The following is a 57,671-nucleotide window of genomic DNA, read 5'->3' as shown; positions in this document are numbered from 1 at the left end:
GGTTCACAAATCTTAAGTAGTTCCTGCGCTTCTGCTGTTGTGATTTCTTTTTCCCATTCATAACGCGACGCGCCCGATTCATTACCAATTCCTTTGATGGTGAGAAAGCCTTTATCGCCTTTGACGCGAACTCGTACAGTACGCTCAGGAACACTACACAGATAGCCTTGAATAATTCGCTGCTCTTTGCGTACATCGGCTTTAAAACTGTCATTTTTTAGTAGGTATTTGCGTTCAATTTCTTGTGCCATTTTTTGTTCCTAATTTAATTTGCCAAAGGCTTTTTGCTCATACCAATCACACGTTTGATTGCTTGCAAATAGTTGATGTTTTCCACACCAGTTAAGCCAACAGCTTCAACGGTAGCTTGGATGTCAGAGACTTCGGTTGACTCGCTGTTAATAGATACCAGTTTGGCACCATTGACCAGTACATTGGCAACTTCACAAATGGTGTCGTTGACCATATAGCCGAATCTTTCTTTGTGTATGCGCACTGCTTGTAAGTCAGGATGTGCATCGATTAAGGCTAGAAAGTCCTCAAGACTGTATTCGTTAGCCTCTAATGGAAAGTCTTCAACCATAAATGCTGGAATCACTTCGCTTTCTAATTGTTCGCGACTAACCGGAAACTCTGCTTTAAGTTTAGGATCCCATTGCTCTAAACCCTCAACAGTTTGCACATAGGTTTTAACATCCATTTTTCCATCGCGTATTTTGGTGTTATTGATGTCATTTGTGCGCGACATAATGTAGATTTCGTCGCTTTCGCGGTGCCAAACCTTTTCTGGAACTGGCATAGAAAGTCTAGCCATTCTGCTGGCTGCTTGATCAAAGTTTTGTCCAAATGAGCGAAATTCAAAACGAGGTTTGGAGATCTCGCCAATTTTTAGTTCTGCCATTTTGAGTGGATCCTTATTCATGTTATTGGAACGATTCATGTCTACCTTTTTCATGCTACGCCTTAAAATGAACACAAAAACCGATCTAGATCACAAAATAAAAAAGATAGTTTCAATCTAATCTGACATAGTTGTTTTGGCTTAGACATCCGATGTAATTATTTCTATTTATATTCAGTAGCTTATTTGGTGTTTGTTTTTTTTGTTGTTTTTTTGTGTCATGGTAGCGTCGGGTTTATTTGCTGCTTTAGTGATCTGGATCGGTTTTTTGCTCAGCGTAAATCGATAAAGTGCAAACATCGAATCACAAGCTCAGGCTAGGAAATTGCAAATGAATAAAACGGTCGCAGAAAACCATTTCGATCCTTTGGATATGAATCAATACAAAATGGAGCGATTGCCAGTTAGGTGTAAGAGTAGCTTCGAACGTTTACTGGAACGAAGTGGTATTTTCCTCGCCTTGGCATGCTTTATTTTTTTAATGATGGGCGCGCCGTTTAATTTCTTACTTGAGTTCGATCCTGCCACTCTTTCTAAGACCGCAGCGACGCGCTATGAGCAGGTTGGGGCGATGCAATTTAGCCTCCATGGCCAAGCAATGTTTGCTATCTTCTGTACCGCAATTGTGCTGTGGATTAGTGAAGCCGTGCCAAACTACCTCACTTCATTGATGGTGATTATTGCCATGGTTCTTACCGGGGTACTGCCGGAAAAAGTAGCTTATGCCCAATTGGGTCACCCAATTATGTGGTTGAATATCTTGTCGTTTATTTTGGCGTCCATGCTAGTTTCTTCTGGCGCTGCAAGGCGGTTTGCACTGTGGTTTATCTGCCGCTTTGGTACCAGTGCCACGCCTATTTTCTATAGCTTTATGGTGATTAACTTAGTTTTATCGGCGTTTATCTCTGCTACGACGGCTAAAGCGGCGATTTTGATGCCGATTTTTATGGTTATTGCTGCGGTTTATGGCGCGCGAGGTGGCAATCATAAGAACCATTTTGGCCGCAATCTGGTATTGCAAAACTTATTGCAAATCAATCTGTGTGCCGGCGCGTTTGTAACTGGTTCTGGCGCAAATTTATTGGCAGCAAGTTTGATTGCTGGTGCCATTGGCGGCAGCTTCTTTTTTGCCGACTGGATGATAGTAGCCCTACCAATTGTGGTTTGCATGATTGTGATTGGCTGGCTACTGGCAACGCGGATATTCTTTCCTTTATCGGAAGAGGAGCGTTTACCACAAATTGAAGGTGGGATGGAACGTTTGCAGCAAGAGCTGCGCAGTATGGGGCGGATTAGTGCCCGCGAAATCCGCTCTTTAGGCATCTTTATTACTATATTATTTTTCTGGGCAACTGATAGATATCATGGTGTGAGCGCTACCGCTGTCGCATTTATTGGTGCCATCGTTGCGCTTTCACCTCGCATTGGTGTCATTAACTGGAACCAAGTTGATGTGCCTTGGCATTTACTCTTATTCTCAGCGGGGGCCTATACCTTAGGTGCGGGCTTTAAGCAGACCGATTTGCCGAATTTAGCGGTGAACGCTGGGCTTGAATTTTTTGGCTTGGGTGATCAAACGCCATTTTCAGTGTTTTATATCATTTTGACTGGTGCCATGTTGTTTAGCTCCTTAGTGTTTCAGTCGAAAACCATGCGTACTATGCTGTTTGTGCCGATTGCCATTGGTATTGCTCAGCGTTTTGATTTTCCTGTTATGAGCTTAGCTTTACCTGTGGCGCTGTTGATTGAACATGTGTATGTGTTGCCATTTAATAGTAAGCCTGCTTTGCTGCTCTATTCGACTGATCATTACAGTCTATCGGATACTTTTAAATTTGGTATTACCATGTTGTGTATTGGTTGGGTCACAAGTATTTTACTTGGTGAAACCTGGTTCCGTTGGTTGGGATATACCCCTAATGGCGTTTTCTGGTAAGATTAAAAAAGTTTTAACTTGATCGGGCGGCTATGAATAATAAAGAGAGTAAGCAAGACATCCGCAACAAGTTGGCGCTATTACAGCTGGCCAAAGAGTTAGGTAGCGTGAGTAAAGCTTGTGAAATTATGGGATATAGCCGCGATAGCTATTACCGCTTCAAGCGTCAATATGAGCAGGTGGGTGAGCAAGGGCTCAGAAATCTGTCCCGCAAAAAGCCCGCTTTAAAAAACCGAGTATCTGCTGAAGTTGAGGAGCAGGTGATTGAAATCGCGCTGGATTATCCCAATTATGGTCAGGCCAAAGCCGCTGAAATTTTGACGGCGCGCGGCTGCAAAATTTCAGCCAGTGGTGTCAGAGCTATTTGGGTTCGGCATAACCTAGAAACTAAGAAAAACCGCTTGAATGCGCTGCAAAGTGCGCTTCGGCAGCAGTCTAACCTTGCCAATCATGCCAGAAGTCAAACCGAGCAACTCTACCGCCTCAAGCAAACCGATGACGAATTAGAATGCCTTTATCCTGGCAATGTATGCGTGCAAGATACCTTTGCTGTCGGTGAGTTTGAAGGGATTGGTATGGTGTATCAACATACCTTTGTCGATGCCTATAGTCAGTTTGCCCATGCCAAGTTATCACTTTCAAATGATTCGCAAGCGGCGGCCGACTTCTTGCTGAAGCACGTTGCCCCCGACTATGTTGCCAAGGGCTTACCCATAGAGCATTTATTGACGGATAAGGGCGTTGAATTCTTCGGTAAGAAAAGCCAACCGTTTAAAGATGTGGTGGCGAAGATAGAAGCCAACCATGTGCATATGCGTGCCTATAACGGCCCGGTTGTGAATGGTTTAGGCGCAAGGTTTCACCGTCTGATTTGGGATAACTTTTATGAAAGCCTGATAAAGACGCAGCGATTAAATGCGTTGGCGGAAATCGATGCGGCATTACAAGCTTGGCTACAAACCTATAATGGCGGGCATGGTGTTGCTGGTCGTTATACCTTAGGGCGTGCACCTGAGGTTAGTCTTCAGCTTGGCTTGCATTTAGTTGAGCCTCAAGGGGTGGCGCTATTGAAACAGGTTATTGCTGCCTAGCTTGATGCAGTAAGAAGTTTGATAGCCGAAAAAAAAATGGAGCTAAATGGCTCCATTTTTTTGCTGTGTGCTTATGTGTTCAAATATCGCTTCTGTTTAGAAGCTATAGAAAAACTTGGCACGAATTTCGTCTTTGTCCTTAGCGTCGGCATCAGTGCCAAAATCGTAAATCGTGTATCGAATTGATGTCGAACATCCTTGAAAGGCTCCACTCAATTTGTACCCAATTTCAGCATAGGTTTGTTTGAGTTGATATTTGGATATGGGGTTGTCGCTATCCGTATGTGAGAGTTTGACTTTCAGGTTATTATACTTTTTGCTGATACCAATTTGCCAACTATCGGTTCCTGCATGATAGTTACCTGAAGTTTGGCTCGAATTGGTAAAAGATGCAGTGGCCGCTTCACCTATCCCCCGAATGACACTACCTTCATCGTCTACTGTGGTATAAGCAGCATGGAGATTATATCCATCAATAGAAACACCAGCTTTGTAACCCAATAGCTTACTGTCTTCACGGGCAGATTCATCGTAATTGGAGCCATAATATTGCGCAGCAATAAATGGCTTGAACTTTGTTTCAAAGCGGTAAGTTGCATCGATATATACATCTTTAACCTCGTCGATAAAGTCGACGTAATGGGCCTGCAGATTCAGGTTCTCTATCGAATTATTCTTGAGATAAAAAGACAGTGCTCCATCGGTACCGATATCATAAAATCCACCTACATCTCCCCGTTGAACATCGTCATTATAGAAAGTGGCGGCATTGGTATTCTTTGTCACTTTATCTGTTCGTGTTTGATATTTATTGACTTTAGCAAATGAAATTAATGTTTTGGGGAGGTCGGTGTTGGTGATTTCATAGGCTTCAAATGACTCTTTGATCAATCTTGAACCGGAACCTTTTATCAAAGGAAGTGATAAATACTGGCGTCCGCCTTTAAAGTTCGTGTTGCCGAATTGAAAAGATAAATAGGACTCAGACATGACTGAACCACGTGCATTCATGGTCTTTTTAAATTTGTCGGCGGGATCATCAATGCTTGTGACATGGGAGGTCTGGAAAGTGGTACCAAAAGAGAGTCCTTTGAAACGTTCGGTTTTGTAGGAAACGTAACCACCATTTGCCCAGATATTATTATCTGCATCATCATTAGAGTCATAGTCTTCGTCGAAAGAATATGACTTGATTTGACCTTTTAACTGACCCTGTTTGAATGCATCCGAAAAATTTTCCGCTGCATACGTTTGCGTGCTTGCAAGAGCCATAGCTAATATTAAAGTTCTTTTATTAAAGTTCATTTTTATACCTGCACTTACCATTCTAATTGATATTTGTGTGAGTTGAATTTAAGTTTTATTTTCGAGTTAAATACTTTTTGTATATAAATACCGACTTTTGTTGGTTCTATTTTTTAGTTTTTATATAAAATGTTTTATGAAATGCATCACAGCTTGTGTTTTTTCCTTTCAATAAAACTTAATCGTAATTAAATACATTGAAATGCTTGCTTAAATTGATTTGAGCTTGATCAAACTAATAGATTGGCACCTATTGCTAGAATCCACGTAAATTGGGAGAGCAAATAAGGTGAAGACCGTGAAATTTAAATTAACTCGTTTCGCTGTAATAGCGATAGCGTTAGGAATGAGCGCAGGAATTCAAGCGAAAGATAATTCTTTGGCAAACTTTCATTCGGAGATGGATGGTTGTGAAACGTGCCATACAAAACCTCGTCATGTTACCGACAGTGAGACCCATGAGAACATGCAGTGTAAGAGCTGTCATGGTGAGTATAGTGATTTGGCTAATTCTGAGCTGCACTTTGATCCTCATACTTCTCACTTAGGTGATATCAACTGTACTTCGTGCCATAAAGGCCACGAAGCGCCAAAGTTTCAATGCAATAACTGTCACTCATTTGAAGATGACAAGATGCCATTTGCTGAAGCGAAGAAAAAGCCTAAGTGGGATAAAGGCTGGGATAACGAAAAGATTAAAAAGGCGATTGCAGCGGGTCCAGTAGAGACCACAGATGTCGTAGTTATTGGTGCAGGTAGCGCAGGATTTAATGCGGCTATCTCTGCGAAGCGAGCCGGGGCAAAAGTCATTTTGTTCGAAAAAGCACCCTATAGCGGCGGCAATTCGATGTTGGCTGCTGGTGGTATCAATGCTGTTGGAACTCGTCAGCAAAAAGAGCGTGGCATCGAAGATAAAGTGGAGTGGTATGCAGAAGATGCCATGAAAGGCGGCCGCTATAAGAACGACCCAGCATTGGTGAAAATCTTGGCGGAGGAGTCGGCAAGTGCGGTCGAATGGCTAGAATCACTCGGCGCAAATATGGATGGCCTTAAGCGTTCTGGCGGGGCTCGCGTTAATCGTACCCATCGTCCATCAGGCGGTCATAGTGTTGGTCCTCACATTATTGATGTTTTGCGCAAAGCGGCCGCTAAAGAGCAGGTTGATACTCGATTGAATTCTAAAGTTGTCAAACTTGTGCTTGATAACCAAGATAATAACAAAGTGATTGGCGTGGTGATTCATGGCAAACATTCCGGGCACTACATGGTTGCGGCAGATTCTGTTGTGCTTGCAACAGGTGGGTACGGCATGAACAAAGAGATGATTGCTTATTATCGCCCAACATTCAAAGACATGACGTCATCGAATAATGTAACTGCAACAGGTGATGGCATCTTGCTGGCTAAAGAGGCTGGTGCAAGTATGACGGATATCGATTGGGTGCAGGCACACCCGACTATCGGTAAAGACAGTCGAATTCTCGTCTCTGAAACGGTCCGTGGTGTTGGAGCAATCATGGTTAACGTTCATGGTAGCCGCTTTATCAACGAACTGACGACCCGTGATCGCGCCTCGGACGCAATTCTCAAACAACCCGAGCAATGGGCTTGGTTGGTGTTTGATGAGCAGCTAATTTCGAAAAAGAAAATGGTTCGTGGATATGACCATTTAGGCATGCTGTCTAAAGCGAATTCGGTTGAAGAGCTGGCTAAAATAACGGGAATGAAGAATCTTCCGCAAACGGTCTCTGACTACAACAAGTATAAGGCGCAGGGTAAAGATGAAGCCTTTGGACGCGATTTAATGCCGCTTTCAATTGAGAAGGGCCCATTTTATGCGGTTCGTGTTCAGCCTGGTATTCATCATACGATGGGAGGCGTGGCCATTAACACGGAGTCTGAAGTGCTAAATATCCAAAGTCGTCCAATGATAGGGCTGTACGCTGCTGGAGAGGTTACAGGAGGGGTACATGGGTTTAACCGCTTAGGTGGTAATGCTATAGCCGATACGGTGATCTTTGGTCGTCGCGCTGGCGAGCATGCAGCTGCACACGCGTTAAAGGACTGAAGTCATATTGGTTTGTGTATTTAATCTTACCAGTATATGGGACTGTAGTCGTGGATATTTGGCAGGCTACGTTCCCCTGAGAATGTTATCAGTGCAAGTGCTTTAAGGGCTTGCACTTTTATGCTGAGGCTGTGAGCTGTCACAGCCAATACCTCTGTTCGGAGAACGATCAAACACCGTATACTGTAGGCATATCAATGTCGGTCAGATCTGCTATGCGAGGCGTTATGCATATCACTTTAAAACAATTATCTGTACTTAAAGTTGTCGCTGAATCGGGACAGATTTCTAAGGCCGCACGGCAACTTCACCTCTCTGTACCTGCGGTAAGCATGACATTGAAAGAGCTTGAATCATCACTCGATACTCGCCTTTTTGAGCGGACGTCGACCGGGTTAGTGATTACTGAATCTGGTAATTTAGTTTTGGTTTATGCCAATACAATTCTTTCGAAAGTCAATCAACTGAAAAAGCTCTTTCACGAGCGTGCAACAGGGCTTGGTGGAACGTTGCGCATAGGCGCCAATAAGACATCTGGCAACTATGTGCTATCTAAGCGTTTACCCTATTTCAAGACTCTTTATCCTTCAATTGATGTCAGTTTAAAAATTCTTTCAAGCACTGCGATTGAAGACATGGTGATGAAAAATGAGCTTGATCTCGCAGTCATTGGCAACATGCCAACAAGTCATGAGCTGGAGTATATTCAATGGCGAAGCGACCGACTGTGTATGGTCGCAAGCCCAAGCCATAAGTTCGCTCGCCGCAAACCCACAGTTTCTGATCTTTGCTCAGCAACTTGGATTATGGATGAGCAAGGCTCAAATACACGCACGCAAGCCCTGAGTTTATTGAGAAGTGCCGATATACATATCCATGATGAGATTATCATGAATACCATGGGCGCGTTGAAGCGTGGTATAGGCACGGGGCTGGGTTTGGGCATACTGCCTTTACTTTCCGTGGATGCAGAGTTAGAGCGTGGAGATTTACAAGAAATTGATTTTGATGTTGAAACTGACCCTCGCTATTTATACATCATCTATAAACCGCATCAATTTACCCCGCTTGTAGAAAAATTCCTTAAATGCTGTGATGTTGAAATCGATAGAAATCAAAGCAATGGCACCTGATTTCAAACCTATTTTTAGTGAAATACGATAAGGCAAGCGAACAAAATCAATGTTGCTGCTGCTTTGAAGCTACCACCAAAGCCGATCATCGTTCTTCGCGTCACGTATTGATGTGCATAGGCCAAGTTATTTGCTGGTGTTGCGGTGGGCAGTACAAAGGCAAATGACCCGCCAATCCCTGCCATGAGCGCAACTTGCTCTACCGAAACACCTTGTGGAATCAGAAGTAAAAACAACACTGGAGCAAATAAAGAGGCGCAAGCAACATTACTCATGAACTCTGTCATGGTGACCAATAGCAGTAGAAATATGGCCAGCTGAATCCAAATTGAGCTGTTGCTCAGTAGTGGTGTAACCCAGTCGACGATAAGCTGCCCTCCACCGCTTGCATGTAGAACTTTACCTAAAGTAAATGCACTTACAAAAATAACGATGACTCGCCAGCGTATTGCGTTCACCGCGCCTTGTATTGAGATAAACCTTTTCGCAAGCAAAATCGCTACGGAGACCAAAGGGATGAGTCCGTATAACTTTGTCTCTCCCCTTAACACCGCAGCAGCGATGACCCACAGCAATAGAGTTCCGATAACAATCACAAGTCCCCATTTTTGTGCGGCACTCAAGGGTTCGGGAGGCGGCAGAGTCAGTTTCTTTCGAAATTGGGGTTTAAAATAGATTTCCAATAAAAGCAGCATTGCCAGCCATAATAGTGTCACAATGGGGAGCGCGCCGATCAGCCATCCAATGAAGTCGAGCTGGGCCAGACTACTCGCAATAAGACTCGTGGAACTGCCCACTTGAGTACACATTCCCCCGAGAGTAGCGCTAAAAACCACGCCGACAGCGAGATAATGTGTTTTGCTGTTTTGGGAGGGTTGTTTGTCCCCTTTATGCTGAAAAGTTGTGTTGATACTCATTACGACGGGGAGCATCAGTGCTGCGGTCACGACGTTACTAGTCCACATTGAGATGAAACATGTTAAAGCAAAAAGTAGATAGCTCGCGACCCTCTCATGGCCTTTTGAAAATTTATTAACGGTGTGCAGAACGACTTTATCTAATCCTTGCTCTTGACTAAAACAAGCAAAAGCAAAGCCAAAGATAAAAATTGCTAATATAGGCGACAACAAGATAGTTGTAACGTCGGTAAAGCTGATAAGCCCAAGAGCAATAGCCAGAATTGGAATGATGATTGTTGCATGTAGTATCGGTAATAAATTTCCACCCCAAAGTAACATTGCAAATAGAAAGAGTAAAAATCCTTGCTCGGCCATAGAAAAAGGCGAAATAAATAGGAATCCTCCTATAATTGTGACGAGCATGATTAAATATGTTTGCATTTTTTTGAGATGAAGTATTGGTGTGTTGCAAATATACCACGCTGTGTCATTTCATGTTCTTTATGGATGTTTGTTTTGGGTTAATATATTTTTAAAGGTTGTTCAGTTTTATTTAAGGGGTGTTCTTTGTTGGGAACTTTTTGGCCGTATATATGATTTAATCTTTCTGTTCGGCTTAATATTTTTTGAATCTTCATTTATTCTCGCGTGTATTCCATTGATCTTTGACAAATACAGTCGTGCTTTCGTCGAATGTTCACAGCTCGACTTGATTTCAAAAGCCCCTCTTTCTGCTGAGCTGCTTGTGCTCAATGTTTAGATTTGCGTCACATCAATGTATTGTGTGATCGCGGCAGTTTGCGCTAGTACCTAAGGCTTACAAACATTATAATTTTGTTAATGGTTTGTCATGGGTATGAGCGCGCGATGCTGAAACGCCAGTTTTTTAAGCCCTACGCAGGGGTGTTACTTACAACACTTTCCGGGTATTCGGTCATTTTAGTGGGGCTCTTAGTTTTTGCGCTGCAACTGAGTCAAGAAATTGATGACTTCACCGCTCAGACCAACAAATTGTATCAACATCCCTTCCAAGTGAATGCGGCTGCACGAATTTCCCGTCAAGCGGTATCGACATTGCGTGCCGAATTGCTCTATGCCGTTATTGATCAATCCATCATTGAGCACAATAAAATCAATCAGGAACGCCATAAACAACAAGTGGCACTCAATGATAGTTTGACGACCATAGAGGCCAATTTTTTAGGGGACATGTCGCAAGTATATGAAGCGCGGTCGCTTGTGAATAACCTGCACCAAATCCATAGTCAAATATTTTCATTATTGGCAAATCAAGACATTACCGCCGCTGAGGACTTAATTAAAAGCAAAGCCACGCCGATGCACGAATCCTTGCTAAAGCGAATGGATTACATTGTCGATTATTCATCGAATAAAGCTGCGGATTTGGTGGCGCAGGCTAAAGAGCGCCGAAATGAGTCAAAATTGCAGCTGTGGTTACTGCTCATTGTGTTTGCGCTGTTTACTTTATTTTCAGGCACAGTGACGGCAACCATTGTACTGAGAAGCTTATACCGCCGAGATATCATCTTACGTGAAACCAATGAAAATTTACGAGTTGCTGCCACTGCATTTGAAGCGCAAGAAGGCATGATGATTACCAATGCTGAAAACAAAATTCTCCGAGTGAATAGTGCATTTACCAAAGTGACTGAATACCAAGCTGCAGACGTTATCGGCCAAGACCCGAATGTATTGTCTTCGGGTAAACATGATTTGTTGTTTTACGAGCAAATGTGGCGGGAGATAAATCATGACGGATACTGGGAAGGTGAGATTTGGAACCAGCGTAAAACTGGTGAAATTTACCCGCAAAAATTAACCATTACAGCGGTGAAAGACGGAGAAGGAGAGGTATGCAATTATGTGAGTACCCTCAATGATATCACTCGCAATAAAGAGGCTGAAAAGAAAATTGCCGATTTGGCCTATTTTGATCCATTGACCCGTTTGCCTAATCGGCGTTTGTTGTTGGATCGATTGCACCATGCCCTCGCGACGAGCTCTCGCAATGGTCACGAAGGTGCGTTGCTCTTTTTAGATTTAGACCACTTCAAAACCCTGAATGATACGTTAGGTCACGATATGGGTGACCTACTTCTGCAGCAAGTGGCTATTCGTTTACAAAAGTGTATTCGCGAGAGCGATACCGTCGCTCGTTTTGGTGGCGATGAATTTGTCATCATTATTGAAGGATTGAGTGTCCATGGGTTTCTTGCTGCGGCCCAGGTCGAAGATATTTCCAATAAAATCCTTAATTCCGTCAATGCACCGTATGATCTCGCTGGTCAAGCTTACAAAACCAGCACCAGTATAGGCATTACGCTGTTTAATAGACAAAAAACAGCAGCGGAAGAATTGCTAAAACAAGCGGATATTGCCTTGTATCAAGCTAAAGAAGATGGTCGAAATTCGATGAAGTTTTTTGACCCGCAAATGCAGGCCAATATATCGGCCAGAGCAGTATTGGAAGAGGAGCTGCATCTGGCTGTTGAGCGACAGCAGTTTGAACTTTACTACCAAGTGCAAATGAGCCAAGACAATATCCCACTTGGTGCAGAAGCCTTAATCCGTTGGAACCATCCTCAACGAGGCTTAGTATCACCGCTTGAGTTTATACCTCTGGCTGAGCAAAATGGTTCGATTGTGGAGATTGGACAATGGGTTTTAAAAACCGCTTGCCGACAATTGCAGGCTTGGCAACAGCATGCTGCGACAAAAGAGCTAACCTTATCTATTAATGTCAGTGCCAAGCAGTTTCATCAGGATAGTTTTGTTCGTAAAGTTCGAGCTGCGGTTAACCGCTTTGCGATCAACCCTAGATTGCTCAAACTTGAACTGACGGAAAGCCTTCTATTAGACAATATCGAAAACACAATCGCTAAAATGCGCGAGCTATCGATGTTAGGAATTCAATTCTCTCTGGATGATTTTGGTACGGGTTATTCTTCATTACAATATTTAAAACAGTTACCGCTCTATCAATTGAAAATTGATAAATCCTTTGTTGATGATCTCGTGACCGATGATAGTGACCAAGAAATTGTGCGAACCATTATTGCGATGGCCCATAGTTTGGGGCTAAGTGTTATAGCGGAAGGCGTAGAAACCGAGCAGCAACAACTGCGTTTGTATAATGAGGGCTGCACTTATTACCAAGGTTATTTATTTGGTCGACCCGAAACCCTAGAAGCGTACGAATTACGGGTGAAAAAAATCCATAAAGCGGAATGCTAATTTATAATAGTGAGCGTATCTTGGCTAGAGCAAAATGCGCTGTCCTTTAGTGAATCTCAGATATTTCGCGTCACGTTATTCAACGATTTAAGCATCAGCACTGCCGAAATCAGCGCCGGTTTTACTGCTGCTTGGGACAGTGAACATGATGATGTCGGCCGAGGAAAGCAAGAGAGCATGGCTATTGATGAAGGCAAGCAACTTGATTTTGAACTCAGGTTTCTCAGCCCTTTTGAGGTGACGGAGCCTGTATTTATGACCACTCCAGCGCAAGGGAAGGACAAGACACTGCTAAATTGGGGCTTCCATGGACCTATGGACTATTCAATTAACCTGTTGTTTTTATACGGATTTTGCGGCCACAATTGCAAATCGTTCTACCACAAGGCGTGGACACCCTCAAGCAAGTATTGGAGTCTCAATAACCTTTGCATGAACGCGTTCTAACGCGCTTCGTCAGCTTATAGAAATTGCGCTGAAAAACCTCTTTCAATGCTCTGTTGCAACGACGTCCTTCAAGCTCTAGCCATTATCGCGTTGGGTGTACCTCTCGATAACGATGGTCTAGTCTCGCTGTGAAAAAGTCAAAACCGTACGCCTTAGTTCGTTCCACGTGTAAGTTTGTAAGCTAGATCTGAGTATCAAAAATAGGGCTTGGTATGCTTGCTAATTTAAAAATAGTGTTGCCTTACGAGCACTCAAGCTGATTAACTTTTCTAGGAACGAATCATGTCTAAAAAAGCTCATATTGCATTGACCCCAGACCAAGTTTCCCAACGTGTGATTGTTTGTGGTGAACCTGCACGTGTGAATCGAATCGCGGCGTTGTTAGATAATCCTCATCCCTTGGCAGAGAACCGCGAGTTTCGTTCTATGGCTGGCATGTATCAAGGCCAGCAGATTACTGTGTGTAGCACTGGGGTTGGCGCTCCTTCAGCAATTATTGCTCTAGAAGAGCTGAACCAATGCGGTGCAAAGCTGGTGATTCGAGTGGGCTCTGCAGGGGCAATACAGCATGGCATTGAGCTTGGAGACTTGATTGTGGCTGAGTCTGCGGTCCGCGATGAAGGCGGCTCACTCTCCTATGTTGAGGCACAGTATCCGGCAACAGCAGATCGCCACCTTACCAATGGGCTCGAGTCATTCCTGGTTCAACACAATGTGCAGCACCATGTGGGCGTAGTTCGGTCACACGACAGCTTTTATCGGGATGATGAGAGCAGCATTTGTGAACACTGGCATAGTCGCGGTGTTTTAGCCTGCGATATGGAAACATCTGCTTTGTTTACCGTTGGACGGCTACGGGGTATGCAGGTTGCGTCGGTTTTGAATAACGTTGTGGTGTACCAGCAAGATATTCAAGCGGGCATCAATCAGTATGTTGATGCAGATACTGCCATGATGGACGGTGAACTTTTGGCTGCCAAAGCTGCGTTACACGCTTTAGTGTCTTTGCGTTGTTAGCTAGAGGGTTCAAATTTTACCAAAAAAATACCAGGCACTCCGGCCTGGTCAAGTTGGGTATCACAAGGAGTGATAAGGTTTGGCGTGAGCAATCCGTGCTCTAGAAGGTGAAGTTCACCTTAGCCGAATAGGTTGTGCCATCAAAACCATAAGGTAGTGCGCGCACTGGATACTGGAAAGCCTGATTGGTGATGAAGTCTAGCGCTTCATCTTCACCTAGCTCATCTGGGCGAACGTCAAAGATGTTGTTCACTGCGATAGAGAAGCTCAAAGCATCGGTTAGCTGGTAATCAAAGTTCAAGTCAATTAACACTGCAGATTCAACTGTACTGGTCGGTTCAAACGAACCCGTTGGGGATAAGAAGCCCGGTAAACCAATATGGTCGTTGCCAAAATAGATGACATCTGTTTCACCAAAGTAATTGGCACGTAATAGGGCATGCCAATCATTCTTCGAGTAATCGAAGGTCAAGGTTGCCCGTTCTTGGGGCTGGCCATCAGTCAGGAAGCTACGTTGTAAGTCGTCTAGTGCGACATTTTCAGGTATGCCTTCTGGGGCGTTGACACTATCAATTTCTGTTTCGTTAATATTTCCTGCCAAAGTGATATCGAAATCACCTTGGTATAGCTCAGTTTTGTAGGTGACAATTAAATCAACGCCTTGCGTTGTTGAATTGACTGAGTTTGAGAAATAGTTGGCTTGCACTGCACCGGTTTCATTGAGTGCGGCAACGGCGGCAGGATTAAATGAAACTTGGTCTTCAGAGAGCAAACTCCCGAGAGTAATGCGATCCTCAATTTCGATTTTGTAAGCATCCACTGTAACAGATACTTCATCGGTAACATCAAATACTGCACCTAAGCTGAAGTTTTTTGATTTCTCAAGCTCAAGTGAATCTACCCCTAGCGCCGACGGGAATGGTGAACCAGCTGTTGCAGTGAATGACTGCGAAAGTACGCCACCAGGACCTAAGTTACTTGTATAAGCGGTATAGGCACTTTGCTGTAGTGACGGTGCTCTAAAGCCGGTCGATACCGCGCCACGCAATGCAAAACTATCACTCACATCATAGCGGCTAGAAAGCTTACCTACGAGGTCATCGCCTGAATCTGAGAAGTCTTCATAGCGCGCCGCAACGCCAACAAGCCATTCGTCAGTGACTTGGGTTTCCACATCAAGGTACACGGCATAACTATGGCGATCTGCTGAACCGGCCGCGTCAGGTCGTAAACCTGGGTAAGCTTGGAATCCGCAACCCGCGTAAACAGCTGGGTCCATAACTGATGGGAATGCATTGCTACTATTTGATGGGCCACATGCATAGGACGCAAGTTCGCCTGCAACAATTTCATAATTTTCTTGGCGGTACTCGGCACCAAAAGCAACGTACAAAGAGTCCGAGTGACCAATATCTACTACACCAGCTATATCAGCATTGAAGGTTAACTGGTCGAAGCGGAAGCCACCGCTATAACCTGAGGTTGGACCTGCGTTGGCCGCAATGTCGGCATCTGTAGCACTAGGATTGTTATATAAATACTCAGCAGCGTATGACGCATTGATTGTGTTTCGAGAATCAAAGTCGTAACGGTTTTCGCCGTATACGCCCGACACATCAAATTGCCAGTCGTCATTCAGATCGCCTCTGAGGCCCATCGCAATAGAAACATCTTGTGCTTCGTTATCGATGAGTGGCAAGAATCCATCTGGATATAGCTGAGGAACGTTTTTGGCAGACTCATTAAAATTACGGAAAAACCCATTGCCTAGTGCAGTTCGATTTGAGTAGCCGCCAAATGCGTAGAGTTCATGTTCGGCAAGCGGTGCCATTGCATTGAAAAATACTGACGTAAATTCAGAATCTGCGTTGCCTTGCTTCCAGCGAACACTATCCGACAGCGTGCCAGGAGCAATTGAAGAAGAGCCACCAATATCTTTTTGAGCGCGATTGGTGCCGTTATAGTCTCGATATTCTAATGAGAGGTTGATAAAGCCGTCATCAGCAATATCAAAACCTGTGTTTAAGCCCAAAGAATAGCCGTCACCATCCCCTTCAGTTGTGCCACCGGTTTGTAGGTAACCTTCAGTAACATCCGTGGTATTTTTAAGGGATAGATTGATCACACCTGCAATTGCATCTGAACCATATTGGGCAGCGGCGCCATCACGAAGAACCTGTACATCTTGCAACGCAATCATCGGGATTGCATTCATATCGGTGCCGGCTGCGCCAGCGCCTACAGTACCGTTTAAGCCAAATATCGCTTGGGTATGGCGACGTTTGCCATTAATGAGAACTAAAGTTTGATCCGGCTGTAAGCCTCTCAAGGTTGCTGGGCGAAACAAATCTGAGCCATCAGACACTTGGGTGCGGCTAAAATTAAATGAAGGTACGGTTGCTTGTAAGCTTTGCCCTAACTCGGTAAAGCCACTTTTAGTGAGACTTTCTCCTGAGATAATGTCAACTGGTACTGCTGAATCTGTTGCCGTTCTGTTCGATACACGGGTTCCTAGTACTGCAATTTTTTCTACATCTGCGTCTGCCACTTCTGGGGCAGTATTTTCCGCTGCATAGATTGTGTTACTTGTCAGTGCTAGGCCGATCGCTAATGTTAACGAATGGAGGCGAAACTTTGTTGTCATATCATCAAATTCCCAAAACTTACGCTGTTCTTATTGTTGGTTGTTTATCGTTGTTGTTATATATCCCGAAAAATGCGCGTGGATAAATATTCGGTTTTGCAGCATATATTGTCGAAGGCTGTTTTGTCTAATGTTTCTTGAATGAAAAAAATTTGTTAACAGTCGCAGTGTGAGATTATCCACGCTAACCAGTCAGTAAAAAGGCTTAAAAACAAAAGGATGTGAGCTGAGGGCAGAAAATATTAATTTTGATGTGCTTCGCCATATTTAGGCTTTAGTCGAATAATAAATACCTTAATCATATTGTGGTTAACATTTACCATGACTTTTTTATGCGAAATTTTGATTGTGTAGGCTAAGCGGCGTGTAGTCTTTGGCTCCCCATTTGTGAACAGGAGGATGGGTATTGGTGTGGTTCTTATCGCTGCATATATGTTGCTGATTTGTTGTTTCGGGTTTGATTCCATTTCATAGTTATTCATTGTAATCTGGTTTGAGGCTCAAGTTGATGGCTGTTCGTTGCAACGACAGTGGCTTTACAAATAACAAAAAATAAGAAGAGGAAAGAATGGAATCGATTACAGCAGCGATTAAATTGATCAATGAGGTCGTGTGGGGGACACCCATGCTCGTTATGATTTTGGGAGTGGGGTTATTTTTGTCCGTTGGTTTGCGTTTGATGCCAGTATTGAAATTAGGAACCGGCTTTAAACTTCTTTGGTCCGGTAGAATTCCTGATAAGGATAGTGATGCTAAGGGAGAGATCAGCCCCTTTAATGCGTTAATGACGTCACTCTCTGCCACTATCGGCACCGGTAATATTGCTGGTGTGGCGACTGCAATTTTTATCGGTGGACCGGGTGCTTTGTTCTGGATGTGGTGTACTGCGCTTGTGGGGATGGCGACCAAATTTGCAGAAGCTGTGCTCGCAGTCAAGTACCGTGAAGTTGATGCGAAGGGCCAGCATATTGGCGGTCCGATGTACTACATCAAAAATGGTCTTGGAAGCAAATGGGCATGGCTCGGAACCGCGTTTGCTCTATTTGGATCTTTTGCCGGTTTTGGTATTGGCAATACAGTGCAAGCAAACTCTGTTGCTGATGCGTTGCAAAGCAATTTTTCCATTCCAGTGTGGGTGACGGGTGTTGTATTGATGCTGCTGGTGGGTGCCGTGCTGATGGGCGGGATTAAACGAATTGCCGATGTTGCAGGCAAACTCGTGCCGATGATGACGGTATTTTATATTGCAGCAGGTTTGGCTGTTTTATTGATGAATCTGACTGAGATCCCTGCTGCAATCAGTTTAATTATTGAAAGTGCCTTTAGCCCTGTTGCGGCAGAAGGGGGCTTTGCCGGTGCTACGGTTTGGGCGGCGATCCGTTTTGGTGTAGCTCGCGGGGTCTTTTCAAATGAGGCCGGGCTAGGAAGTGCGCCTATCGCCCATGCTTCTGCGCAAACAAATAACCCCGTTGCTCAAGGGTTAGTAGCTATGCTTGGTACATTTATCGATACATTGATTGTTTGTAGTATTACAGGCCTAGCAATCATTGTGACTGGGGTTTGGACTTCCGGTGAAAATGGCGCGTCGTTAACTTCATTCGCTTTTGCTGAAGCGATCCCTCTTGGCAATTATATTGTCGCAATTGCCTTATCGGTCTTTGCATTTACAACGATTTTGGGCTGGAGTGTTTACAGCGAAAAGTGTGTGCAATATTTACTTGGGGTCAAAGCCGTAATCCCTTTTCGATTGGTGTGGACGATAGCGGTGCCTTTAGGTGCTGTGAGTTCGCTGGACTTCATATGGTTATTAGCAGACACCCTCAATGCGATGATGGCAATTCCAAATTTGATTGCACTTGCCTTGTTGAGTCCGGTCGTTTTTGCGTTAACGCGTGAGTATTTCCTGAAGAAACGTGAAATTGATGCAGAGCTTGCCCGTCGTGGTAAATAGCAACTCTTTCTCAATTGGTTAAATTCAAAAAGCGCCTACGGGCGCTTTTTTGTTGCAGACAAATGAAATCGTACCCATCAACCCAGGTGTGTCGATGACCCTTTAGTATCGATAACCCCGTCGTATCGATGACACCGCTGTCATCGTCAAGCCCATTGGGACTTACTTTCGCTCTCAACTTGGGGGCAGGTATAGAGACAAAAGTCTGCGGCAGCTGTTCGTTTAGATTAAAGACTGAATTCTCCAAAAGGCTGCTCAGATCTCTAGCGAGGCAAAAACAAACCTCCCCGTAAACTCTGACCTTAATCCCCTGCGCGCGATAACACAGCTCAAAATAACCGCACAATATGTTGTGCACTTGCGCAGATGCTTTATTTGCAACTGGTGATCCAGTTCACAAGTTGGCCTCGTCCCCTTAGAAATTCTAGCGACCGAAATTACTTAACGTGATCTAGATCATGTTAAATGTTGAGTTTCACAACTAGAGTAATAACTCTAATTTAGAGTATTTGCTCTATCTTTTTCGAGTTAAAGCAAATAGTCACCTTTTGGCGCAGTGATGCGCATGTGGACTAAACGTACTTGGAGGCGTTATGGACATCCCTGTTTGGCAATATGTCGTAACTATGACTGGCTATATTGTAATTCTATTAGTGTTGGTGGAAGGCATGCGCCGTACACCAAGATTCACAGCTGTGGTATGGCTGCTTTCTTTGCTGACAGCACCGCTGTGGGCTGAGCAGCTTGATGGGTGGTTTCGTTGGGCAAAAACATTGAGTGTTTTATTGCCAACAGCATTCATTGTTGGCGGTGCACGTATTGCCTGGCTTTACCATGATAATCCGAGCCGAGTTTTGAAGCTGTTCCGTGGCGACTGGGTATTGAAATTCCTCTACGCCATGCTGTTCCTGAACATTTTTGAAGCGACAGCGAAGGACGCCGTAACCGGAAACTATTTTAACGCCATCTGCGGCTTCATTTTATGTATCACGATTCCGTTCCCTCGATACAAAAATGGCAAGCGTCTTTACTGGGTGATTGGTCGTGACAAGCCAAATGACCTCTTGTTTTACTCAACTGCGGCGTGGAACTTCCTATATACAACTTGGAACCTTGCCTTTGTGTTTGGTGAAAGCCCGGCCTTCTTTGCAAGCTCCTTCTGTATTCTGATGGCGGCAGAGATCTACCCCATCATTAAAGGGCGCCCTGAGTTATACATTATCGCCCGTGTATATACCTTAGCTTTCCACCTCTTCATTCGAGCCAATAGCGATATCTTCGTGCCGCTTATGGATTCGACCAAGTGGTATAACGACAACGTTCTGTATTACTGGGGTGCTATTAACCTCGTACTACATATCCCATTTGCCATCTGGTACTTCAAAGTTCAGAAACAAACTGGCGAGCCACCGTATGGTGACAACCCGCCGCCGGCCATTGCTGATATTGAATCAGACTCTGACTTAAACCAATCAAAACCAACAGCGGCTTAGGTTTCATAGAGCACCGTGGCTGCGGTGCTCTGCTTGAGCCCCAAAAGAGACAAGACTATGCAATTAGGATTTAGACGACTTTTCAGTGCAATGATTGCGCTGGTATTGATCGGCTTTACTACCTTGGCGACGGCAGCAACTGATATTGATGCCACTCAGACCCGAGTTGACGATATCAAAGGCAAAGTTTGGCAAGGCACACGTGATGGTAAGCCTGGCGAAGGCAGTTTGTTTTATCGCTTGGAGTTTGGCGACAGTAATCAAGTTGATGTGCTGAAGCAGTCAGGCGGATTTAACAAAACAGAGCAACTGACTTGGTCGCTTCACGGTGAACTGCTGACGATCACCAGTGCCGATGGCAATGAAATCAAAGATTTCGATGGCGCCACAATGGCATTTGTGGATAGCGAAGAGATGCGCTTTACCCTTGGGGATGACGGATTCAATTTCCATAAGTGGTACCAAAACCGCGCATATTTACATGTTCTCTTCGTCTTGTTTGGTCTGATGGCGCTGAATGAACTATGTCGTCGCTACAAGTGGAGTAACCATATTCTTTGGTTTGTTCTGCCGATTGCGTTGATTCCATTGTGGTCTAGCTACGAGATCAGCTACTGGTTTAAGTGGGTGAAATTGTATTCGGTTGTGGGTGCCGCAGCACTGTTCACTCTGATCCGTTTTACCAAAATTGGCGATATGAAATGGGCAAAATTCGGCGCTGCCGCCTTCTTAGCCATCAATATTTCTGAAGCGGTTATGCAAGATTTTAGTATGGGGAACGCCGCCAATATCCTCAACGCCATTGGTGGTGTGCTGTCGATTATTACTTTGGCTGGTTGGGCAAAAATTCATGCCGACAAAACCAAAGAGCAAGACATGATTTGGCCTGCGATGACGACATTCTGGATTGTCGCGTATGACGTTTGGAACATTGTATTTGTCTATCTGAATTTCCCCGGCTCTGCCACCGCTCAATTTATGGTGCTTGTCGCTGCTACGTTGCCAGCCCTATTTATTAAAAAGGGGACTTGGTTACAAGCGCGTGCATTTACGTTAGCGGGTTCATTTATGTATTACTTCAGCTGCCCATTCATGTACGAAAGCAATGTGGTACCGCTACCGCGTAATGATGACTTGATGTTTGCTGCAGGTATGGCGAGCTTCCTGATCAACTCCGCATATGCCTTCGTGTTCTTTGGTGGTAAATGGAAGCAACGTCAGGTCGCCCAAACGGCTTAAACACGATGAATCTACCCAGGTGCTGTGAAAACAGCACCAATACAACAAGATGCGTAACCAGATTAAAAATATAAAAACACACAAAATCAATATATTAAAGATGATGGGGTGAACTATGAAACTACGAATTTTATCGCTTGCAGTAATTGCGTCTATGGCTTCTGGCTTAACATTTGCCGCCGATGCAGACAAAGAAGCTGATATTGATATGTCCAACCCAACCGATGTTTATACATCGTTAGGCATGTCATATGGTACAGCCGGTGCCAATATTAAAGGCCAGCTTATGCTGTCGCAAAAAACTGCTAGCAGCGGGCAAAAAACCGGTGTGATTTTTGAAGCAAAAAACATCTTCAACGAAGATGCGGATACGGCAAAGTTTAGCGGCATGGTGAATCACCCAGATTATGGGATGGTTCCTACGTTCAATGACACGAAGAGCGAGCGATCTTATCGTTTACGTTACGGCACCATCGATACCACCAATGGTACGGGGTGGTCGATTGATGCTGTAATGGGGGACCATCCTTTCTATGGTAACTATGCCGTCGTTCAAGCGGGACCTGTGATGACGATTCCTGTTACGGACAAAATCTATGTGTGGCCGATTCTTTATGCCGGTGCGGTCGTTGTTGAAGACAATATGCCCGACCTCATCGGAGAGCAAACGACAGCCGTTTCAAGCAGTGGGATTGATATTCCATCTCTGGTCATGACAGGTATGGTATACGCGCGTTATGCCATTAATGATAACTGGTGGACGCTATTGAGTGCCAGCTATACCAAAGAGGTGCAAGGTAAGTCGTGGAAGGATGATGTGATGGATGGTGGCTTACAAATGCCGAGTTTCCAAGGCGAGTTTACAGTGGCTTACCAGCTGACCAAAAAGCAGAATATTCGAGTGAACTATAAGACGGATAATAGCGACAGCACAGATGATATTTACTGGCTGGAGTATAACCACGCTTTCTAAGCGTTGCGGCTCACTTACGAATTGATGAGTGAGCCTTTTCTGTTTTTTATCACGATTTAATTTGGAGATGATCATGAAAAAGCAATTGTTATTCGCTGCAGCATTCATGGGGTTAAGTGGATTTGCTCAGGCAGGTGTTGAGGTCTCTGGTGTTGAAGTGCCTGATTCGATAACACCGCAGGAAACTCTGTTGAAATTCAACGGTGCTGGTGTACGAAGTAAGTTTTTTGTTGATTTATATGTTGGTTCTCTATTCACCACGGCAAAGGTTCAAGATGGCGCAAGCGTGTTGAATAGCGACCAGCCTGCAGCAATTCGCTTGAACGTCACTTCGGGCATGATTACGTCTGAAAAAATGACGAATGCACTTAATGAAGGGTTTGAAAAAGCGACGGGTGGTGATACCAGCAAAATAGATGACAGCATTAAAGCGTTTATCGCCGTTTTTGATGAGCAGATTAAAGAAGGTGATCAGTTTACTTTCCTAAGTGTGCCGGGTCATGGCATTACGAGCTTCAAGAATGGCAAGAAACTGTCGGTGACCGGCGATGATATATTCCGTAAAGCGGTGCTTGGGATCTGGTTAGGTCAAAACCCAACCGATGAAGATCTGAAGGAAGATATGCTCGACAGCTAAACTATTTTTTTTAAAGTGGCTTTACAGTTGGTTGCTCCTGAAATTGAACGTTCAACGTCAGTTATGTAAACGTCACCCTGCGTCTTCAATCATGTGTGCTAATGACCAAAGGCGCTGGTCTTCGGAGTCTTATCTATCGTTACATCGAGATATTTGACCCCAAAGGGCGCGCAATTGCTAAGGAATATCTATGACTCCATTGGCGTTATGGCGTGCCCTTTTTTTAGATAAAGGTTTACAGCGGACTACTCAGTCTTATCAATTTATCGATACACTCCTCTTTTTCACCTTATTGTCATTTTTTACTGGTCTTTACAGCCTTATGAAATGGTATCAGCATCAACATGAGCCACTGATATTGACTTCGGTCCTGTTGATTATGACTCAGCTAACTGCAGGCACCGCACTGCGCTTGTTTAACGTGCCACGGTTTGCGTTAAATATGGGCTTTTTGGGTATGGTAATCCACGCGCTGAACTTAGTTTATCAAGGCGGGGGCTTGCTTGAATCGACGCAAAGCTTTTGGGTGGTAGTACTTATTATTGCATTCTTTTTAACTGCTGACCGTGTAACTGCAGTGGGGTGGAGTGCTCTGGTGACTCTTGCTTGTGGGTGGATGTTATATCAATCTCTTGCGGGTCATACTTTGCCTGTGATGCGACTTGATGAAGCGGGTGTCAAAGTGGAGGCTTGGAGCGGGATCATATTGCCATTGGTCGTGATCATTGTTGCCGAAGCGTTTACCGCCACAAAACGTAAGCAGGCTTTAGACAACACGCTTGCAGCGCAAGGCGCAATGACGCAAGCGGCTCAAAAAGCAGAGCAAGGCGCCGAAATGCTGTCGAATGTTCTCAATGATGCGAGTCGTAATAGCGAACAGCTATCCCAAGTGGCAACCTTACTTGATGCACAGTCACATCAGCTACACCGTCAGGTACAAATACTGAATCAGAATTGTGAATCGCAATCCAGCGCCACGCAACAAATGAGTCAGCAGCTTGAACAAATGGATGGTGATATGCAGCGTTCAGATGAGTTTGTTGTGGAGTTGAAGCAGAAAAGTCAGGTGATTGATCAACAAGCGCAGGCAAGTATTGCTTCCCTGCAGGACTCTACTCAAGCGATAGCACAAATCTTATCTAGTAATGAAAAAATACTATCTGTTGCGGATCTGATTACCGCCATTGCAGAGCAAACAAATTTACTTGCATTGAATGCTGCAATCGAAGCGGCACGTGCCGGAGAGCACGGACGTGGCTTTGCTGTGGTTGCAGATGAGGTCCGTGGTTTATCGGCAAGAAGCAACGCCTCAGCGTCAGAAATAAGAACCTTGCTCGTCGACAATATGGCTCAGGTTTCACAAGGGCAAGCGGTGATTGAATCTGGGGCAAAGCAGGTTGCAGACATTATTGAACAAGTGTCTGAGTTGGTCGAGGATGTGAATCGATTGGCTGATATTTTGGGGCATCAAGTGAATGCTGTGGCAGAGCTAAATGCAGCCAGTCAAGATGTTGCGACGAGTGTGGTGTATACCAATCAAGTGTCTGACAGTGTTGCATTACAAGGCGCAGAGCTCAATGAGCGTGTTGAAACGCTAAAACAGCTGGCGCTGGCACTCAATACCAGTATTCATGCAAGTAAATAATGCTCGATAATTTGACTGAGCGATGGTGCAGACCATCAGCTCAGTGAAAGTGTGTACTGCATTTGTTGGTTGAGAAAAGTGGGTTCAATAAAGATGGCACCTTAGAAGTAGTCCAAGTCTGCATCAGCGCCGATTGCTCGTTTTAATTGTATATCATCGAGCATTGATTCGAGGCGTCGTTTGGCGCTTCGCTTTTTCTCTAACATTTTTTGCTTGTTCTGGTTTTTAGGGCAGGCCATCGCTTCTAGCTCAGCATCATTTGGAATGGTCTCTAAAATATGAGTCATAACGTTCACCTTGTTACCTAAAATGTTTTCACTAACGTTATTAGGCTTTGATTTATATAGGTTATTGGCGTCATGGTCTGCCTGTCCATGTCGGCATTTTAGCGACGCCTAATTAGAAAGTAGCAGGCAATCTAAGATTTTTTTGAGAGCTAGGTTGCATTTTGACATAGTCATTTTCAAGAAGGGTGAGCCAAATCTTGAATTAATCTGAATTCGGGTTGTTGTTCACAAACCACTAAATTAGCGCGGTGATTTTGCTAAAAATAGTCTACCTTTTTGTGTCTGACACAAAAAAAGCACCACAAACTGTGGTGCCAAAATTGTTGCTAATTTATAAAAATTATTATTCTCTACAGGACCTTATGGGGTTATAGGTCAAAAGAGTAGCTATATCCTAGAACGACTTTCGCATCGTCTCCGTCTAAATCCGTATCGGCTACCGCAAAAGAAACCGTGCCGATACTCGTGTCTTTGCTTAGTGTTGCGCTGTAATCTGAGTAGTCATCAACACCGTACCAGCTCTCAACGATATCGCCTGAAGACATGCCATAGTGAAAGTCGAGTGCTAAGCCATCTGCGAGCGGAATGCTGACATTGGCTTGTAAATATCCCATGTCGTCACTATCCAGAGGTGCAGAAGCGATATCGTCGCCACCATGAATCGTATGTGCATAGCTTACGCTGAGCCATTTCCAGTTGGCTACAGCGGTTAGCTCGCCAAAATCTACATCACCTGGGGCATCAGGGTAACCGTATAATAGGTAAAAAACGTCGTAGCTAAGATCTTCTGTGATGCTACCAGCATAACCTGCGTATAAGTCCATTTCGAAACTGGTGCCATCACCAAAATCAACATTCGATATCCAAGTGCCCGCATAGAATCCAGACTCATGCTCATAATCAAGGCCACCTTGAACTGCCGTAGAATCAGCAGTTTGGCTTACACCGCGCCATAAGTAGTTTGTTGTGGCGCCAATGTTGCCACTAAACCCTGCAGATGCTGAGCTTGATAACATTAAGCCTAATGCGAGTGCTGTAACTGTCTTTGTTGTCTTATGCATGTTCATCTTCTTCCTTCATCTGTCTACATTGATGTAGATCTGCTATGTAATTGTTGATTTAAAAATGATTGAACTTGCAGATGAATTTGCGATTCTTGTGCCACAATTTGTTATTCAATTAAAACAATGGCTTAGGTTTGGTTGTTGTTACGCTGGTGCAAGCCGTTGATTTAGGATGATGCAGGCGTGCACCTTTTTTGTGCACATTTCGTTGAAATGTGGTTCATACGTATAGAGAGGTCACGGGGACAAAAAAGCCCCCGAGAACGGAGGCTTTTATAGATAAAGTGAATCAGTATTAGTTCACGCTATCTTTTAAAGATTTACCAGCTTTGAACTTAGGTACAACGGCTTCAGGGATTTGGATCTCTTTACCGGTTTGTGGGTTGCGGCCTGTGCGAGCTGCACGGGTAGATGTTTCAAATGAACCAAAACCAACGATTGAGATTTTCTCACCGTTTTTCATGGTTTCAGTAACAGCTTCTTCAAATGATTTTAGAGCACGTGCTGCTTCCGCTTTAGAGAGTTCTGCACCTTCAGCAATCTTTGCAACTAATTCAGTCTTGTTCATATTGATTGTCTCTTCTTTCCGTAGATTTTTGATTTATTTTAACCTCGCCTAACATGCCATAAGGTTCAAGACATGGAAAGCGTTTTACCCATAGAAGATGGTCTAATAGTTTAATTTATTAGAGGGTTTTCCTCGGTTTGTGATGTAGTCCTAATCTTCAAGCAGTTGATATAGTATTTGCTTCACAAGTTGTGGCTCAAAAGGTTTATCGCATAACGCATTCACGCCAGCTTGGGATACGTTCGCCAGATGGGTGTCATTTGCCTCAGAGGAAACCATCAGAATCGGTACATGGGATTGCTGACTCTCATTGCGAATATATTGCGTTAAAGCGAGTCCATCAACACTTGGCATGTTGTAATCCGTAATCACCAAGTCAAACATTTGCTGTTGCATTAATTCGATTGCTGCTTCGCCATCATTCGCTTCGGTAATTAGCTGTATGCCGAGGTTGCCTATGGTACGGCTAATTATTTTGCGCGCTAGTGAGCTGTCGTCGACAACTAAGACTCTTAGGTTATGAACGTCGAAATGAGACAGGTCCATCTCTTCATGGGTGAGCAGATCTAACGTTGCATTTAGCGCTTTGCCAAGGTGTTCACTGCTAAAGGGCTTGGGAAGAATTGCGACGACGCCTGATTGACGGAACTCTTCGAGTTGCTCTCTACGACATTCGCTAGAAACCAGCATGAACTGAATATCATTAAACTGGCTGGAGCTTTTTAAATCGCGCAGCAATTCCAATGCATGGCCATCTTCAAAGTGCATGGCACTGGCGATGAGATCTGGTTGATGGCGTTCAATGATAGCTTTAGCTTCGGCAATGTTGGTGGCCGTTTGTATTGCCCGAACGCCTTCATTTGACAGTTGGTTAGCAATAATTTTTTGTTGAGTTGTTGATGGCTCAAGTAAAAGAATTGAGAGTTCATCAGGTGAAAGTGTGCTCATGGAATTAATTTATTGCGTCGAATTGATTTTGAATACGCTACGTGATCAACAACAAGTTAGCAACATTCATCATTCAGTTCACACTGTAGTTGCAGGACTTTTAAGCAAAAAAGCTTTGGTACTTGCCGAAAAAGCAACCCAGTATTGAAATCCCAGCAAAACAATAATTCCGGAGACAACCCAAGGCATAGGAATATTGATGCCGTCGATGACGACTTTTACGTCTTCGGGCGTGATTTGGTAAGCCAATATTGCGGTGACAGCTAGAGCTGCAAAGCCAAGGGTTTGCAGTAATACGTAGAGTTTAAAAATAATTGCAGCCCATGGCGCTCGAATGGCGATACCAATAAACACGGGAACAACGCCAAAGGTAAACAGGTCGATACCTCCGCCATGAAGTGCTCGCCAAATCGCAACCACTGCGAATACGAGGTAAACCAGCATGAGTATACCCAGTTGAATAGGGAGGTTGCGCATTGTGGTGCCTTCGATCAAATTTACATAGGCCGCTAGTTTATGCAAATCATGGTTTTCAGTCCAATGTTACCTTGAGCCATCTCGATGAAGCCGTCGCTGATGACGCCTCTGGATTCAGAGCATACTATTTCAAGCTTGAGAACCGTCATGGTCGGTTAATCACTTCCTATAGCAGAGGTGCTAAGCAAACATATTGCTTGCATTCAGGCTTTTACAAAACACAAGAAAAGTTAAATATGTTACCAAACAGCCTTGAGCTTTTGTCCCATGATTTAGGCTAGAAGTGCAGGCAAAGCTTTCTATTTAGGGAAGCTCGTTGAGGTAGATATTCACTCTTTTAAAATGAGAACCGAGACGTGCATTAATGATGCCTCCGCAGAGGCCAAGTACTTTTATTATAAAAATGGGAACGTGGTCGGTGAGAAGTCATAACCTCGCTTTTCTGTACGTTAAAACCATATCTTAAATCAGGGTATCAATGTAAAATGGTCGTCATCGCAATGAAGAATAATAGCTATGACAGAAAACGAGTTTTGGATTTTGGTCGCGCGCAATAGACCAGAACAAACCCAAGAAGAATTGGTGCGCAAACTTAAACTCAGCATTACTCCGCTGAGTGATGAAGACCTCAAAGCATTTGACAAGCTTTATGGACAAAAAATGCGCTTGCTATATCGTTGGGATATCTGGGGCTGCGCGTATATTGTCGGCGGTTGCGACTCAGAGTATGACTTTGCTGAGTTCCGGAATTTTGTCATTTCTTTAGGGCAAGAATGGTTTGAACGAGTGATTGCTGACCCTGATGCTCTCGGTGAATTGGACTCCTGGCCATTAAAAGATGGCAATGCATATCCCTATATTGAGGATTATGATCTAGTCGCGGGGCAGATTTACGAGGACAGGACCAATCTGGAGTTACCTTTTGTGCCTTCTGGTAAGGCGACACCTGCGGGTAAAAAATTCAAGACAAAATCTAAAGGGCTTAAGAAAACTTACCCTAAAATGAGTGCTCGCTTTCCATTCTAGTCGCTGCATTCGATTTAAAGCAGTCCTATTTTTTAGTAAAAGGGCTGCCGCTTTGGGCAACATCATTGTAGAATGAATCCGTGTAAGGACGACCTTACTTTAAGCATAAAAACTTGGGGACGGCCCCATCAAGGTTAATTGATTAACTAAGATAGGAGCGATAATGCCGAACCTCACCCCCCATATAACAACCTCTCTTATACACACCCTATATCATGGTTTGATCGCTCTACGCCGATGGTTGCGGGCAGCTTCTTTATTGAGATGGCAAGCTAAAGGCTATCGCCTTGCGAACTTTTATTTCAAAAACTCCATGGGCAACTTAACGTCTCTATTGGAGGAAACGCAGTAATGGATATTGCAGTATTTCAGCATCATCATGCTGAAGGTGTTGGACGCATTGCACAATGGGCGCAGGCCCATGGCGCACAATTAACTTGTTTTCTTGCACCTGAACAATTGCCTCAAACCTTGTGTGGGTATGATGGCTTGATTGTTTTAGGTGGCCCGATGAACGTGCAAGACAATCCCATGTGGATGCAGCGGGAACGGTACCTGATTCAAGGGGCGCTACAGCGAAAAATACCCATATTAGCGATCTGCTTGGGCGCTCAATTGCTAGCCGCAGAGCTTGGCGCTAGGATTTATAAGTTGCCAGAGCCCGAATGCGGTTGGACACCGGTAACCTTTACAACCGGACAGCGAATGCTGGTGCCGCAATGGCATTATCAAGGTTTTGAGTTCGATGATCGTCTGTCTGTAGAGGTCTTTGCTGATTCTATCTTGTGTCCGCAGCAAGCGTTTAGAACAGAGCATATTCTTGGCTTACAATTTCATCCCGAGTGGGATGATTCTGCGATAGCAACATTGCAAGGCGCGTTCGCAGAGGATTGCCCATTGCGTTTACCCTCAAGAGCATTGGCTCAAAAAAAGTTATCCCGTTGGCTTTTTCCGACATTAGATGTGCTATTTGACAAATGTCGCGAGAATTCGAATGCGTAGCTTTAAAGATCGCGTTCGACATGCCGTGTTATTTGAAGCGGTTCTGTTATGCTTTGCTATTGGATTTGGTCAGCTGTTTTTTCAAGCAGATTTCATTGAGCTTGGTGTATTAGCTTTACTATTAACGCTAATTGCGATGTGCGTGAATGGTGTGTTTAATTTGGGTTTTGATTATTGGTTGTTGAGACGGAATGGGCATACTCAGAAAACTCAAGCGCTGAGAATTTTACATTCGACAGGGTTTGAATTGGTGCTTTTGCTCGTGACAGTTCCAGTGATGGCTTGGGGCTTGAATATCAGCCTTATTCAAGCGTTAGTAGCCGATTTGGGCTTTATCCTGTTTGTGCTGTTTTATGGGTACTTGTTTAACCTTTGGTACGATTGGCAATTTCCTGTCGAAAGCCAGACTTCGCATGAATGCTAATGGGGCTTATGTATTGTAGTTGTCTCGTGGAGCTGGGCTTTAACTGAGACGCTAAACCTAAAGTGCGCTATTTGTGCATCATGGTGTCGCATTGAAACCCTTGTCTGCGAGAATCAAACCCACAATTTAATCCACATTCCCAATTTGCACCGTTTGGGTTGCTCTCAGCCGACTCCGCGTAGGCTTTACACTGCTTGAATGATTGAAATCCATCCTCCTTTTGGTAACGACCAGAATTAAAACCCTTGTTATAAATAAATGCAGACCAAACCTCCGCTGTTTTAGTTTGCTCAGATTGACTAATGCCATATAACGCAGTGCCAAAGCCTGTGAAAATAATTATTGCGACAATAAAGGGCATTGCAGGTTTCATACTGAATATATCTCGGTGGTAAAAGGGCAGTGCATGTTAGCAATGTTTGCAGCTTGAGGTCAGTATCTACGTAATGTAAAGGTTGGCATTTTCCTAGCCAGATGAATAGCGTTTACGTAGGCGGGCTTAAGTTCTGCTGGCAATGAGGGGCATATTAAGCCGTGATTCAGCTTGTTTTTCGTACTATGATGATGTCTTAGTCGATAAGCCAAAGGAGGCCATCGTGAAACTATCTCAGTCTTTCAATACCGCGATTATCATCAGCGGTTTGCTCGCAGGTGCCACCTTTGCTGGTGAGCAAGCCGACAAGCAAAAAAATCCGATGACAGAGCACGGTTTGGTTACCATTGAGTGGCAAGCGCCAGAGAGCTATCGAGATATTGAAGCATCGTCAGGAAAGCAAGAACGCTACGAACAACGTGTGTTTGAAACACTAACGAAATCCTTGGATAAAGAAGCATCAAAGTTTATGCAAGAGCACCAAAAACTGTATCTTGTGGTGACTGATGTTGACTTAGCCGGTGATGTACGCCCTACGTTCGGTGCCACCACGAATGATATTCGAGTTGTCAAAGATATATACCCACCTAGAATGACGTTTAGTTATCAAGTGGTCGATAACGATCAAGTTGTCATCGCTGGAAATGAGAAGCTTTCTGACCTGGGCTTCACAAGTGCCAGTCGTAGAAACCAAAACGAGCCGCTTCGGTATGAGATTAAAATGCTCAATGATTGGCTGAATAAATCACTCAAGCCTATGTTGTAACGGCTTTAAACTGCTTTCTAATAGGCAAAGCTTCGGTGATGAATGCTTTGCCTTTTTTTTGGCCTTAGCACTCAGTTGAGACAGGCTATGTTCGTTTCCTGCTGCAGTTAATTGCGGAGGTAAAACACCGACACAGAGGCTGAGTAAGGGCTGATCACAAGGGACGCCATTTCTATCTTGGGCGCGGATTTTCTGGGTTTGCCAATGTTGCTCATTATAGAACGCGGCTTTTCCTTGCTCAAATTGAGTTAAAATATGCTGGCATTGTTCTAGGATTTGAGCGCCGGTACTGATTACCACAAAGTCATCACCGCCAATATGGCCAATAAATGTATCCTTGCTTTGAAGTCTATGTAATTGGTTACCCAGTTCACGGATCACTTCATCTCCTCGGCAAAATCCATAGACGTCGTTATAGGGCTTAAAGTCACAGAGGTCAAAATATGCCAAATAAAACGACCGGTGATGTAATTGGAGTCGCTTTAATTCTTCTTGAATTGGGACATTTCCCGGTAGCCCTGTGAGTGGATTGGCGTGTCGAGCTGTTTTGATGCGGTGCTCTGTGATCCGCTGTAACAGATCTTTGGTGTGGCCAATACCTAAAAAATGACCTTGGCGCATGATAATGAATTGCTGCGCAACTCTATTATCACTGTCAGCTGTGAGCTGTTGGCTGACATTGGAGAGTGGGTCGCTTGCTTCAAATCGCATTACATTGCGATCCATCACTTCTTCGACTTGATGGTTTTCATGCAATGCTCGTCCATAAGGGGTACTAAAAAGCTCCATTAAATAGTGTCGGCTGATTAATCCCTGTGGGCGGGTATGATGAACGATTGCAATGGCCTGTAAACTGGTGTCTCGAATAAATAGTTCGCTTAGATCTTTGAGTTTGGTTTGCGGAGCAACAGGCGTCGCATTGGTGCATAGGCTCTCAACAGATTCATTGTAGCGTGTGAGTTGTTGAATGGGCCGCTCAGAAGGCTGCAAGTTCAGTTTCGCTTTTGGGTTTTTCTCTGGGTAACCCAGGTAATAGCCCTGACAATAAGTGATGTTGAGCTGCTTAAGAATAGCGAGCTCTGACTCGGTTTCCCCTCTGCGATGACTTTACAAGTGAGGCTCTGGCATAGCTCCACAATCGAACGAACAAACTCTTGTTTGACTGCATATTTGTCAATTTGATGGACAAAATGTCGATCGATTTTGATGTAATCGGGTGCGAGTTCAGACCAAAGCCGAAGTCCCGAGTAGCCAGTGCCAAGATCGTCGATTGCGGTTAAAAAGCCTTGATTACGGTAATGACTTAAACAAGATTTAAGTAAGTCAATATCATCCGCTGGGTGCTGCTCTGATAACTCAATGACAACTTGAGATGGCGGGATACCGAGCCTTTGAAGTAAGGCAATGGTTAACCCCTTGGGATGCTCTGGGTCCAATAGTGCTTTGGGGGAGATGTTGATAAACAGTTTGCCATCTAGGCCACGCTCATAAAACTGCTCAATTGAGACTCGACGGCAAATGGTTTCCAGCTCACTAAGGCGCCCCTCATGTTCAGCCGTTTGAAACAGTGGCACCGGTGCGTGAAGTGGGCCATGTTCTGGGCCTCGACTAAGGGTTTCAAATCCGTGAACCGTTTGGCTTTCGATATTGAATATTGGCTGGAATAACGCAGTTATCGTTCCTTTATCGATAATTTTATCGAGTGTTAATCCAAGGTTGATGGCAACCATTTTTCTTCTGAATGTGGTGGAATAGTCGCTGGAGGTTAGGGGATTAAAATGACATTAAGATGACAGCCAAACTCGGCAAATTGCGGTAGTCAAAACTATAAATCCCCCGCAATTTGAACAAGTTTAGTAGAGAGGAACGTCTATTTACTTTGACTTTTAAAGGCTTGCAAAGTTTGTAAGACCAAAGCGAGCTTGCCTACGACATCTTGCAGGATTTCGGCATCCAATTCAGCTTGGTTTTCTAAAGTCTGTAAGTCTGCTGCAATCTCAGCGACATAGGGGCAAAAGCGAGTATAGTCTTCTTCAAACCCTTGGGATTTTGTAAAAATTGCTGCAAATTTACCATGGCCAGCTTTTTTGAGAGCATCCAGCTTGGCGTCTGCATCGATGGACTGGCGGTAAGCCAGCTGCAAATTCTCTTTTAGTTGCTCAATTACCTTGTTGTGTGGCATAAGTGGGTCTCTCGTAAATATTTGGGCTGATTATAACGTTAATTTGCCAGCGAATGCATAGACTTTAGCTGGATCAGCAAACAGCGCTTAAGTGGACTCTGAATTCTCTGTATTAAGATCAAAGGATGGAATGCTATGAAAGTAAAACTCGTGTGGTGGCTAGGGCTGGTCTGTGCGTTTTTTTCAGTGCAACCTTGGGCGGCACCGCAGGATACGCCACCGTTTTACCAAGTTGAATATCAAGGTGAACGAGCTTATTTATTGGGGACGATTCATGTGGGAAAAGCTGATTTTTACCCGTTTGCGAATCAAATCGAAGCCTCGTTAAGGCATTCTAAATCTTTGGTGCTTGAAGCGGATGTGAGTGAAGTTAACGCATCTGCTTTACTCGGAGAATATGGCTTTACGCCACTGAAAATGGATCGCGTGACCGAGAAGGCCATGGCTAAATATTGTCAGCCTCGGATGCAGCTATGTACCGCTTTAAAGCCTTATTCGCCGTGGTTGCAAGCCGTTCAGTTAGAAATGATGCAGTTCTCAGCACTTGGGTATAAACCACAATGGGGAGTGGAGACAACACTAGTTTCACGGTTACAAGGTAAGCCTATTTATGAATTAGAAAGCATGGAGTTTCAATTTAAAATGCTCGCTTCATTTGATGAGGCAGTGCAGTGGTCTATGCTAAGAGACACGATTAAAGCGAAGGATGAAGAACTTGAAGACATGGTTACCGCCTGGCGTACGGGGGACCAAAATCGGATGCAAGCAATGCTAGAAGAGCAAATGGTTACGGATGAACAACAACGATTAACTGACCAACTTATTTTTAAGAGAAATGCAGGGATGGCTGAGCGAATTCAACAGCTCTTTAAAGCTCCGAAAACCGAACACCCCATGTTTATTGCCGTCGGAAGTTTGCATATGGTTGGCGATAAAAGCGTGCAAGCCTTTTTGCGCAAACAGGGCATGAAATTGACAGACTGTTGGCAAGCGCAATGTCAATTTCAATAGTCAATTAAACGGGGACTGATTTTTTCCTGCGGTTAAACCACCACTTTGTTTACCGACTGATACTGGCAAACAAAGTGGACATAGCGCCCTAACGAGATGTACGGCTCGCGTTGGGAGTATTTCAGTTCCATGTCTAACAGCTTTGCGAATTCGAAGTTAGCTGGCTGGTGCGTTTTCAAATAGTCATTCACCACTCGCACGCCAGATTGGCAAAGTATTTCCATTTTCCATTCAGTAATCCATTCTTTAACGTCATCAATATAAAGAGGATGGGTGGGTGTTAAGCCTATTTTCTTTTTGACTTTTAACCCTGCGGCAACGTAATCAAAGTTACCTGATACGAGATTATGAAAACGCATTGCCTCTTTGTTATAGAACATCAGTGATAGTAGGCCATCTGGCTTCAGTAGTTGATTTAACTGACCTAAAGTTGATTTTGCGTCTATTAACCACTCCGCGACAGCATGGCAGAGGATGAGGTCAAATTGTCCGAGATCTTTGCTCGATAAATCTTGGATAGCACAATGGATGAGTTGCATATCTAGTGCGGGTGTCGAGTCATTAATTTGTTGCTGAGCTAAGGCAAGCATTTGCTCTGAGATATCACATAAAACAACCTGATGACCTTGTGCTGCAAGCTGTTGGCTGAGATATCCAAAGCCGCCGCCGGCATCGAGGATCCTTAGCTTTTTGTCACCGATTTTGTTTAAAAATAGATTTAAGTCGCGCTGGAGGACCGCAGCTCTGATTTGGCCTTTTGGAGTGCCGTAAATATTCTTAGCAAATTTTTCAGAGAGTTTGTCGAAATTGGTATCTTTGAGTTGATTTTGAGGCACGGTGATTTCTTTAGCTTGGGGTTGTTGCGCCGTTGGCGGCTCTCGTTGGCTGCTATTATGGCATGGATTCTAATGTGCGGCACGAACGTCGTTCAGCTTTTGTTTATCAATCTCACTAAGCTTTGCGGTATACTCTGTCGCTCAAAGGAAAAGTAGTTTTAAATGTTTAACGAGGGAGAGCTGTACCGTTGGATATGCAACATCAGATTGAGCTAAAGGCAATGCCTTCTTTATTATCGCTCTATCGAAAAATCATATTTGCTCGTAAACCAGGATGGGATGAGCAACCCTTGCCGAGTATCCAAATCAAAGCTGCAAATATTCAAGTCTCGCCATCTAAGGTTCGCCATTATGCGGAGGTTTGTGGATTCACTTTTGATGAAGCGCTGCTGCCACCAACGTATTTGTATGTGATGGTATTTCGTTTGCACGCAGCAATATTCACCGATGGGCTGATTACCTTCCCACTGCTGGGTATGATCCATTTGAAGAATAAAATTACCCAGTATCGACCAGTTCAAATTCATGAGGCTTTATCCTTCTCTTGTGCGTTAACCGAAAGCCGGAAGACGGATATTGGTTTAGAGGTTGATTTAGTGTCACAAGTCAAGGTTGGTGATGAACTCGTGTGGGAGTCAACGTCTGTTTACCTTTATCGTATGGAGTCTAAAACGCGACGTACTCGACCGCCAAAAGGTGAAGGTTTATCTTTTCTTGCGCCGCAATTCTGGCAATTAGACGAAGGGCTCGGAAGACGATATGCAAAAGCATCAGGCGACTATAACTTAATCCACTTGCATCCGTTTCTTTCAAAGAGATTTGGTTTTGAGCGAGTACTTGCTCATGGCATGTGGTCAAAGGCACGCTGTGTCGCCGCACTCATGCCAGAAGCTGAATTGCGTCCGTTTACGATTGATGTTTCGTTTAAGTTACCGTTATTTATGCCAAATACAGTAACGTTTGACACTGAGACTAATGGCGATCATGTATTGTTTGAATTACGAGACCAAAAGGGGAGGCGCCCTCATTTAACTGGCTCTTTGCAATATTTATAGTTGGCTAAAACCGCTTGTTGACGGCACCTCAGGGTGCCGTTCTTATATGCAAACAACGACTTCTAATTTTGAACAATATCAGTGAAATTTGACGTAGATTCAATAAAGGTGAATTAGCAGCCAGTTCTGTTTGAGCTTATGCAGTGGGATCGACTAATATGCGCGCCATAAATAGATGATTTTGTGCTTTACTGGCCATAACGGCAGTAAAAGGAGCTTCGATTTTGCTAAGTGACATTGAAATATCTCGTCAGTGTGAGTTGCAACCTATTGAAAATATTGCAACTAAATTAGGCTTAATGAAAGATGAGTTTGATTCTTTTGGAGAGACCAAAGCTAAAGTTAAGCTATCTTCGCAACGAAGACTAAAAAACCATGCCGACGGCAAACTTGTCATTGTAACCGCGGTGACACCAACCCCCTATGGTGAGGGAAAGACGGTTACGACCATTGGTTTAACTCAAGGGCTTGATGCTTTAGGCAAAAAAACATGTTGCTGTATTCGTCAACCCAGTATGGGACCCATATTTGGTGTCAAAGGCGGTGCTGCAGGTGGTGGTTATGCCCAAGTTGCGCCGATGGAAGTGCTAAACCTTCATCTAACTGGCGATATCCACGCCATTAGCAGTGCGCATAATTTAGCCGCTGCGGCGCTCGATGCGCGTTTACATCATGAATCTCGTTTGGGTGCGCAGGCGTTTACAAATCAATCGGGGCTTGAGCCGCTCAATATTAATACGGATCGAATATTTTGGCGTCGTGTTGTTGATCATAATGATCGTAGCTTACGTCAAATCGAGGTTGGTCTAGGTCAGCCGAATGGTCCAGAGCATGCCTCTGGATTTGATATTACCGCGTCTTCAGAGTTAATGGCGATTCTGGCACTGAGTCGAAGCGTAGAAGATATGCGTGTTCGTGTCGGTCGAGTTGTGTTAGCTGAAAGCCGAGATGGAGAGCTGATTACAGCAGAAAAGCTTGGTGTTGCTGGCGCGATGGCCGCAATCATGCTTGATGCGATGGCACCAACCTTAATGCAAACTTTATCTGGTGCGCCTTGTTTAATTCATGCCGGCCCATTTGCCAATATTGCGCATGGAAATTCTTCAATTATTGCTGATGATATCGCGTTGAAACTCGCCGATGTTGTTGTCACTGAAGCTGGCTTTGGCAGTGATATGGGTTTTGAAAAGTTTTGCAATATCAAGGTACATCAATCTGGTAAATCACCTGATGCCGCAGTTCTAGTTACCACTTTAAAGGCGCTAAAATCGCACGCGAGCGATCAAGACAATAGCGATGTTACTGAACCCAAACAAACGAGGCTTGAGGCAGGTTTCGCAAACTTAGAGTGGCATATCAATAATGTGAGTCAATATGGCGTACCTGTTGTGGTGACAATCAACCGCTTTGAACATGATTGTCCAAAAGAACTGGCGTGGCTGTTACAAAAAGTGAGAGCGTCAAAAGCTTTTGGTTGTGAAATCAGTGATGCTTTCAGCCAAGGCGCTGAAGGAGCCAAGGCGCTTGCTGATACAGTGCTAGCGGCTTGTGAACAGCCACAGCATTTTAAATTTTTGTATGATCATGGTTTACCTTTGCGAGAAAAGTTACTAACCCTTGCAGAAGTCGGCCTAGGGGCAGCGGGAATTGAGTTGAGTGCAATGGCGACGCAGCAACTAGAGAAGTTGCAAGCGGAGGGCTTTGGTCATTTGAGTATTTGTCTTGCAAAAACACCGATGTCGATTAGCCATGACCCGACTTTAAAAGGTGTCCCCAACCCGTTTGTTATCGCAGTGGAAAAGTTCACGTTGAATGCTGGCGCAGGGTTTATCACAGCTCATGCGGGTAAAGTGATGACGATGCCAGGTCTTGGATTGAAACCAGCTTATCTGAATATTGATATCGACAACCAAGGGAACATTGTTGGGTTAGCTTAAAATAGTGGTGAAAGAAAAACAATTTTCTGCACTTGCTCATGTCCTTTACTGTTGATTTGCTAGCCGAAAAACAGAATGACTCTCGAGTTGAACCAACCATAAAAAAAGCCCCGTTTGGGGCTTTTTTATGGTCTCTAGGTTTAATCTGAGACTGGATTGTCGTTGTGCTGGTATACATGTACGTCGCGCTGTGGGAATGGAATACTAATTCCTTCAGCGTCAAAGCGCATTTTCACTTCGCGAGTAATATCCCAGTAAACATCCCAGTAATCGCCAGGTTTTACCCATGGCCGAACAATGAAATCAACAGAGGATGAATTCAGCGTATGCAACTTGATTGTGGGCGCCGGTGAATTCAAAATGCTTGGATGCTGATTGATAATGTCATGTAGCACGCGTTCAGCGTGCTCAATATCATCGCCATACCCAATGCCAAATACCATGTCGACGCGGCGCTGATGCTCCACCGTAATATTGTTAATTGTGTCACCCCAAATTTTATTATTTGGAATGATAAGTCGCTGGTTATCTAAGGTTTTTATGGTGGTTGAAACCAAACTCATATTACCCACGCGCCCTGTTACACCTGCAGCAGTGATCAAATCTCCTACATCGTAGGGACGATAAATCAAAATCATCATGCCTGAGGCAAAATTAGACAGCGTATCTTGCAGTGCAAAACCAATGATCACACCCGCGATACCAAAACCTGCGAGTAGTGGGCCAAGCTCAAAGCCGAGCTGGGATAATGCGATAAGCAAGGCGACTGTAAATACAGCTTTGCTTGAAAGTGAAACAAAGAAGTCTTGCAAGAGTTTACTGAATTTCAGTTTCGAATTGCCGACAGCTTTGCGTACGAGTTTCTTCGTCATGTTGCCGATAAGATGTCCCAAAAACAGGATGACGACGAAAATAAATAGTTTGAAAATAAGCTTAGGGCCATTATCAAAAGCCTGATGCTTTGCCGCTGCCAGCCAACGACCAATAAGGTTTGAGGCCACATCAACATTGAGAACGTCTTGGGTTATCGCGCCAGAGATGCTAAACAAAGTCTGCTTAATCTCTGCCGTTTCGAGGCCGACCTGATCCATTAACTGGGCGACAATATCTAGGCTTTGGCTCAGTTGGCTCAAACGGTTTTTAAAGGTCAGCATGGCTGTAGTTTGCTCTGCTGACACATTTGCCCCAGCGTCCTTTACCGTGGCAGACGCTTGTTTTAGTTTCAACTGAGTGAAAGAAACTTGGCTTTTCAGAGAGTCACCATACAGCTGAATTTCACGGACGAAAGCGGCTTTGCGTTTGCTGACGTCTATGTTCAACTGTTCGGCCCAGTTCAACGTTTCAAGTTGAGCTTGAAAATATTGAACGATTTCATATTCGCGGCGAACGATATCGAGCATGAGCTGATTGTCATTATCCGAGCCTAATTTGGATTTAATCCGCTTTACGTCTTGTGCTAAATAGTTACCGATATCACCGACAAATTCGATTTGCTGCTGGATGATTGGTGTGAGAAAAGTCTTATTTTGATCAGGTTGCTCCATTAACTTCGTAATGTGAGCTCTCAATGCGATGGCTTTGTTATTAATTCTAAATTCGGTAAAGCCTTTGAGTTCGCCTTGCGCTGATTCGATTCTTTGTAGATCTCGAGAGATGGCAGACTGCAAATCGCGCATATCCTGCAGTACTTCAGCGGCGATGGGTTCGGCAGCTTCTGTGGTGGCTGGTGTCGACTCGGGCGCGTTGGCAAAAACACTGGAAGAGAGGATCCAGCAGAATATCGCGAAAAAAAGTTTTATCGTATGGGGCATTCTAAACGTCCTGTTTTACAACTGGTACGACATCATATCTATAAAAATTTAAAGAGAATAGTGACAGTTCCTAATGATGGGATCTGTGAAAGGTTTGCTTTTAGGTCGCCAATTGATACGAGTCTCTGCTAGACTTGCCATCCCATTTTTGGAGGATGTTGTGTGAATTGTTCCCACTGCTATCGATCGATTTCGATTAATTCGATTGCTCATCAACGCGGCAAAGGTTTAGCGACAGAGGTTCAGTGCCCGCATTGCGATGCATGGATTGGGCGAAGCCCACGTTTAGCCAGATTTAAGTTACTCGGCTTTTATACAACGGCCATCGCGCTTGGGGCTATATTCTTATTGCCAGAATATAAAACGGTTGCCATTGCCGTGGCTATATTTGCTGCGATTTTACTGATGGTGAGTCATTTTATGGATCAAATGAAAACCATTGAGGCGCCGCCGCAAGTGGAAGAAGATGTTGAAGCGCATCGTCGTAAATACCGCTAATTGTTCGAGGATTGCAAACAGGGTTTAAGTCACTTGGTTAATTGATGACTTGAACCTGATTTGCTAGTGATGTTTCGACATAATAAATACCGCCGAGGATCAGCCCACCTAAAAGCAGCATCGCGATAATAATTCCAAGGTTATTTTTTAGAAAAGTGAGCATAGTAAGCTTCCTTTTAAATTGTATTTCGTCTTAAATTGCTTTCGCCACACCAGTAATCTAATTCACTGATATCTATTGTTTATCCATATACTTTTTCACGCGACTTTGTCTCTTGTCAGATTTTCGTCATCTCTTTCGTTTATCATTTACGCTGTCGTAAAGATATTTGATCATCAAACTAATTACATTAGCTTAATGTAAACTTAAATTGGGTTGGTGATTCGCTGTGTACATATTTCGAGACAAGTTGTACTGCGTTAAGTCTTGCATCTGGTTTTTATCCTGACATACACTAGCGCCCAAATTGAATTAATCTTTATTTGCATTGAGGAATTTCCGTGGTAACTAGGCAGGTAACTCGACAAATACTCGCATTGTGGCTATCTGCCATTTTGCTAGTGGTGTCGTTTGCGAGTGCTGGTCATACCCACAAACACCTCGATGATGGTTCAACGACTGAATGTACGCTGTGTTATCAGCAACATCAGTTTAATAAAAGCCTTCCTAGTAGTGGGATTGCAGCTCCCGTTCAGCTGCAATCGTTCGTCCCCTATTTGCAAAAACATAATCACTTTTTGCAACTTACCACGACTTATTATAGTAGTCGTGCACCTCCACAAACAGCGTAAAAATCAATTTAACTGACTGACTCATAGATTGGTTTGCTCTTACGTGCTTTGGCGTGAATGTCACTGAATCACCAGTGCAGCACAACGGCATAGAACAATCACCTCATACAAGCATAACGAGGTGACTTGTTCTTGATAAGTTGGCGTCTCAGCCCCAAGCCTTTAATCCAACTCTTTTACGATTGCTTTCTATTTCTAATGGTTTGGGTAAGAGCAAGTTTTAGCAAGTGGTATTTGCCGCTTGCTCACGACTGTTTTTGGAGAAAAAATGAAACGTTTTACATTGAAGCCACTCGCCATTCTTATTCCATTATTTGGCTTTTCAGCTTATGCCGACGACTCTAATACGCTATCAAACCCTGCCATCAGCCTAGTTTTAGATGGTTACTATCAAACCGCAGAAAGGCCGCTTGCAGAACGCGAAGAAGGTTTGGGCCTTGGCCATACCGAACTCGCATTAAGTGCGGTGATTGACGACAATTTCTATGGTAAGCTCACCACTGTTTTAGAAGTTCATGAAGGTGAAACTGAATTAGGCCTAGAAGAAGCATTTATTCAAACACTGTCCATGCCTGCCGGTTTTTCTGTGAGAGCTGGTCGCTTTTTATCTGACGTGGGTTACTTAAATAACCAACATATACACACTGATGCTTTCGTCGAGCGTCCAGCCGTTTACCGTGCTTTTCTTGGTAGCCACTATTTTGATGACGGCTTACGTTTAAACTATGTTGCGCCAACCGATCTTTATTGGACGATGGGTGTTGAAGCATTCTCTGGTGAATCGTTGCGTGCTGAAGATGAGCATGGTGAGCGTGAATATGAAGAAGTTGGTGTGTATAGCTTGCATACCAAATTTGGTGGCGATATTGGTACTGAAGCGTCTTGGCAAGTTGGTCTTGCTTGGTTACGTAATGAAAACGGTCGTCTGACTGCTCATGAAGAGGAGGAGGGTGATGACCACGATGAACATGAAGAAGACGCTCATGAAGAACACGACCATAGCCACAGTGCTGCATACACAGGTGAGAACACCTATATTGCAGACTTTGTGTATAAATGGGCCCCAGACGGCAACTATAAGTATCAACATTTAACGGTCAGCGGTGAGTTTTTCCGTGTGAATGACTTTATGGCACATCATGAGGAAGAGCATCATGAAGAGCCGGGTATGGAAGAAGATCATGACCATGAAGGTCATGTGAATGACTATCATCAAGGTTGGTATGTGAGCAGCGTTTATCAATTTAGCCCGGCTTGGTCTGCCGGCGTACGCTATGGCCAAGTTGATACTCTCATGGCGCATGAAGAACACTTTGATGAGCAAGAGCTAAAAGAGACTGAATTTACACTGGCTTGGCATCCAAGCCACTTTTCAAGTGTTCGTTTGCAGTATGTACATCAAGATGGCCTAAACTTTGATGGTATCGAAGATGATAATATTGTCACATTGCAATATGTAACAACTCTGGGGGCTCATGGTGCGCATCAATTCTAAAATTATGGTTAGCATGATGGCTTTTGTGGCCTTGATGCAACCCACGTTAGTATTTGCTGAGCTCAATATTTTTGCATGTGAACCGGAATATGCGGCACTAGCTCAAGAACTTGCTCCAAATGCTAATATTTATTCGGCCACAACCGCACAGCAAGATCCGCATATGGTGCAAGCCAGGCCAAGCCTGATTGCTAAAATGCGTCGCGCTGATTTAGTGGTGTGCGCTGGTGCAGAGCTAGAGGTTGGTTGGCTACCAATGCTGCAAATGAAATCGGCTAATGCCAAGGTTCGCTCGACCGACAAAGGCTTATTTTATGCAGCGGATCATATCGAAACTTTAGATAAGCTTGAAAATGTTGATCGCAGTATGGGAGATGTGCATGCTGCGGGTAACCCTCATATTCACTTTTCGCCAACCAAGCTGCTTGGTGTCGCCAATGCGCTGAGTGAGAAGTTGATAACCGTCAACCCAGAATCAGCCGCGGCATATCGACAGGCTTTTGCCAATTTTGAACAACGTTGGCTTGCAGCAATCCCCGAATGGGAAGCCTTGGCTGCAGATTTGAAGGGCAAGCGTGTTATTGCTTATCACTCTAGTTTTCGGTATCTATTTGACTGGTTGGGAATGGAGCAAGTCGCCGATCTCGAACCGAAGCCCGGTTTACCGCCGAGCAGTGGTCATTTAGCTAAACTGCTATCTCGGTCTAACCAAGGTGATATTTATGCGGTGGTTGTGGCTTCGTACCAAGATGAAAGAGGGGCGCGATGGTTAGCTGAGCGAGCAGATTTGCCGGTCCTAGTTTTGCCGATGTCTGTGGGTGGAAATGAGCAGAGCTCAGACCTATTTGGCTTATATCAAAGCGTCATCGATTTGCTAAAAGCAGCAAGGTAAAGTCATCATGAACTTTGAGTTATTCAGCATCCTGTTGCCTGCGTTCGTCGCAGGCCTGTTGGTTCTGTCGACCCACGTTGTTTTGGGGCGGCAGGTGCTGAAACGAGGCATTATCTTTATCGATTTAGCGATCGCGCAAATTGCAGCATTAGGCGCAATTGCCGCTCGCTTAAATCATGATATTGAATCCATTCCCTATTCATCATTATGGATGCCGGCACTATTTGCGCTACTTGGCGCAGGAGTAATTGCGTGGCTGGCTAAACATATGGCTGATGAGTTAGAGGCTATGATTGGCTGTTTTTACGTATTAGCTGCTGTGAGTGCGATGCTATTGCTTGCCAACGATCCCCATGGGGCAGAGTTAATGAAGCAGCTGATGTCTGGGCAGATCCTTTGGGTGAATTGGAGTCAATTGTATCTACCTGCCACGCTTTATGGGTTAGTGCTTGCGCTAGTTTTCTTTAAGCCTGATGTGCTTGAAGGCGGTGCTTTTTACCTGCTGTTTGCTATGGTCATTACGCTCTCGGTCGAATTGGTTGGGGTTTACCTGGTATTTAGTACCTTAATATTGCCTGCGCTTGCTGTCAGTCCTTTAGCGAATAACAAGGCATTACTGTGGGCGTATAGCGTCGGGATTGTCGGGTATATCATTGGCTTATATTGCTCGGCGAACTGGGATCTGCCAAGTGGTGCTGCAATCGTCGCCGCACTCGCTTTGGTGAGTTTAGGATTTCGCTTGAGTTGGTCCTTGTATAGAAATCGCATAACGGAAGCTAAAATCAGTAAGGCTTAATCGACGTTCTCGATTGTGCTTGTGATGTGCGTCTGGGTCTAGTATCTGTCGTGTTAATTTGAGCGTACAGGTGCTAGCCAAGACGTCTATGTGTTGTCTCAATCTCAACAACAAAAGATTGAGTCAGGTATATATGCTAGCTATACTGTCGCCAAATGCCTTACTGGAGTTGGTTTTGCTGTTAGTTGTCAGGTCCGTCCTACTTGTTATCTTGTTAATGCTTGCGTTTGTATTCGGTGGGTTAGTTTGTTTAATTCGTCCGATGCATCGAGATAACGTACATATGTTCGCTAAAATGTTCTCTGCAGTTGTTCCGATCCTCGGCCTGAAAGTCATTGTTCGTCGTTCTGACGAAATCAAAGACGAGCCCTGTATTTACCTTGCAAACCACCAGAACAATTATGACGTATTTACTCATACCGCAGCGGTTCCGAAGGGGACCGTTAGCCTAGGGAAAAAAAGCTTGGCGTGGATGCCATTGTTTGGCCAAATTTACTGGTTGTCTGGCAATATTCTTATCGATCGTAATAACCGTAGCCGAGCATTTGATACGATGGCAAACACGGTGAAAAAGATTAAAGAGAAGTGCCTTTCCATTTGGATTTTCCCTGAAGGAACCCGATCCCGTGGTCGCGGGCTTTTACCTTTTAAAGCTGGTGCTTTCCATACTGCAATCAATGCAGGCGTACCTATGGTGCCAGTATTGGCATCAAACCAGAGCGAAATTAACCTAAATCGTTGGAACAATGGTGTGGTGATTATTGAAATGATGGCGCCGTTCCCAACTGAAGGTTTGACAAGGGGAAATGCTAAAGAGCTTTCTGCTAAAATTCACGCAACTATGTCAGAAAAGTTAGAAGCATTAAATCAAGAAGCAGCAGCCCTTGCGGGAAAGTCGGTTGCTTCTAACAATGCGTAAATGGGCTTACCTTCATTGAAAGAAAAAAATTTAGAGTATTTGGAGACAATTCATGTCGAATAAAACTTTGCTGCAAGAGCAGCTAGAAGAAAACCGCGATATCGTAAACGCTCTACTTGAAGACGGCTCCGATCCAGATGTGGACTATACGATTGAGCATCACTTTTCTTGTAGCAACTTTGATCGCCTAGAAAAAGCTGCTGTTGAAGCTTTTAAACTTGGTTTTGAGGTGAATGATGCCGAAGAGATGGAGTTAGAAAACGGTCAAATCATTTTTTGCTTTGATGCGGTTGCGACCCATAAGCTTGATCTTGAGTTATTGGATAAAGCAGCGGAGCAAATGATACAGCTCGCGACGAAGCAAAAGGTCGATTACGACGGCTGGGGCACGTATTTCATGGGTGATGAAGAGTTTGAGGAAGATGATGAGCAGCCGGAAGCGCTTCACTGATCCCCATACAATGCAGATGAGCTAAGTAATGCTCACCCCAAAACGCTTTAAATCCCTGAACATATATTCAGGGATTTTTTGTTTTTAAGAGCCCAGTTTTTGAAATCAGGTGGTAATTGATGGGGTGGTCTGAGTTATTTCTTACCCGTAAATACGAATAAAACAAGTAATAATAAAAGGGTTTTTGTTTCAAAGGATTGGGTCTATGCTAAAGCCATAGCTGTTTAATTGATGAGGTCGTTATGTGGGTGACTGGTAAAGTAATCGAACGCATAGATTGGAACGATAAATTGTTTAGTTTGAAAATAGCTGCAGATGTCGCCCCCTTTATCGCAGGACAATTTATTAAGCTGAGCCAAGTGCGAGATGACAAGCGGGTCGCCCGAGCATACTCGCTGGTCAATGGTCCTGATACAGACTACGTCGAAATTCTCGCTGTCGCAGTCGAAGACGGGATGCTTTCTCCTGATTTACAAGCTTTAAAACCTGGTGACGAAATTGAAGTGAGCCAAAAAGCAACTGGCTTCATGACGTTAGATGAGATCCCCGAGCAAGATAATAAACATATGTGGTTTTTAGCCACAGGTACAGCTGTTGGGCCATTTATCTCAATGATGCAAACATCTGCCTTGTGGCAGCGATTTGAAAAAGTGGTTTTGGTGTATGGCGTTCGATACATAGAGGATTTGGCCTATTTAGAGCTGCTGAAAGACTTTAAGCTGCGCTACCCAGAGCAATTTCAATTGGTTACCTGTGTGACTCGTGAAGAAAATTCGACAGGATTGAATTGCCGGATCCCCGATGGAATTGATTCAGGTGAAATTTCTAAATATGCGGGGCTAGAAATTAATGCCGAACAATCTCAAGTGATGATCTGTGGCAATCCAGGGATGATTCAGGACTCAGTGGCGGCGCTACGACAAATTGGGTTAGAGAAAAACCTTCGTCGCGCACCGGGGCAAATTACCGTCGAAAAATACTGGTAAATAAAACCACTTTGACGCTTACATGTTTAGTGAGCAGCTTGTAAATCCGTTGAGCGGCGCCCTCTAGTCATTAACCTTCGATTTTGCTCTCCAAAAGCGCCATAAAGGTCATGGGTTAAGCCGTAATCGAGCCGTCGGTCGACCCCTGGCTCTCGGCGATCCGCATGGTGAATATATTTACATTGGCAATGTGCTTGGTTACACCCGCCCAATGGAATTTTTGGAGCCTCTTCAGATAAAAAGCGCTTTCCTTTCACTTTTTCTGCGTGACGGCAATGATGGCCGCTACTATCGATACTGACACTATGGTAGCGACTATTCTTGCTAAAGACATGGTGTCCATGGCTCGATGTTCGCTTCATTGATTTCTTATAGTGCTTCGGGTGTGTTTGCCATATTCGGTGCTTGAACAAGAACAATAATATGGCGACTAAAGTCACTCCAATGAGTATATCCATGAAAATTATCTCCTCGTTTAGCGGTGTAACCGTTACCTAAGCAAACCACCTTAGCAAAGCCTATTCGGGATTGAGTCAGTCGATTGGTTCATATTTAGGCAGTTCAAAGCACCATGGCTTATGACGGTGCGATATTTTATGCGGCTCTGCGTGGCTCGATTGCTATCTATTAGTTTAGCGGTTGTCGGCATAATTTCCGGTTAATTTTGTTTTAAAGAGGCGCTCAGACGCTTAGCTAGTGCAGACTTTTGTGTAAAGTGGTGTTTAATTATATGTTTATCAACAGGTCGGACTTTTCGCTGAAAATACCCGTGAGGTTTGCAAAACGCGACTTTTGTCCTATTAGTCTTCGGTTCAACATGCGTTGTTACAGGTCTTTTGTAGGCAAAGGTCTGGTGCACTCTTTAAAATGAGCAAAGGTTCACTCATCACATATCGCGCCATTTGAAAACAGTTCAGCATATTGGTCTGCATGTTGGCTTATTTTCGCTCGAGAGGTGTGCTAGTGTCGAAGCAGCCGAGGTGTTTGATATCACTAAGATTAGAATAATAAAGCGCTAGGATAATAAGAATGCTAAATAGAATGATGAACTTCACAGGGCAAAGTTTGCGCTGTCGTCACTTACTTTCGATGAAGAAGTGCTTGATGGTAGCTGTTTTGACATGCACTTTTAGCCAAGGAGCAGCAGCAATGGATAGAATAACCGGTAAAGCGTTTGCGACGCGCTCTGAGGTATACGCGACCCAAGGCATGGCCGCGACGAGTCAGCCTCTCGCAACTCAAGCTGCTTTAGATATTCTGAAGCAAGGTGGTAGTGCAGTGGATGCTGCGATTGCTGCCAATGCAGTGCTTGGGCTGACAGAGCCAACAGGGTCAGGCATAGGGGGAGATTTATTTGCAATTGTATGGAGTGCGAAAGATAAAAAACTCTACGGTTTAAATGCATCTGGTCGTAGCCCGAAGTCGCTTACTGTAGAAAAGGTACAAGCATTAGGTCTTGACTATTTCCCTCCTTATGGCCCCTTACCTGTCTCTGTTCCCGGCGCGGTAGATGGCTGGTTTGAATTACATAAAAAATTCGGTCAAGTCTCAATGGCCGACAACCTAGCACCTGCAATTCACTATGCTAAAAACGGCTTCCCTGTTTCAGAACTTATCGCTTATTACCTTGAGCGCAGTGCTAGCCGACTTAGTCCGTATCCTGGTTTTAAAGAAACTTTTATGCCCGACGGACATATGCCAAAGACGGGGGAGATTTTTAAAAATCCTGCGTTAGCCAATACTTATGATTTGCTTGCAAAACAAGGGCGCGATGCCTTTTATAAAGGTGAAATTGCACAAAGTATCGCCCGTTATATGAAAGCACAAGGTGGATATTTAACGTATGAAGATTTGGCGACACATACTAGCGAATGGGTCGAGCCGGTATCAGCCAATTATCGTGGATATGATGTGTGGGAGTTACCACCCAATGGTCAGGGAATTGCTGCGTTACAGATCTTAAAAACACTGGAGCCATTCGATTTACGCTCAATGGGTTTTGACAGTGCAGAATATGTACATCATTTTGTAGAAGCCAAAAAACTCGCTTTTGCTGATCGAGCGAAGTTTTATGCGGATATGGCATTTAATCAAATCCCAGTGGCTGAGCTTATTTCCGAGCAATATAATTATCAAAGGGCTCAATCGATCGATGCCAAACGTGCGGCAAAAAGTGTAGATGCCGGAAATCCCGCACTTGGGCATGGGGATACGGTGTATCTCACCACGGCGGACGAAGCTGGCAATATGGTGTCCCTCATACAAAGTAATTATCGTGGTATGGGATCTGGAATGACACCGCCAGATTTGGGTTTTGTTCTTCAGGATCGTGGTCAGTTATTTGATTTGAAACCTGGACGATTTAACTCCTATGCGCCAGGAAAACGCCCATTTCATACCATTATTCCTGCATTTGTGACCAAGGATGGTCAGCCTTGGCTGAGCTTTGGAGTGATGGGGGGCGCAACACAACCACAAATGCATGCGCAAATTATGATTAATCTCATTGATTTTGGTATGAACCTGCAGGAAGCGGGAGATGCACCTAGAATTCTACATAGTGGTTCTTCTCAACCTACAGGAGAAGTCATGAGCGATGGTGGCTACGTTAGTCTTGAATCCGGTTTCAGTATGGAGACTCGCCGAGAATTAGTTAAAAAAGGTCATGTTATGCGCGACGCGCTTGGTGCGTTTGGTGGCTATCAAGCCATTGGACAGGACCCAGAAACCAAGGTCTACCGTGGTGCATCCGAGAGCCGAAAAGACGGTCAAGCGGCGGGCTACTAAATTTAACTGTGGAAATGACTTAAATATGTGCACTAGTTAAAATCATTTGCTGTTAAAGTTATCGATAATAATGCCGTAAATGAATATGTTAGAGGTCCAAAAATGGATAAAACGATTATGCCACGAGAACAGTTAGGAATATGTGCCGAAGGAAACCTGCATAGCATCTATTTGATGTTCAATGCCATCGACGGCGTGGAAGCGCAGCTTCGTCCCTGTTTAGGCAATGTCGCTCAGTATATCTATGAATTGACGGACCTCTATGCAGATAGTGCATTTAATGGTTTTGTCGCTGTCGGGGCTAATGGTTGGGATAGTTTGTATGCCGACGTACGTCCAGCTCTGTTACAACCCTTTCCGGCGCTCGCTGAAGCGAACCGAGATGCACCAGCGCTTGAGTATGATTTGTTTATCCATTTGCGCTGTGACCGATATGATATTTTGCACCTTGTCGCCAACGAAGTTTGCCAAATGTTAGAAGGCTTGGTTGAGTTGCAAGATGAAGAGCGTGGTTTCCGTTTCATGGATAATCGGGATTTAACCGGTTTCGTTGATGGAACCGAGAATCCCAAAGGGCGTAATCGTCAGCAGGTCGCGTTAGTGGGTGACGATGATGAAGCATTTCGAGGTGGTAGCTATGTTCATGTACAAAAATTTGCTCACAACTTGAGTAAATGGCACCGCTTACCGGTGAAAAGCCAAGAAGATATTATTGGTCGGACAAAGCAAGATAACATTGAATATGCGTCTGCTGATAAGCCACTCACAAGCCATATTAAACGGGTGAACTTGAAGGACGAACAAGGTCAGTCGATGGAAATATTGCGTCAAAGTATGCCTTACGGCTCCGTAAAAGAGCAGGGGTTGATGTTTGTGTCAACGTGTCATACGCCAGTCAATTTTACCAAAATGTTGGAAAGTATGGTGAAAGGTGATGGTCATGGTCATCATGACCACCTAATGGATTATACCCGCGCTTTAACAGGGTCTTCCTTCTTTGCGCCATCGCTAGATTTCATGTTGAAGTTTCAAGACGAATAATAGCGGTAATTACTATATGCAGCGTTAGCTTTTACTAAGCATTGCACTGGCAAAAGTGAATTTTTGCACTAAAAAAGCCCCTGAAGAAAGGGGCTTTTTATTTGGAGTAAAATAAACCAGGTCTGTTATTCCGCGTAGTTAAATAAAGATTTTACCGTTTCCAAAGTATCTTCGATATTTTGTATGCTTGAAGGACAAATGAAGATCGTATCGTCACCAGCAATAGTGCCTAAAATCCCTTCTGGCTTGCCTATTGAGTCGAGAAGCCTTGCGATAAGCTGCGCTGCACCAGGGCTGGTACGAACGACAATCATCGATTGGTTCTGATCGACATCTAATACTAGATTTTTAAGTGGGCTACCAGCTGTAGGCACCCCTAGCTCTGCTGGCAAGCAATAAACCATCTCTTGCTTTGCATTGCGTGTGCGCACGGCTCCAAATTTACTGAGCATGCGAGAGACTTTAGACTGGTTTATGTTGCTAAACCCTTCAGTTTGCAATGCGGTCACGATTTCGCTTTGTGACCCAAATCTCTCTTCCTTTAGAATGGCCTTAAAGGTCTTGACTAGCTCGTCTTGATTTTTAGTTGTTGGCATAGTTATTCAGTTTTTTCTTATTCATGAAATCCACCCCATTCTGAATATTTCGGGTCAAAAAGTCAACGAAATCCGTTTTTATGTGCATAAAAATGCATTTAACGCATTTGTCACTAATTGTTTACAAATTGCTGTTATTTCGACGTGATTTCGGGCTAAATAGGGGGTTGTTGGCCGCTTTTTTAACAATAATTCAATTTATTCGCTTACGAGACTAAGGGATAATTGAATTTATCGTGATGATAAAGTAATGTTGCGCCACAAGGAATTAGATCTGCATCACAAAAATACCCAGAGAAATGACGGAGATAACTATGAAAGTTGCTGTACTTGGTGCTGCTGGTGGTATCGGCCAAGCTCTTGCCCTACTGTTAAAAACTCAATTGCCTGCGGGTTCAAAGCTGTCTCTTTATGACATCGCGCCAGTGACTCCCGGCGTCGCTGTTGATTTAAGCCACATCCCGACAGCGGTTGATGTAAAGGGCTTCGCTGGTGAAGATCCGACGCCTGCGCTAGAAGGCGCGGATGTTGTTTTAATTTCAGCTGGTGTTGCGCGTAAACCCGGTATGGATCGCTCTGATCTATTCAATATCAATGCTGGCATTGTTAGAAACCTGATTGAAAAAGTTGCCTCGACGTGCCCCAAAGCTTTAGTGGGTATTATTACCAACCCAGTCAATACTACGGTAGCGATTGCCGCTGAAGTATTGAAAAAAGCCGGGGTATACGACAAAAACCGTTTATTCGGTGTCACAACGCTTGATGTGATTCGGTCTGAAACCTTTATTGCAGAAGCGAAAGGGGTCGATGTTGAGCAAGTGAAAATTAATGTGATTGGTGGTCACAGTGGTGTCACCATCTTACCTCTACTTTCTCAAGTCGAAGGTGTGAGTTTCAGTGATGAAGAAGTCGCAAACTTAACAACCCGCATTCAAAATGCGGGGACTGAAGTTGTTGAAGCAAAAGCGGGTGGCGGAAGTGCAACCCTATCCATGGGACAAGCGGCTTGTCGTTTCGGTATGTCATTGGTGAAAGGCCTTCAAGGTGAGTCGGGTGTGATTGAATGCGCTTATGTTGATGGCGGTAGTGAGCACGCTGAATTCTTCGCTCAACCGGTCTTACTAGGCAAGAACGGCGTTGAAGAAGTGCTGGCATACGGTGATGTCAGCGAGTTTGAAGCGAACGCTCGAGATGCCATGCTAGATACTTTAAAAGGCGATATTAAGTTAGGTGTAGAATTTGTTGGCTAAATAAATTTACATCTTAAATGAGAAAAAGCGGAGTCCATGGGCTCCGCTTTTTTGATCTTTCGCCGGAAAAGAAAGAGGTTATTTGCACAGTGCAATCTGCTTGATTATCGACCCATATTTCTTGATTGCTGGCGTCGCTGTTTTTGCAACTGAGCTAGCTGTTGGCACAAGTTTCTAATTTGAATTTGCACTTGCTCAAGTTCAGGAGATTGCTGGGCTATTTCATCTTTAGCAGCGTAAATGTCTGTGATTTGCACAATTAAATGTTCAGCTTGGCTGAGCTCATTCTGTTCGGCTTGTTTAACAACAAGAAGCCGAAAACAATCAAAAAGAATCGTGAGCATGACGGCATCGGTGAGCTGTGCTTGTTGGTATTCACTATCTAATTCACAGTAGGCCATTGCAGCGATTAGGTTTGAAACTGTCGTGATGCTGGTCGCACCGATAAACAGTGAGTTAACTTCTGTTTGCAGTTTTAACGTTTGGGCAATTTTTTCTGCAAAAGCAGATTTATTCCATTGCTGCCCAACGGCTTTCACAAAGCTCATATATTCTCTTTCTATTCCGCTCGTTCTGTTGCTATTGGGCCAAAACTTTCAGAGTTTTGATGTTGCGTCGCTAGTTATCGAAATAACTGCTTTGTTAATGGAACCACATTCAAAACTTTGCTGATTTCATCAAGATAGTTTTGAGTGAGTATGGCTATCCCTTTGTAGAAATCAGTTTGCGCGTATTCATACATAAATTCAAGACAGCGGCCGGACCAAGGTAGTAGGTGTTGTTGTAACAATAGTATGGCGTTTTGGCGTAATGCTTCGCTGTTATCTTGTTGCAATTGCGCAAAAATTTGATCAAGTACAGCAAAATATAACCCAAGATGGTCAACTGGTTGGTTAGAGTCCAATTCAAATGTGACTTGGCGATCTTGATAAAATTGCATGAGTGCTTGAGTCGATTCACCATTGAGCAGTTGGCGTTCGCTCAGGTACACCGAGCCCCAAGGTGCCGCTTTAGGCTCGCCTGGCCCATAAAAAAGTTGCGCATAATCTAATTTCAATGACAGCAATTGCTCAGGAGCCCATGCTTCTAGATATCGCTGAACTCTGTCTTTTGCTTCTTGTTCTGATTTGGTACCAGAAAAATCTGGCCAACTGCTAATAACATCATGCTGGATAAAGCCATTAATTAGCGACTCGTTTGGGTCAAAGAAAAGTACGTTGTGAAGAATACAAGCCAAGCCTTGATACTCTTCTAACTGATTTTTATCGAGCGCTGCCTTCATTGATGATGTCATCGTCACACTACCTATTTTGCTTTCGAGATTCGTTGATTCAAAAAAAAGGCGCCTCATCCTCAAGATGATAAGGCGCCATCCTAGGCTATGGTTAGTTTATACTTCTGCCCAGTTTAATACCATGCCATCACTATCACCGCTTGGACGCGCATGACGGTTTGGTTTCACCAAAAGGTTTGGTGAGGTGATGCTGCTGACCGGCAATGGGGCAATATTTGGTGCAACAGCGTCTGGGTATTTTGCTTGCAACTCGTCCATGGTGCCAAAATCAATGGCGCGCATAGGGCATGATTCCACACAGCTTGGCTTCATGCCTTCAGCGAGACGCTCAAAGCAACCATCACATTTGGTCATCACCTTACGAGCGCTATCGATTTGTGGCGCATCATAAGGGCATGCACGTGCACAGCTCTCGCAACCTATACACAGTTCACTGGCGATATGGACTAAGCCATCTTCTTTGCGCTTATGCATTGCTCCCGTCGGACAAGCTTTGACGCAAACAGGCTCATTACAATGGTTACATCCAATAGATTTATAATAGGCAAATACATCTTGATTGATGCTGCCATCGCCATTTTCAGTCCACTGACCACCACCGTATTCATAGACACGGCGCCAATTCACACCAACAGGTAGATCTTTGCGATCTTTGCAGGCAATTTGACAGGTTTTACAGCCAGTACATTTGCTTGCGTCGACATAAAAGCCGTATTGAACATTATTACTCATGATTAACTCCTATCAGGCTTTTGTGATTTGGACACGGTTTGTGTGCTGACCATTACCTTTAGATAATGGGGTTGGTCGTTGCGAAGTTACGGTATTGAGGTTGCCGCCTTTATCAATGTTTCCTTCAAAGCGAACCCATGCGCCTTGACCAAGCGCAGTAACGCCGACCATGATTCTTGGGGTTACTTTTACGGGCACTTCGAGTTCGCCTCGATCGTTAAATATCCGGACTAGATCGCCCGTTTGTAACCCGCGCTGTTGGGCGTCAATAGGGTTCATCCATACGGCGTCTTGAACTGCTTCACGCAGCCAAGGTACGTTATGGTAGCTAGAGTGAGCACGGCCTTTGGTGTGGTAGCCAGTGAGCTGCAGCGGGTAATCATCTTTGGTCGCAGCATCTTCATAACCATCCCAAGTGGGCACGTACTTAGGCAGCGCAGAAATCACATCGCCATCCGCAAGATCCCATTTTTGAGACAGTTCAGCTAAACGTTCAGAGTAGATTTCTATTTTGCCAGAAGGTGTAGGTAGTGGGTTTGCAACTGGATCGTTACGGAAATCTTCGTGAACAATATAGCTACCGTTTGGCAAATACTTACGGTACACACCTTGTGTCAACATGACTTCTTTTTCTGGCAAATCAGGTTGTGCGGCTTTGGCTGATGCGTAGAACTCGTTGAGCCAATCTTCGCGGGTTTTTCCTTCTGTAAATTCAGCTTCGACACCCATGCGTTTCGCGAGATCCACACATACATCATAAATAGGGCGGCTTTCAAACATCGGCTCAACGCCGGTGCTCATTTGTACGAGGGTGGCGGTATCACCCGCGGCATAGCTTTGGTTGACTAAATCCTCGGTTTCTAACCAAGAAACATCGGGTAACACGATGTCTGCGTACTCAGCACTTGGTGTCATCCAGTTATCAACGACGAGGATAAACTCACATTTAGACTCATCGGAAAGGATTTCAGTAGTACGATTGGTATCAGAGTGCTGGTTAACCAGTGCGTTGCCCGCATAGTTAATAATTGCTTTAACGTTATGGCCAAGCTTCCCGTCTCCATTTGCGTCCAATTGGTCTTCAGGAAGAATGACACCGTCTTTAAGAACCGACATATTTTCGCCATCTTCAATGGCTTGGGTCCAGGTGAAGAAAGAGATCTTCTTACCGACAGGGTTTGAGCCTGTGGGCATTTTGGGGGCTGAGAACGACGAGCCAGAACATAAACCACCACCATTGGTTCCAGGTAAGCCGATTTGACCCAATAAGATAGGCAGCATATAGCCAGCACGGGTGTTGTTTTCACCAGCGGCTTGACGGCAGAGTGATGCCGCAATTTGAACAAATGGCGCGCTTGCATTGGCTAGTTGTTCAGCAACATCAATGATGACGTTCTCTTCAATACCTGTGATCGCTGCGGCCCATGCTGGTGTTTTTGCATTGGTCCCTGGTGTCATATCACCAGCGGTTGGATTATCAAGAATGTATGATTTGTAACTCTCACTGTAATCCACACCCGCTGGCATGGTGTTTTCATCATAGCCGACACAATAGTCGTTGAGGAACTCTTGGTTTACGCGGTTATTGGTGATGAGCTCGTAGGCGATAGCCTCAATGAGTGCTGCATCTGTGCCTGGGCGGATTGCAAGCCACTGATCTTCTTTACCCACTGCTGAGTCGGTATATCGAGGGTCGACCAGAATGGTTTTGAAGTTATTTTGCTGCTTTAGCATCAAGAAGTCATAAGCTTCGCCTGAGCCACTCATGCGGATCTCTGATGGGTTGTAGCCAATCATCAACACCAAATCAGAGTTTTTCATCTCTGACATCGAGCTGCCTTTCCAGCCTGGGCGTGCAGAACCATAGGTATATGTTGCAGCTTTATAGAGTTGTGCCCATGAGTAATCACCGTAGGTGTTTAGATAGCCACCTTTCAGGTTCATCAAACGGTATAGACACTGTTTACCAGAGAAGTGGTAAGCGGCACCTGAGTTGTAGGTAAATAGGATGGACTCATTCCCATACTGATCAATCGTGTTTTGTAGCTTATCCGCCACAATATCAAGCGCTTCATCCCAGCTAATACGCTCAAATTGACCGCTACCACGGGGGCCGACACGTTTCATCGGGTATTTTAGACGATCGGGAGCATACACTCGTTTACGCAGCGCACGGCCACGTAAACATGCGCGGACGTTATGATCGCCATATTCATCTTCAATGGTGAAGTCTGATTCCACTCGCGTGATCACACCATCTTTAGAGTAAACTTTGACCGGGCAGTTTGAGCCACAGTTGACCAAACAGGCGGACCAATTGAGTTTTTCATCACTCCCAACCGGAGGGGTTGGCGGCACGACTTCAACATCGCTTGAGCTTGAGTTACAGCCTGACACTGTCGCTGCGCAGCCCATTGCTGCACTCATTTTTAAGAAACTTCTGCGTTCCATTCTCATATCCTCTTGCAGTTATGGTTAGCCCAGCGCGTTAGCGCAGCTGGTAGCTAAACGACAACATCACTTGGTGCGCGTTATAGTTGTGGTTCAAGTCGCCAAGGGTGGTTAGCCCTGAAATCGCATTCACATCGACCTGCGCATAGTCGGTGTCGTAATAGCGTTCATACTGGTAGGCCAGTTTCATCGCCATCTGCTGACTGAATTGGTAGTTGGCATAAACATCAACACTGTGGCTATAGCTGTAGTAATCGCCTTGCTCTGTGGTGATGTCATAGCTGACAAAG

The 57,671-nt window shown here is 44.4% G+C and carries 53 protein-coding genes and 1 pseudogene (1 of these 54 running past the window's edge); 31 read left to right on the top strand and 23 right to left on the bottom strand.

The features are described from left to right. Nucleotides 1-251, bottom strand: the 5' portion of a protein-coding gene (locus IEY18_RS13380; protein WP_188921645.1) for a CYTH domain-containing protein. 220 nt of this gene lie to the left of the window's left edge; 251 of the gene's 471 nt are visible here — the first part of the coding sequence; it begins with the start codon at nucleotides 249-251; its stop codon lies beyond the left edge, outside the window. Between the two features lie 14 nt (nucleotides 252-265). Then, on the bottom strand, nucleotides 266-901 hold the full coding sequence (locus IEY18_RS13375; RefSeq protein WP_188921643.1) for a hypothetical protein: 636 nt from the start codon (nucleotides 899-901) through the stop codon (nucleotides 266-268). Nucleotides 902-1,232: 331 nt separating this feature from the next. Between IEY18_RS13375 and IEY18_RS13370 the strand changes: the two genes are divergently transcribed. After that, a complete protein-coding gene (locus tag IEY18_RS13370) occupies nucleotides 1,233-2,837 on the top strand; it encodes an SLC13 family permease (protein ID WP_188921641.1) in 1,605 nt (534 codons plus the stop codon). Nucleotides 2,838-2,869: 32 nt separating this feature from the next. Next, nucleotides 2,870-3,928 (top strand): helix-turn-helix domain-containing protein, encoded by a 1,059-nt coding sequence (locus IEY18_RS13365; RefSeq protein ID WP_229779899.1) that lies wholly within the window; start codon nucleotides 2,870-2,872, stop codon nucleotides 3,926-3,928. Nucleotides 3,929-4,024: 96 nt separating this feature from the next. Here the strand turns inward: IEY18_RS13365 and IEY18_RS13360 are convergent, their stop codons facing one another. Next, complete coding sequence (locus tag IEY18_RS13360; protein WP_188921639.1) at nucleotides 4,025-5,233, bottom strand: OprD family outer membrane porin; 1,209 nt, start codon at nucleotides 5,231-5,233, stop codon at nucleotides 4,025-4,027. Between the two features lie 298 nt (nucleotides 5,234-5,531). On the opposite strand from IEY18_RS13360, the gene IEY18_RS13355 reads away from it, so the two are divergent. Next, entirely contained in the window at nucleotides 5,532-7,301 is a 1,770-nt protein-coding gene (locus IEY18_RS13355; protein WP_229779897.1) for a flavocytochrome c, read from the top strand. A gap of 227 nt (nucleotides 7,302-7,528) precedes the next feature. Then, nucleotides 7,529-8,434, top strand: coding sequence for a LysR family transcriptional regulator (locus IEY18_RS13350; RefSeq protein WP_188921637.1), 906 nt, complete (start codon nucleotides 7,529-7,531; stop codon nucleotides 8,432-8,434). A gap of 14 nt (nucleotides 8,435-8,448) precedes the next feature. On the opposite strand, the gene IEY18_RS13345 is transcribed toward IEY18_RS13350, so the two are convergent. Beyond that, nucleotides 8,449-9,756: an SLC13 family permease gene (locus IEY18_RS13345; RefSeq protein ID WP_188921635.1), complete on the bottom strand. Its 1,308-nt coding sequence runs from the start codon at nucleotides 9,754-9,756 to the stop codon at nucleotides 8,449-8,451. A 444-nt stretch (nucleotides 9,757-10,200) separates the two neighbouring features. Between IEY18_RS13345 and IEY18_RS13340 the strand changes: the two genes are divergently transcribed. From IEY18_RS13340 to IEY18_RS13330, 3 genes are all read left to right on the top strand, one after another. Further along, on the top strand, nucleotides 10,201-12,588 hold the full coding sequence (locus IEY18_RS13340; protein ID WP_229779891.1) for a putative bifunctional diguanylate cyclase/phosphodiesterase: 2,388 nt from the start codon (nucleotides 10,201-10,203) through the stop codon (nucleotides 12,586-12,588). A 9-nt stretch (nucleotides 12,589-12,597) separates the two neighbouring features. Beyond that, a complete protein-coding gene (locus IEY18_RS13335; RefSeq protein WP_188921633.1) occupies nucleotides 12,598-13,035 on the top strand; it encodes an SRPBCC family protein in 438 nt (145 codons plus the stop codon). A gap of 282 nt (nucleotides 13,036-13,317) precedes the next feature. Beyond that, nucleotides 13,318-14,052: a nucleoside phosphorylase gene (locus tag IEY18_RS13330; protein WP_188921631.1), complete on the top strand. Its 735-nt coding sequence runs from the start codon at nucleotides 13,318-13,320 to the stop codon at nucleotides 14,050-14,052. 100 nt (nucleotides 14,053-14,152) lie between these two features. Here the strand turns inward: IEY18_RS13330 and IEY18_RS13325 are convergent, their stop codons facing one another. Next, nucleotides 14,153-16,696 (bottom strand): TonB-dependent receptor plug domain-containing protein, encoded by a 2,544-nt coding sequence (locus IEY18_RS13325; protein ID WP_188921629.1) that lies wholly within the window; start codon nucleotides 16,694-16,696, stop codon nucleotides 14,153-14,155. 568 nt (nucleotides 16,697-17,264) lie between these two features. On the opposite strand from IEY18_RS13325, the gene IEY18_RS13320 reads away from it, so the two are divergent. The 6 genes from IEY18_RS13320 to IEY18_RS13295 all read left to right on the top strand — a co-directional run bounded on the left by IEY18_RS13320 (nucleotide 17,265) and on the right by IEY18_RS13295 (nucleotide 24,634). Continuing rightward, nucleotides 17,265-18,647, top strand: a complete 1,383-nt coding sequence (locus IEY18_RS13320) for an alanine/glycine:cation symporter family protein (RefSeq protein WP_188921627.1) — start codon at nucleotides 17,265-17,267, stop codon at nucleotides 18,645-18,647. A gap of 593 nt (nucleotides 18,648-19,240) precedes the next feature. Continuing rightward, complete coding sequence (locus IEY18_RS13315) at nucleotides 19,241-20,140, top strand: hypothetical protein (RefSeq protein ID WP_188921625.1); 900 nt, start codon at nucleotides 19,241-19,243, stop codon at nucleotides 20,138-20,140. A 57-nt stretch (nucleotides 20,141-20,197) separates the two neighbouring features. Further along, nucleotides 20,198-21,379 carry a DUF5692 family protein gene (locus tag IEY18_RS13310; protein ID WP_229779889.1) on the top strand — a complete coding sequence of 394 codons (1,182 nt, stop codon included), beginning with the start codon at nucleotides 20,198-20,200 and terminating at the stop codon, nucleotides 21,377-21,379. A gap of 115 nt (nucleotides 21,380-21,494) precedes the next feature. Next, nucleotides 21,495-22,352 carry a hypothetical protein gene (locus IEY18_RS13305; RefSeq protein ID WP_188921623.1) on the top strand — a complete coding sequence of 286 codons (858 nt, stop codon included), beginning with the start codon at nucleotides 21,495-21,497 and terminating at the stop codon, nucleotides 22,350-22,352. A 73-nt stretch (nucleotides 22,353-22,425) separates the two neighbouring features. Next, nucleotides 22,426-22,989 carry a chalcone isomerase family protein gene (locus IEY18_RS13300; protein WP_188921621.1) on the top strand — a complete coding sequence of 188 codons (564 nt, stop codon included), beginning with the start codon at nucleotides 22,426-22,428 and terminating at the stop codon, nucleotides 22,987-22,989. Between the two features lie 190 nt (nucleotides 22,990-23,179). After that, nucleotides 23,180-24,634, top strand: a complete 1,455-nt coding sequence (locus IEY18_RS13295; protein ID WP_188921618.1) for a methyl-accepting chemotaxis protein — start codon at nucleotides 23,180-23,182, stop codon at nucleotides 24,632-24,634. A 101-nt stretch (nucleotides 24,635-24,735) separates the two neighbouring features. On the opposite strand, the gene IEY18_RS13290 is transcribed toward IEY18_RS13295, so the two are convergent. The 5 genes from IEY18_RS13290 to IEY18_RS13270 form a co-directional block, all read right to left on the bottom strand. Next, on the bottom strand, nucleotides 24,736-24,921 hold the full coding sequence (locus IEY18_RS13290) for a hypothetical protein (protein WP_188921616.1): 186 nt from the start codon (nucleotides 24,919-24,921) through the stop codon (nucleotides 24,736-24,738). 368 nt (nucleotides 24,922-25,289) lie between these two features. Continuing rightward, nucleotides 25,290-25,982, bottom strand: coding sequence for a TorF family putative porin (locus tag IEY18_RS13285; RefSeq protein ID WP_188921615.1), 693 nt, complete (start codon nucleotides 25,980-25,982; stop codon nucleotides 25,290-25,292). A 298-nt stretch (nucleotides 25,983-26,280) separates the two neighbouring features. Then, the gene (locus IEY18_RS13280) at nucleotides 26,281-26,553 is read right to left on the bottom strand and encodes an HU family DNA-binding protein (RefSeq protein ID WP_188921613.1); all 273 of its coding nucleotides are present in this window, start codon (nucleotides 26,551-26,553) and stop codon (nucleotides 26,281-26,283) included. 150 nt (nucleotides 26,554-26,703) lie between these two features. Further along, nucleotides 26,704-27,501, bottom strand: a complete 798-nt coding sequence (locus IEY18_RS13275; RefSeq protein ID WP_188921611.1) for a response regulator — start codon at nucleotides 27,499-27,501, stop codon at nucleotides 26,704-26,706. 78 nt (nucleotides 27,502-27,579) lie between these two features. Beyond that, entirely contained in the window at nucleotides 27,580-27,978 is a 399-nt protein-coding gene (locus tag IEY18_RS13270; protein WP_188921609.1) for a hypothetical protein, read from the bottom strand. A 516-nt stretch (nucleotides 27,979-28,494) separates the two neighbouring features. Here IEY18_RS13270 and IEY18_RS13265 point away from each other — a divergent pair. From IEY18_RS13265 to IEY18_RS13255, 3 genes are all read left to right on the top strand, one after another. After that, a complete protein-coding gene (locus tag IEY18_RS13265) occupies nucleotides 28,495-29,004 on the top strand; it encodes a DUF4240 domain-containing protein (protein ID WP_188921607.1) in 510 nt (169 codons plus the stop codon). 351 nt (nucleotides 29,005-29,355) lie between these two features. Continuing rightward, the gene (locus IEY18_RS13260) at nucleotides 29,356-30,006 is read left to right on the top strand and encodes a type 1 glutamine amidotransferase (RefSeq protein ID WP_188921605.1); all 651 of its coding nucleotides are present in this window, start codon (nucleotides 29,356-29,358) and stop codon (nucleotides 30,004-30,006) included. After that, nucleotides 29,999-30,430 (top strand): PACE efflux transporter, encoded by a 432-nt coding sequence (locus tag IEY18_RS13255; RefSeq protein ID WP_188921603.1) that lies wholly within the window; start codon nucleotides 29,999-30,001, stop codon nucleotides 30,428-30,430. The genes IEY18_RS13260 and IEY18_RS13255 overlap by 8 nt, the downstream gene beginning before the upstream one ends. Before the next feature lie 67 nt (nucleotides 30,431-30,497). Here the strand turns inward: IEY18_RS13255 and IEY18_RS13250 are convergent, their stop codons facing one another. Beyond that, nucleotides 30,498-30,803, bottom strand: coding sequence for a hypothetical protein (locus tag IEY18_RS13250; RefSeq protein WP_188921602.1), 306 nt, complete (start codon nucleotides 30,801-30,803; stop codon nucleotides 30,498-30,500). Nucleotides 30,804-31,026: 223 nt separating this feature from the next. Between IEY18_RS13250 and IEY18_RS13245 the strand changes: the two genes are divergently transcribed. Then, nucleotides 31,027-31,569 carry a DUF3016 domain-containing protein gene (locus IEY18_RS13245; RefSeq protein WP_229779882.1) on the top strand — a complete coding sequence of 181 codons (543 nt, stop codon included), beginning with the start codon at nucleotides 31,027-31,029 and terminating at the stop codon, nucleotides 31,567-31,569. Here IEY18_RS13245 and IEY18_RS13240 read toward each other — a convergent pair. Together IEY18_RS13240 and IEY18_RS13235 are read right to left on the bottom strand one after the other, a co-directional pair. Next, a pseudogene (locus IEY18_RS13240) lies at nucleotides 31,549-33,299 on the bottom strand (GGDEF domain-containing protein). The gene IEY18_RS13245 and the pseudogene IEY18_RS13240 overlap by 21 nt on opposite strands. Nucleotides 33,300-33,439: 140 nt before the next feature. Then, nucleotides 33,440-33,751 carry a prephenate dehydrogenase gene (locus IEY18_RS13235; protein WP_188921598.1) on the bottom strand — a complete coding sequence of 104 codons (312 nt, stop codon included), beginning with the start codon at nucleotides 33,749-33,751 and terminating at the stop codon, nucleotides 33,440-33,442. A 135-nt stretch (nucleotides 33,752-33,886) separates the two neighbouring features. Here IEY18_RS13235 and IEY18_RS13230 point away from each other — a divergent pair, with 135 nt between their 5' ends. Then, entirely contained in the window at nucleotides 33,887-34,762 is an 876-nt protein-coding gene (locus IEY18_RS13230) for a TraB/GumN family protein (RefSeq protein WP_188921596.1), read from the top strand. 32 nt (nucleotides 34,763-34,794) lie between these two features. On the opposite strand, the gene IEY18_RS13225 is transcribed toward IEY18_RS13230, so the two are convergent. Then, a complete protein-coding gene (locus IEY18_RS13225) occupies nucleotides 34,795-35,598 on the bottom strand; it encodes a methyltransferase domain-containing protein (RefSeq protein WP_188921594.1) in 804 nt (267 codons plus the stop codon). A 221-nt stretch (nucleotides 35,599-35,819) separates the two neighbouring features. Between IEY18_RS13225 and IEY18_RS13220 the strand changes: the two genes are divergently transcribed. Then, on the top strand, nucleotides 35,820-36,653 hold the full coding sequence (locus IEY18_RS13220; protein WP_188921823.1) for a MaoC family dehydratase: 834 nt from the start codon (nucleotides 35,820-35,822) through the stop codon (nucleotides 36,651-36,653). Nucleotides 36,654-36,877: 224 nt separating this feature from the next. Then, nucleotides 36,878-38,590: a formate--tetrahydrofolate ligase gene (locus tag IEY18_RS13215; RefSeq protein WP_188921592.1), complete on the top strand. Its 1,713-nt coding sequence runs from the start codon at nucleotides 36,878-36,880 to the stop codon at nucleotides 38,588-38,590. 140 nt (nucleotides 38,591-38,730) lie between these two features. On the opposite strand, the gene IEY18_RS13210 is transcribed toward IEY18_RS13215, so the two are convergent. Then, nucleotides 38,731-40,401, bottom strand: coding sequence for a mechanosensitive ion channel family protein (locus IEY18_RS13210; RefSeq protein ID WP_188921590.1), 1,671 nt, complete (start codon nucleotides 40,399-40,401; stop codon nucleotides 38,731-38,733). A gap of 162 nt (nucleotides 40,402-40,563) precedes the next feature. On the opposite strand from IEY18_RS13210, the gene IEY18_RS13205 reads away from it, so the two are divergent. Further along, entirely contained in the window at nucleotides 40,564-40,899 is a 336-nt protein-coding gene (locus IEY18_RS13205) for a hypothetical protein (protein WP_188921588.1), read from the top strand. A 37-nt stretch (nucleotides 40,900-40,936) separates the two neighbouring features. Here IEY18_RS13205 and IEY18_RS17475 read toward each other — a convergent pair whose 3' ends face one another. Further along, nucleotides 40,937-41,062: a hypothetical protein gene (locus tag IEY18_RS17475; protein WP_268244251.1), complete on the bottom strand. Its 126-nt coding sequence runs from the start codon at nucleotides 41,060-41,062 to the stop codon at nucleotides 40,937-40,939. A 338-nt stretch (nucleotides 41,063-41,400) separates the two neighbouring features. Here IEY18_RS17475 and IEY18_RS13200 point away from each other — a divergent pair, with 338 nt between their 5' ends. The 7 genes from IEY18_RS13200 (at nucleotide 41,401) to IEY18_RS13170 (ending at nucleotide 47,230) form a co-directional block, all read left to right on the top strand. Next, nucleotides 41,401-41,691, top strand: coding sequence for an ABC-type zinc uptake system zinc chaperone (locus IEY18_RS13200; RefSeq protein ID WP_188921586.1), 291 nt, complete (start codon nucleotides 41,401-41,403; stop codon nucleotides 41,689-41,691). A 268-nt stretch (nucleotides 41,692-41,959) separates the two neighbouring features. Then, on the top strand, nucleotides 41,960-43,186 hold the full coding sequence (locus IEY18_RS13195; RefSeq protein ID WP_188921584.1) for a hypothetical protein: 1,227 nt from the start codon (nucleotides 41,960-41,962) through the stop codon (nucleotides 43,184-43,186). After that, a complete protein-coding gene (locus IEY18_RS13190) occupies nucleotides 43,170-44,078 on the top strand; it encodes a metal ABC transporter solute-binding protein, Zn/Mn family (protein ID WP_373290751.1) in 909 nt (302 codons plus the stop codon). Before IEY18_RS13195 ends, IEY18_RS13190 begins: the two co-directional genes overlap by 17 nt. Nucleotides 44,079-44,082: 4 nt before the next feature. After that, on the top strand, nucleotides 44,083-44,874 hold the full coding sequence (locus IEY18_RS13185; RefSeq protein ID WP_188921820.1) for a metal ABC transporter permease: 792 nt from the start codon (nucleotides 44,083-44,085) through the stop codon (nucleotides 44,872-44,874). Nucleotides 44,875-45,049: 175 nt separating this feature from the next. Then, the gene (locus tag IEY18_RS13180) at nucleotides 45,050-45,793 is read left to right on the top strand and encodes a 1-acylglycerol-3-phosphate O-acyltransferase (RefSeq protein ID WP_188921818.1); all 744 of its coding nucleotides are present in this window, start codon (nucleotides 45,050-45,052) and stop codon (nucleotides 45,791-45,793) included. A 52-nt stretch (nucleotides 45,794-45,845) separates the two neighbouring features. Next, nucleotides 45,846-46,244 (top strand): ribonuclease E inhibitor RraB, encoded by a 399-nt coding sequence (rraB, locus tag IEY18_RS13175; RefSeq protein ID WP_188921580.1) that lies wholly within the window; start codon nucleotides 45,846-45,848, stop codon nucleotides 46,242-46,244. A gap of 242 nt (nucleotides 46,245-46,486) precedes the next feature. Continuing rightward, a complete protein-coding gene (locus tag IEY18_RS13170) occupies nucleotides 46,487-47,230 on the top strand; it encodes a ferredoxin--NADP reductase (RefSeq protein WP_188921578.1) in 744 nt (247 codons plus the stop codon). Nucleotides 47,231-47,256: 26 nt separating this feature from the next. Here the strand turns inward: IEY18_RS13170 and IEY18_RS13165 are convergent, their stop codons facing one another. Beyond that, nucleotides 47,257-47,688 carry a hypothetical protein gene (locus tag IEY18_RS13165; RefSeq protein ID WP_229779880.1) on the bottom strand — a complete coding sequence of 144 codons (432 nt, stop codon included), beginning with the start codon at nucleotides 47,686-47,688 and terminating at the stop codon, nucleotides 47,257-47,259. A gap of 631 nt (nucleotides 47,689-48,319) precedes the next feature. Here IEY18_RS13165 and ggt point away from each other — a divergent pair. Both ggt and IEY18_RS13155 read left to right on the top strand, forming a co-directional pair. After that, entirely contained in the window at nucleotides 48,320-50,017 is a 1,698-nt protein-coding gene (ggt, locus tag IEY18_RS13160; RefSeq protein WP_188921813.1) for a gamma-glutamyltransferase, read from the top strand. Between the two features lie 102 nt (nucleotides 50,018-50,119). Then, nucleotides 50,120-51,058 carry a Dyp-type peroxidase gene (locus IEY18_RS13155; protein ID WP_229779878.1) on the top strand — a complete coding sequence of 313 codons (939 nt, stop codon included), beginning with the start codon at nucleotides 50,120-50,122 and terminating at the stop codon, nucleotides 51,056-51,058. Between the two features lie 125 nt (nucleotides 51,059-51,183). Here the strand turns inward: IEY18_RS13155 and argR are convergent, their stop codons facing one another. Further along, the gene (gene argR / locus IEY18_RS13150; RefSeq protein WP_188921576.1) at nucleotides 51,184-51,654 is read right to left on the bottom strand and encodes a transcriptional regulator ArgR; all 471 of its coding nucleotides are present in this window, start codon (nucleotides 51,652-51,654) and stop codon (nucleotides 51,184-51,186) included. 314 nt (nucleotides 51,655-51,968) lie between these two features. Here argR and mdh point away from each other — a divergent pair, with 314 nt between their 5' ends. After that, nucleotides 51,969-52,904, top strand: coding sequence for a malate dehydrogenase (gene mdh / locus IEY18_RS13145; RefSeq protein WP_188921574.1), 936 nt, complete (start codon nucleotides 51,969-51,971; stop codon nucleotides 52,902-52,904). Nucleotides 52,905-53,008: 104 nt separating this feature from the next. On the opposite strand, the gene IEY18_RS13140 is transcribed toward mdh, so the two are convergent. The 5 genes from IEY18_RS13140 to IEY18_RS13120 form a co-directional block, all read right to left on the bottom strand. Further along, nucleotides 53,009-53,452, bottom strand: coding sequence for a hypothetical protein (locus IEY18_RS13140; RefSeq protein ID WP_188921572.1), 444 nt, complete (start codon nucleotides 53,450-53,452; stop codon nucleotides 53,009-53,011). A gap of 74 nt (nucleotides 53,453-53,526) precedes the next feature. After that, nucleotides 53,527-54,198 (bottom strand): TorD/DmsD family molecular chaperone, encoded by a 672-nt coding sequence (locus tag IEY18_RS13135; RefSeq protein WP_229779876.1) that lies wholly within the window; start codon nucleotides 54,196-54,198, stop codon nucleotides 53,527-53,529. A gap of 96 nt (nucleotides 54,199-54,294) precedes the next feature. Beyond that, entirely contained in the window at nucleotides 54,295-54,930 is a 636-nt protein-coding gene (locus tag IEY18_RS13130) for a DMSO/selenate family reductase complex B subunit (protein ID WP_188921570.1), read from the bottom strand. Between the two features lie 12 nt (nucleotides 54,931-54,942). Next, nucleotides 54,943-57,381, bottom strand: coding sequence for a DMSO/selenate family reductase complex A subunit (locus IEY18_RS13125; protein ID WP_188921568.1), 2,439 nt, complete (start codon nucleotides 57,379-57,381; stop codon nucleotides 54,943-54,945). Between the two features lie 37 nt (nucleotides 57,382-57,418). After that, nucleotides 57,419-57,671: MtrB/PioB family outer membrane beta-barrel protein (locus tag IEY18_RS13120; RefSeq protein WP_188921566.1), on the bottom strand; the 253-nt coding region annotated here is incomplete at its 5' end.

Origin of the sequence: Shewanella gelidii, assembly GCF_014647855.1 — a bacterium.
In the GTDB taxonomy this organism is placed as follows: Bacteria; Pseudomonadota; Gammaproteobacteria; order Enterobacterales; family Shewanellaceae; genus Shewanella; species Shewanella gelidii.
This window is presented reverse-complemented; position numbering and strand designations above follow the sequence as displayed.

What these genes read in the sequence shown, in the direction of transcription:
- IEY18_RS13375 (WP_188921643.1), bottom strand. Translation starts at nt 901, where the DNA reads ATGGCAGAACTAAAAATTGGCGAGATCTCCAAACCTCGTTTTGAATTT.
- IEY18_RS13370 (WP_188921641.1), top strand. Translation starts at nt 1,233, where the DNA reads ATGAATAAAACGGTCGCAGAAAACCATTTCGATCCTTTGGATATGAAT.
- IEY18_RS13365 (WP_229779899.1), top strand. Translation starts at nt 2,870, where the DNA reads ATGAATAATAAAGAGAGTAAGCAAGACATCCGCAACAAGTTGGCGCTA.
- IEY18_RS13360 (WP_188921639.1), bottom strand. Translation starts at nt 5,233, where the DNA reads ATGAACTTTAATAAAAGAACTTTAATATTAGCTATGGCTCTTGCAAGC.
- IEY18_RS13350 (WP_188921637.1), top strand. Translation starts at nt 7,529, where the DNA reads ATGCATATCACTTTAAAACAATTATCTGTACTTAAAGTTGTCGCTGAA.
- IEY18_RS13345 (WP_188921635.1), bottom strand. Translation starts at nt 9,756, where the DNA reads ATGCTCGTCACAATTATAGGAGGATTCCTATTTATTTCGCCTTTTTCT.
- IEY18_RS13340 (WP_229779891.1), top strand. Translation starts at nt 10,201, where the DNA reads ATGCTGAAACGCCAGTTTTTTAAGCCCTACGCAGGGGTGTTACTTACA.
- IEY18_RS13330 (WP_188921631.1), top strand. Translation starts at nt 13,318, where the DNA reads ATGTCTAAAAAAGCTCATATTGCATTGACCCCAGACCAAGTTTCCCAA.
- IEY18_RS13325 (WP_188921629.1), bottom strand. Translation starts at nt 16,696, where the DNA reads ATGACAACAAAGTTTCGCCTCCATTCGTTAACATTAGCGATCGGCCTA.
- IEY18_RS13320 (WP_188921627.1), top strand. Translation starts at nt 17,265, where the DNA reads ATGGAATCGATTACAGCAGCGATTAAATTGATCAATGAGGTCGTGTGG.
- IEY18_RS13315 (WP_188921625.1), top strand. Translation starts at nt 19,241, where the DNA reads ATGGACATCCCTGTTTGGCAATATGTCGTAACTATGACTGGCTATATT.
- IEY18_RS13310 (WP_229779889.1), top strand. Translation starts at nt 20,198, where the DNA reads ATGCAATTAGGATTTAGACGACTTTTCAGTGCAATGATTGCGCTGGTA.
- IEY18_RS13305 (WP_188921623.1), top strand. Translation starts at nt 21,495, where the DNA reads ATGAAACTACGAATTTTATCGCTTGCAGTAATTGCGTCTATGGCTTCT.
- IEY18_RS13300 (WP_188921621.1), top strand. Translation starts at nt 22,426, where the DNA reads ATGAAAAAGCAATTGTTATTCGCTGCAGCATTCATGGGGTTAAGTGGA.
- IEY18_RS13295 (WP_188921618.1), top strand. Translation starts at nt 23,180, where the DNA reads ATGACTCCATTGGCGTTATGGCGTGCCCTTTTTTTAGATAAAGGTTTA.
- IEY18_RS13290 (WP_188921616.1), bottom strand. Translation starts at nt 24,921, where the DNA reads ATGACTCATATTTTAGAGACCATTCCAAATGATGCTGAGCTAGAAGCG.
- IEY18_RS13285 (WP_188921615.1), bottom strand. Translation starts at nt 25,982, where the DNA reads ATGCATAAGACAACAAAGACAGTTACAGCACTCGCATTAGGCTTAATG.
- IEY18_RS13280 (WP_188921613.1), bottom strand. Translation starts at nt 26,553, where the DNA reads ATGAACAAGACTGAATTAGTTGCAAAGATTGCTGAAGGTGCAGAACTC.
- IEY18_RS13275 (WP_188921611.1), bottom strand. Translation starts at nt 27,501, where the DNA reads ATGAGCACACTTTCACCTGATGAACTCTCAATTCTTTTACTTGAGCCA.
- IEY18_RS13270 (WP_188921609.1), bottom strand. Translation starts at nt 27,978, where the DNA reads ATGCGCAACCTCCCTATTCAACTGGGTATACTCATGCTGGTTTACCTC.
- IEY18_RS13265 (WP_188921607.1), top strand. Translation starts at nt 28,495, where the DNA reads ATGACAGAAAACGAGTTTTGGATTTTGGTCGCGCGCAATAGACCAGAA.
- IEY18_RS13260 (WP_188921605.1), top strand. Translation starts at nt 29,356, where the DNA reads ATGGATATTGCAGTATTTCAGCATCATCATGCTGAAGGTGTTGGACGC.
- IEY18_RS13255 (WP_188921603.1), top strand. Translation starts at nt 29,999, where the DNA reads ATGCGTAGCTTTAAAGATCGCGTTCGACATGCCGTGTTATTTGAAGCG.
- IEY18_RS13250 (WP_188921602.1), bottom strand. Translation starts at nt 30,803, where the DNA reads ATGAAACCTGCAATGCCCTTTATTGTCGCAATAATTATTTTCACAGGC.
- IEY18_RS13235 (WP_188921598.1), bottom strand. Translation starts at nt 33,751, where the DNA reads ATGCCACACAACAAGGTAATTGAGCAACTAAAAGAGAATTTGCAGCTG.
- IEY18_RS13230 (WP_188921596.1), top strand. Translation starts at nt 33,887, where the DNA reads ATGAAAGTAAAACTCGTGTGGTGGCTAGGGCTGGTCTGTGCGTTTTTT.
- IEY18_RS13220 (WP_188921823.1), top strand. Translation starts at nt 35,820, where the DNA reads ATGCCTTCTTTATTATCGCTCTATCGAAAAATCATATTTGCTCGTAAA.
- IEY18_RS13210 (WP_188921590.1), bottom strand. Translation starts at nt 40,401, where the DNA reads ATGCCCCATACGATAAAACTTTTTTTCGCGATATTCTGCTGGATCCTC.
- IEY18_RS17475 (WP_268244251.1), bottom strand. Translation starts at nt 41,062, where the DNA reads ATGCTCACTTTTCTAAAAAATAACCTTGGAATTATTATCGCGATGCTG.
- IEY18_RS13195 (WP_188921584.1), top strand. Translation starts at nt 41,960, where the DNA reads ATGAAACGTTTTACATTGAAGCCACTCGCCATTCTTATTCCATTATTT.
- rraB (WP_188921580.1), top strand. Translation starts at nt 45,846, where the DNA reads ATGTCGAATAAAACTTTGCTGCAAGAGCAGCTAGAAGAAAACCGCGAT.
- IEY18_RS13170 (WP_188921578.1), top strand. Translation starts at nt 46,487, where the DNA reads ATGTGGGTGACTGGTAAAGTAATCGAACGCATAGATTGGAACGATAAA.
- IEY18_RS13165 (WP_229779880.1), bottom strand. Translation starts at nt 47,688, where the DNA reads ATGGATATACTCATTGGAGTGACTTTAGTCGCCATATTATTGTTCTTG.
- ggt (WP_188921813.1), top strand. Translation starts at nt 48,320, where the DNA reads ATGAAGAAGTGCTTGATGGTAGCTGTTTTGACATGCACTTTTAGCCAA.
- IEY18_RS13155 (WP_229779878.1), top strand. Translation starts at nt 50,120, where the DNA reads ATGGATAAAACGATTATGCCACGAGAACAGTTAGGAATATGTGCCGAA.
- argR (WP_188921576.1), bottom strand. Translation starts at nt 51,654, where the DNA reads ATGCCAACAACTAAAAATCAAGACGAGCTAGTCAAGACCTTTAAGGCC.
- mdh (WP_188921574.1), top strand. Translation starts at nt 51,969, where the DNA reads ATGAAAGTTGCTGTACTTGGTGCTGCTGGTGGTATCGGCCAAGCTCTT.
- IEY18_RS13140 (WP_188921572.1), bottom strand. Translation starts at nt 53,452, where the DNA reads ATGAGCTTTGTGAAAGCCGTTGGGCAGCAATGGAATAAATCTGCTTTT.
- IEY18_RS13135 (WP_229779876.1), bottom strand. Translation starts at nt 54,198, where the DNA reads ATGACATCATCAATGAAGGCAGCGCTCGATAAAAATCAGTTAGAAGAG.
- IEY18_RS13130 (WP_188921570.1), bottom strand. Translation starts at nt 54,930, where the DNA reads ATGAGTAATAATGTTCAATACGGCTTTTATGTCGACGCAAGCAAATGT.
- IEY18_RS13125 (WP_188921568.1), bottom strand. Translation starts at nt 57,381, where the DNA reads ATGGAACGCAGAAGTTTCTTAAAAATGAGTGCAGCAATGGGCTGCGCA.